Source organism: Plantactinospora sp. WMMB782, from assembly GCF_049179135.1.
Taxonomy (GTDB): Bacteria; Actinomycetota; Actinomycetes; order Mycobacteriales; family Micromonosporaceae; genus Plantactinospora.
The window spans coordinates 2,048,093-2,105,763 of sequence record NZ_JBMHMC010000007.1 but is presented as its reverse complement, the minus strand read 5'-3'; the positions used below and the strand labels follow the sequence as shown (position 1 = coordinate 2,105,763).

Here is a 57,671-nt window from a genome sequence, read left to right as displayed (position 1 = left end):
CCGCACGGCCTGCTGGAAGGCGTCGGCCGCTTCCGGGTACCTGCGCTGGGCGGCCAGCTCGACGCCGCGCCCGCGCAACACCTCGGCCCGTACCGCCACGTCGGCGCCGCCCCGGCGGGGTACCGCCGCCAGCAGCCCTCGGCGCAGCCGTGCCCAGTGCCGGCGCGGCCGTACCCAGCGGTTGTCCGTGCTCACATCCCCGATCGTGCGTGCGGCGCGCAAGCCGGGCGGGCGTACCCTCGGGGTTGTGACGGCGAGCCGGGAAATCGACAGCATCCTGCAGCGCGGCGCGGACGGCGGGCGGATCACGCCCGAGGAGGCGCTGCTGCTCTACACCGACGCGCCGCTGCACCCGCTGGGTGAGGCGGCCGACGCGGTGCGGCGGCGGCGCTATCCGGACAACGTCGTGACATACCTGATCGACCGCAACATCAACTACACGAACGTCTGCGTGACGGCGTGCAAGTTCTGCGCCTTCTACCGGGCGCCGAAGCACCGGGAGGGCTGGACGCACCCGACCGAGGAGATCCTGCGCCGCTGCGCCGAGGCGGTCGAGCTGGGCGCCACCCAGGTGATGCTGCAGGGCGGCCACCACCCCGACTACGGCGTGGAGTACTACGAGGAGCTCTTCTCCTCGGTCAAGCGGGCGTACCCGCAGCTCGCGATCCACTCGATCGGGCCGAGCGAGATCCTGCACATGGCGAAGGTCTCCGGGGTCAGCCTGGACGAGGCGATCAGCCGGATCAAGGCGGCCGGGCTGGACTCGATCGCCGGTGCCGGCGCCGAGATGCTGCCGGAACGGCCACGCCGGGCGATCGCCCCGCTGAAGGAGTCCGGCGCACGCTGGCTGGAGGTGATGGAACTCGCACACCGGCAGGGCGTGGAGTCCACCGCCACAATGATGATGGGCACCGGGGAGACGAACGCGGAACGGATCGAGCACATGCGGCTGATCCGCGACGTGCAGGACCGTACCGGCGGCTTCCGGTCCTTCATCCCGTGGACCTACCAGCCGGAGAACAACCACCTCAAGGGCCGCACCCAGGCGACCACCCTGGAATACCTGCGGCTGGTCGCGGTGGCCCGGCTCTTCTTCGATACCGTGCCGCACCTCCAGGCCTCCTGGCTGACCACCGGCAAGGAGGCCGGGCAGCTCGCCCTGCACATGGGGGTGGACGACCTCGGCTCGATCATGCTGGAGGAGAACGTCATCTCCTCGGCCGGCGCCCGGCACCGGTCGAACCTGCACGGGCTGATCTGGATGATCCGGTCCGCCGGCCGGATCCCCGCGCAGCGGGACACCCTCTACCGGCACCTGGCGGTGCACCGCACCCCGGCCGACGACCCGACCGACGACCGGGTGGTGTCGCACTTCTCCTCGATCGCCTTGCCGGGCGGCGGTGCGGGCCGGAGTCTTCCGCTCGTCGACGCCCGCTGACCACCCGCTGAACCACCCTCGTCCATTCGGTCAGCACCGGCTGGGCGAGGGGCCGGTCCTTGGCTCCGATCCGCCGGCAGAACGTCGAGCTTGCCGGATAAATGGCATCTGACCAGGACATTCTTGGAAGCCGACCGGATTCGGGCGGTCATAACGGTTGGATCAAGGGGAGCGCGACCGGGCCCGTCCGGACGATAACGTGCCGGCACAGGTAACCCGTTGGTCGTCGTGGACGGGCCGGCCCGCTGGGCCGGGACGCGGCGCAGCGGCGTCGTCCTCTATCGGTCCATGAGGGCCGTTCACATAACGCACGGCATCGCGGGCGAGGTGGTCGACCACCTCGCCCGCGGTGTGTCCCGGGTCGGCATACCGCAGCCCCCGCACCTGCCCCGGACCGCGCGGTCCGGCCGGTGGCTGGCAGACTACTGCGGCGTGACCCGTACCCCGTCCGGCCGCCGGGCCAGCCTGGACAAGCAGCCGCACGAGGTGGCGGCGATGTTCGACGAGGTGGCCTCCCGCTACGACCTGACCAACACCGTGATCTCGTTCGGCCAGGACCGGCGGTGGCGCCGGGCCACCCTGGCCGCGCTCGAACCGCACCCCGGTGACCGGGTACTCGACGTGGGTGCCGGCACCGGCGTCTCCACCGCCGCACTGGCCACCTCCGGGGCGTACGCGGTGGGGCTGGACCTCTCCGTCGGGATGCTCCGGGCCGGCCGGCGGAGCCGCCCCGAGGTGCCGCTGCTGGCCGGCGACGCGCTCCGGCTGCCGTTCCCGGACGAGACCTTCGACGCGGTCACCATCTCGCTGGCGCTGCGCAACGTGGTGGACTCCGAGGCGGCGCTCCGGGAGATGGCCCGGGTGACCCGGCCGGGCGGCCGGCTGGTGGTCTGCGAGTTCAGCACGCCGACCAACCCGGTCTTCCGGACCGTCTACCTCTCCTACCTGATGCGGTCGCTGCCGGCGGTGGCGAGGACGGTGGCGAGCAACCCGGACGCGTACGTCTATCTGGCCGAGTCGATCCGGGCCTGGCCGGACCAGGCCGGGCTGGCCGCCCGGATCGGTCGCTCGGGATGGCACGGGGTCGCCTGGCGGAACCTGACCGGCGGGGTCGTCGCGCTGCACCGCGCGGTACGTGACTGACACCCTGTTTCATGCGTGTTTAGTCGGGTTTGATGCTCGAAGGGGCTTTCCAGGCCGTAGGCTGCGCCCATGGCGGGGGCAGACCGGCAGGTCGACGGCGAGGAGCAGCCGGCCGAGAAGACACCGGGGGCCGGAGGCCCGCCGGCCGCGCGACGCCGGATCGGAGACGCTCGGAACGGAGACGCTCGGAACGGAGACGACCGGGGCGAGGGCGCTCGGAACGGCGACGATCCGGCGCGCGACGCCGTCGATCCGGAGGCCGAGGCGGCCGAGTTGATCGCCCAGCTCCGGGAACTCGCCGGTCCCGACCCGGCGGCGATCCGCACGGTGGTCGCCGACGTCCTGGCCGCGCTCGACCGGGTCAGCGGCGGCACGCTGCGCGAACAACTGCCGTACGAGCACGAGCGCGCCCCGGACAGCGTCCTGGCACCGCCGCCCGGAAACTATCGGCTGGATCGTCCGCCGGGTAACGGCGCCCGGCCGGAGAACGGCGGCCTGCCGACCTCGGGCGACGGGGAGCCGGTGGAACCGCATCCGGTCGACCCGAACCCGCCGGGGCCGCATCCGGCCCGGCCGGGACCGGGGGAGCCGCAGCCCGGCTGGCCCGGCCCGGCCGACCCCCAGCCAACCGCGCCCGACCCGGCGCAGCCACGGCCCGCCGACCCGCACCCGGTGCAGCCACGTCCGACCGATCCGCATCCGGCCGAACCCGGGCCGGTCACCCCGGGGCCGATCGAGCGCCGCCCGACCCAGCGCAGCGGCGAGGACCGGAGCTGATTTCCGGCCCCGGAATCGGGGCGGAACACGTAGCTGACACCCCTACCTCGGCAACTTAGGTTCACCTAACCGGTTGCCGGCCTCCTCGCGGTCTTAGACTCCTCCCCGGACGAGGCTTGTGAAGCATTTCACGAGCGACCGGGAGGGGAGGCGCGGATGAGCACGCTCGACAGCGACGCGGACGTCATCGTCGTCGGCGCCGGTCCGGGTGGATCGACAACCGCCTATCACCTGGCCCGACACGGCGTACGCGTGCTGCTGCTGGAGAAGACCGAGTTCCCCCGGGAGAAGGTCTGCGGCGACGGGCTGACCCCCCGGGCCGTGAAGCAACTCGTCAAGCTCGGCGTCGACACCTCACCCGAGGCGGGCTGGCTGCGCAACCGGGGCCTGCGGGTGATCGGCGGCGGCGTACGACTCGAACTCGACTGGCCCGACCTGGCCAGCTTCCCCAACTACGGACTGGTGCGCACCCGGCTCGACTTCGACGACCTGCTGGCGAAGCGGGCGGTCGAGGCCGGCGCCGAGCTGCGTACCGGGATGAACGTCACCGGCCCGGTGCTCGACGGCGACGGCCGGGTGGTCGGGGTGACCGCCGAGAGCGGCCCGGACAAGGCCCCGGCGACGTTCCGGGCCCCGCTGGTGGTGGCCGCCGACGGTGTCTCCGGACGGCTCCCGCTGGCGCTCGGGTTGAACAAGCGGGAGGACCGGCCGATCGGCGTCGCCGTCCGCCGCTACTACCGCTCGCCCGCCAAGCACGACGACGACTACCTGGAGTCGTGGCTGGAGCTGCGCAGCAAGGAGCACCCGGACAAGCTGCTGCCCGGGTACGGCTGGATCTTCGGGATGGGCGACGGCCGGGTCAACGTCGGGCTCGGCGCGCTGAACTCCTCGGCCGCGTTCGGCAAGACCAACTATCGCCGGCTGCTCGTCGACTGGCTCGCCAACACCCCGGAAGACTGGGGGATGACCGACGAGGCCAACGCGGACGGCCCGATCCTCGGCGCCGCCCTGCCGATGGGCTTCAACCGGGTACCGCACTACACCCGGGGCGTACTGCTGGTCGGCGACTCCGGCGGGATGGTCAACCCGTTCAACGGCGAGGGCATCGCGTACGCGATGGAGTCCGGCGAACTCGCCGCCGAGATCATGGTGCAGGCGCTGGCCCGCCCGGTGGGTGCCGAGCGGGAACGCGCGCTGGCCGGCTACCCCGCCGAACTGAAGGCCCGGTACGGCGGCTACTACCGGCTCGGCAACATCTTCGTGAAGATGATCGGCAACCCGCAGGTGATGCGGCTCGCCACCAAGCACGGCATGCCGCACCCGACCCTGATGCGGTTCGTGCTCAAGCTGCTGGCGAACCTCACCGACCCGCGCGGCGGGGACGCGATGGACCGGGTCATCAACGCGATGACGAAGGTGGCTCCGGCCGTGTGAGCCGGCGTCGGCCCCGCTGGAGGGCAGCAGCGGCACCCCGGGCGGCGTCGCCCGGAGGACTGTGAATAGTGTGAATTCGGAAATTGACCGAGGGCCGGGAAGGACGAGCAGGAGAAAACGATGTCGCTCTCGCCGTACGTACCCATCATCGGGCTGTTCGCCCTCGCCGCGGGGTTCGCGCTGTTCTCCGTCGCCGCGGCGCGCTTCGCCGGCCCCCGGCGCTACAACAAAGCCAAGCTCGAGGCGTACGAGTGTGGCATCGAGCCGAGCCCGCAGCCGGTCGGCGGCGGCCGGTTCCCGATCAAGTTCTACCTGACGGCGATGCTCTTCATCGTCTTCGACATCGAGATCATCTTCCTGTACCCCTGGGCGGTCAACTTCGACATGCTCGGGCTGTTCGGCTTCGTGGAGATGGTGCTGTTCATCGTCGCGGTCTTCGTCGCGTACGCCTACGTCTGGCGGCGCGGCGGCCTGGACTGGGACTGAGGGAGGTCGTTCGATGGGTATCGAGGAGAAGCTCCCGTCCGGGATCCTGCTCACCTCGGTCGAGAAGCTGGTCAACTGGTCCCGGAAGTCGTCGTTCTGGGGTGCCACCTTCGGCCTGGCCTGCTGCGCGATCGAGATGATGGCGGCCGGTGGCTCGCACTACGACCTCGGCCGCTGGGGCATGGAGGTGTTCCGCGCCTCGCCGCGGCAGGCCGACCTGATGATCGTGGCCGGCCGGGTCAGCCAGAAGATGGCCCCGGTGCTGCGCCAGATCTACGACCAGATGGCCGAGCCGCGCTGGGTGCTCTCGATGGGCGTCTGCGCCAGCAGCGGCGGCATGTTCAACAACTACGCGATCGTGCAGGGCGTCGACCACGTCGTACCGGTCGACATGTACCTGCCGGGCTGCCCGCCCCGGCCGGAGATGCTCATCGACGCGATCCTCAAGCTGCGCGAGAAGATCGGCCACGAGCCGCTCGGCCCGAACGGCCGCAAGATGCTGGAGGCCCGCCGGGCGCGCGGCGACATGCCGCTGGTGACGCCCGGCTCGATGCCCTCGTCGTACCACAACGACAAGGCGCGGCGGGCCGAGTGGACCCGGGCGGTCGCCGAGGGGCGCGAGGAGCAGCTCCGGATCGAGAACTGGATGAAGGCACAGAACCACCTGGTCGGGGGGTCTGGTCGATGAGCGAGTCAAACGGAAACCCGCCGAACAAGACCAGCGAGCAGCCGGGCGGCGGGGTGCCGGTGGCCCGGCCGCCGATCGGGGCGACCAGCGGTGCGCCGGCCGAGTTCCCGCCGGCCAGCGGGGCCGGACGCGGCATGTTCGGCATCCACGGCAGCGGCGACACCTCCGGTTTCGGCGGACTGGTCCGGCCACGGGTCGACGTGGTCAGCAGCCCCCGGCCGTACGGCGGCTACTTCGACGAGGTCGCCGACGCGCTGGAGGAGGCGTACCCGGGCTTCGCCGACGCGATCGAGAAGGTCGTGGTGGACCGGGGCGAGCTGACCCTGCACGTCCGGCCGGAGCGGATCGCCGAGGTCTGCCAGGTGCTCCGGGACGACCAGGCGCTCCGTTTCGAGCTCTGCTCGTCGGTCTCCGGGGTCGACTACCTCGGCTCCGACGTCCGCCGGCTGCACGTCGTCTACCAGCTCACCTCGATGACCTACCGCCGGCTGATCCGGCTGGAGGTCGCGGTGACCGCCGAGGAGCCCCGGGTGCCGAGCGTCACCTCGGTCTACCCCACGGCGGACTGGCAGGAGCGGGAGACGTACGACATGTTCGGCGTCGTCTTCGACGGCCACCCCGGGATGACCCGGATCCTGATGCCGGACGACTGGGAGGGCCACCCGCAGCGCAAGGACTACCCGCTCGGTGGCGTACCGGTCGAGTACAAGGGCGCCGAGATCCCACCGCCGGACCAGCGGAGGACGTACCAATGAGCACCTCGACGAATCCGAGCTACGCCGAGTCCCGGGAGACCACCGAGGGCCGGGTCTTCACCGTCACCGGTGGCGACTGGGACCAGGTGGTCAGCGGGCACGACCCGATCAACGACGAGCGGCTCATCGTCAACATGGGCCCGCAGCACCCGTCGACGCACGGCGTGCTCCGGCTGATCCTGGAGCTGGAGGGCGAGACCGTCCGGGAGGCCCGGGCGGTGGTCGGCTATCTGCACACCGGGATCGAGAAGAACCTCGAATACCGCAACTGGGTGCAGGGCAGCACGTTCGTGACCCGGATGGACTACCTGTCGCCGCTGTTCAACGAGACGGCGTACAGCCTGGCGGTGGAGAAGCTGCTCGGCATCACCGACGAGGTGACCGAGCGGGCCACCGTGATCCGGGTGCTGATGATGGAGCTGAACCGGATCTCCTCGCACCTGGTCTGGATCGCCACCACCGCGATGGAGTTGGGCGCGGTCAACGTGATGCTCTACGGCTTCCGCGAGCGGGAGTACGTGCTGGAGATCTTCGAGCTGATCACCGGCCTGCGGATGAACATGGCCTACGTCCGGCCGGGCGGGGTCGCCCAGGACGTCCCGGACGAGGCGATCGTCAAGATCCGCGAGTTCCTGAAGCTGCTGCCGAAGCGGCTCAAGGAATACGAGGACATGCTCTCCGGCCAGCCGATCTGGCTGGAGCGGACCAAGGACGTCGGCGTGCTGGACGTGACCGGCTGCGTGGCGCTCGGCGTCACCGGACCGGTGCTCCGCTCGGCGGGCCTGGCCTGGGACATCCGCAAGACCATGCCGTACTGCGGCTACGAGAACTACGAGTTCGACGTGCCGACCACGGAGAGCGCCGACGTCTGGGGCCGCTACCTGGTCCGGATGGCCGAGATGCGCGAGTCGATGAAGATCATCGAGCAGGCGCTCGACAAACTCCGCCCCGGCCCGATCATGGTCGCCGACAAGAAGATCGCCTGGCCGGCGCAGCTCGCCATCGGCGTCGACGGGATGGGCAACTCGCTGGAGCACGTCGCCAAGATCATGGGTCAGTCGATGGAGTCGCTGATCCACCACTTCAAGCTGGTCACCGAGGGCTTCCGGGTGCCTCCGGGCCAGGTCTACGTCGCGATCGAGTCGCCCCGGGGCGAGCTGGGCGTGCACGCGGTCTCCGACGGGGGCACCCGGCCGTACCGGGTGCACTACCGCGAGCCCAGCTTCGTCAACCTCCAGGCGCTGCCGGCGATGGCCGAGGGCGGCCTGATCGCGGACGTGATCGCGGGCGGCGCGTCGCTGGACCCGGTGATGGGTGGGTGTGATCGCTAATGACCGAGAGTTATGGCAGCTCGGCGTCCCGGCTCGACGACCTGGTCGTCGGCTCGGAGGTGCCGGCGCAGCGCAACGGCACCGGCGGCGGCCCGACCCGCAGCGCCGACCTGCACGCGAAGCTCGACGAGCGGGCGGCGGAGATCGTCGCCCGCTACCCGGCCGACCGGTCCCGCTCGGCGCTGCTGCCGCTGCTGCACCTGGTGCAGTCCGAGGAGGGGTACGTCTCCCCGGCCGGCGTGGAGTTCTGCGCCGACGTACTCGGGCTGAACAAGGCGCAGGTCGGCGCGGTGGCCACCTTCTACACCATGTACAAGCGCCGGCCGACCGGCGACTGGCTGGTCAGCGTCTGCACCAACACCATGTGCAACGTGCTCGGTGGGCAGCAGGTCTACGACGCGCTCACCGAGCAGCTCGGGGTCGGGCACGACGAGACCACCGCAGACGGCAGGATCACCCTGGAGCACGCCGAGTGCCTGGCGGCCTGCGACTACGGCCCGGTGATGACCGTCAACTACGACTTCTTCGACCAGGTCGACCCGGACACGGCGGTCGCGCTGGTCAACGAGCTGCGCGCGGGCGGCCGTCCGCAGCCCAGCCGGGGTGGCCGACTCTGCACCCTCAAGGAGATGTCGCTGCAACTCGCCGGCTTCGCCGACCCGCGCGAGGAGGCGGTGGCCGACGGACTGGCCGGCGACCCGACCCTGGCCGGGCTGAGGCTGGCCCAGCAGCACGGCATCTCGGTCGCCGGCTACGACCCGAACACCCCGATCAAGGGCAGCCAGACGGGTGACAAGCCGGCCCCGGCGACCACCCGGCCGGCCGCCGCCACCGGCAGCACCGCGCCGGACGTGAAGTCGCCGGACGACAAGTCGCCGCAGATCCGTACCGCCGAGACCCGGAACCCGGACGCGAAGACCGCCGTACCGGACGCGCCCGGTAGCACCCCGCCGGTCGACGGCGTACCGGCCGGGCCGTCCGACGCGAAGGCCGCCGAGGCGGCCGGCGCCGCCGCCAACGCGCCGGCCAGCGACGCCAAGCCGGCCGGTGACGACGGTACGCAGGCGCAGGAGCGCTCGCTGCGGTCGGCGGAGAGTGAGAAGGAGTCAGACAGGTGACCACGACGCCTCGGCGGGAGACGCTGGAGAAGCTGACCCCGGTGCTCACCAAGCGCTGGCTGTCGCCGGACGCCTGGCGGCTCGACGTCTACGAGCGGCTGGACGGCTACGCGGCGCTGCGCAAGGCGCTCGGCGCGCACCCGGACGACCTGATCCAGCTCGTCAAGGACTCCGGCCTGCGCGGCCGGGGCGGTGCCGGCTTCCCGACCGGACTCAAGTGGGGTTTCATCCCGCAGGGCGACGGCCAGCCGCACTACCTGGTGGTGAACGCCGACGAGGGCGAGCCGGGCACCTGCAAGGACCTGCCGCTGATGACCCACGACCCGCACTCGCTGGTCGAGGGCGTGATCATCGCCTCGTACGCGATCCGGGCCAACCGCGCCTACATCTACATCCGGGGCGAGGCGGTGCACGCGGCCCGCCGGCTGCGCAACGCCGTGCAGGAGGCGTACCGGGCCGGCTACCTCGGGGAGAACATCCTCGGCAGCGGCTTCGACCTGGAGCTGGTGGTGCACAGCGGGGCCGGGGCGTACATCTGCGGCGAGGAGACGGCGCTGCTGGACTCGCTGGAGGGGTTCCGGGGCCAGCCCCGGCTGCGCCCGCCGTTCCCGGCGACGCACGGCCTCTACGCCTGCCCGACCGTGGTCAACAACGTCGGCACCATCGCCAGCGTGCCGTACATCGTGCTGGGCGGGGCGGCCTGGTGGAAGAGCATGGGCACCGAGAAGTCGTCCGGCCCGATGATCTACTCCCTCTCCGGCCGGATCAACAACCCGGGGCAGTACGAGGCCGGCCTCGGCATCACGCTGCGCGAGCTGATTGAGCTGGCCGGCGGCATGCAGCCGGGCCACGAGCTGCGATTCTGGACCCCGGGCGGCTCGTCGACCCCGCTGCTCACCGCCGAGCACCTCGACGTGCCGCTGGACTTCGAGGGGGTGGCGGCGGCCGGCTCGATCCTCGGCACCACCGCGACCCAGATCTTCTCCGACCAGGACTGCCCGGTCTACGCCACCTACCGGTGGCTGGAGTTCTACCACCACGAGTCGTGCGGGAAGTGCACGCCGTGTCGGGAGGGCAACTACTGGATGGTCCGCACCTACCGGCGGATCCTCGCCGGGCAGGGCACCCACGAGGACCTGGACACCCTGCTGGACACCTGCGACAACATCCTCGGCCGCTCGTTCTGCGGCCTCGGTGACGGCGCGACCAGCCCGGTGACCTCCTCGCTGCAGTACTTCAAGCAGGACTACCTCGACTACATCGAGGGCCGGACGGCTCCCAAGCTGTCGGAGAAGACCCTGGTCGGGGCGCACTGATGAGCGCGAGGAGTGAGCTTGCGAGCCCCGTAGCGCGAATGGAAGGCGGCTCAGTATGACGGACGTTGCGAAGCAGGTCGAGACCGTCACGCTCACCATCGACGGCGTCGAGGTCACCGCGCCGAAGGGTGCGCTGCTGATCCGGGTCGCCGAGCAGCTCGGCATCGAGATCCCCCGGTTCTGCGACCACCCGCTGCTCGCCCCGGCCGGTGCCTGCCGGCAGTGCCTGGTCGACGTGGAGGGGCAGCGCAAGCCGGTCGCCTCCTGCACCCAGACCGTCGCCGACGGCATGGTGGTCCGCACCCAGCTCACCTCCCCGGTCGCCAAGAAGGCGCAGGAGGGGATCATGGAGCTGCTCCTGGTCAACCACCCGCTCGACTGCCCGATGTGCGACAAGGGCGGCGAGTGCCCGTTGCAGAACCAGGCGATGTCCACCGGCCGCACCGACACCCGCTTCCACGAGCCCAAGCGGGAGTACGAGAAGCCGGTCAACATCTCCAGCCAGGTCCTGCTGGACCGGGAGCGCTGCGTACTCTGCCAGCGCTGCACCCGGTTCTCCGAGGAGATCGCCGGGGACAAGTTCATCGACCTGATGGGCCGGTCCAGCGCCGAGGAGATCAACGTCTACCGGGACGAGGTCTACGGCGGCGAGGAGGGCGACGACGGGGACGTCCCGTTCAACTCGTACTTCTCCGGTAACACCGTGCAGATCTGCCCGGTCGGCGCGCTCACCGGTGCGCAGTACCGGTTCCGGGCCCGCCCGTTCGACCTGGTCTCCACCCCGAGCGTCTGCGAGCACTGCTCGGCCGGCTGCGCCCAGCGCACCGACCACCGGCGCGGCAAGGTGATGCGCCGGCTGGCCGGCGACGACCCGGCGGTGAACGAGGAGTGGAACTGCGACAAGGGCCGCTGGGGCTTCCGGTACGCCTTCGCGAACGAGCGGATCACCTCCCCGCTGGTCCGGGACGCCAGGACCGGTGAGCTGCGCGAGGCGTCCTGGAGCGAGGCGTTCGCCGTCGCCGCCGACGGGCTGCGCGCGGCCCGGGACGCCGGCTCCGGCGTCGGGGTACTGACCGGCGGCCGGCTCACCGTCGAGGACGCGTACGCGTACGCCAAGTTCGCCCGGGTGGCGCTGAACAGCAACGACATCGACTTCCGGGCCCGCCCGCTCTCCGCCGAGGAGGCCCAGTTCCTGGCCAGTACGGTGGCCGGGTCGACCGAGGTGACCTACGCCGACGTCGAACGGGCGCCGGCCGTGGTGATCGCCGGGCTGGAGCCGGAGGAGGAGTGCCCGATCCTCTTCCTGCGGCTGCGCAAGGCGTACAACAAGCGCGGGCTGAAGGTGCTGGCGCTGGCCCCGTTCGTGAGCCGGGGGCTCGCCAAGATCGGCGCGACGGTGCTCACCGCCGCCCCCGGTGACGAGGCGAAGCTGCTCGCCGGGCACGCCCCGGTCGCCGACGCGCTACGCCAGCCGGGCGCGGTGCTGCTGGTCGGCGAGCGGCTGGCCAGTGTGCCGGGCGGGTTCTCCGCCGCCGCCGAGCTGGCCGAGCGTACCGGCGCCAAGCTGGCCTGGGTGCCGCGCCGGGCGGGCGATCGCGGCGCGGTAGACGCCGGCTGCCTGCCCAACCTGCTGCCCGGCGGGCGCCCGGTCACCGATCCGGCCGCCCGGGCCGAGCTGGCCGGTGTCTGGGACGTGGCCGCCGGGGTCATCCCGAGCGGGCCCGGCCGGGACACCGACGGGATCCTCGCGGCGGCTGCCGCAGGCGCCCTCGGCGCGCTGGTGGTGGCCGGGGTCGACCCGGCCGACCTGGCCGACCCGAGGCTCGCCGACACGGCGCTGGAGAAGGTGCCGTTCCTGGTCAGTCTGGAGCTGCGGCACAGCGCGGTGACCCGCCGCGCCGACGTGGTCTTCCCGGTCGCCCCGGTGGTGGAGAAGGCCGGCAGCTTCCTCGACTGGGAGGGCCGGCTACGCACCTTCGACGCGGTGCTGAACACCCCGGCGATGACCGATGCCCGGGTGCTGGACGCGATCGCCGCCCAGCTCGACGTGCGGCTCGGCACCGGCGACGTGAACAGCGTCCGGCGCGAGCTGGGCTCGTTGCCGGCGACCGCGGCCAACCGGACCGCGGCCCCGGCCGTCGAGCCGGCCGCGCCGGTCCGGCCCGGCCCCGGCGAGGCGATCCTGGCCACCTGGCACCAGCTCGTCGACGCCGGCACCCTGACCGAGGGCGACCCGGCGCTCGGCGGCACCGCCCGGCCGCCGGTGGTCCGGCTCGGCAAGGCCGCCGCCGAGGCGCTCGGGGTGGCCGAGGGCGACCCGGTGACGGTCGGCACCGACCGGGGCGCGCTGACCCTGCCGGTGGAGATCACGGACCTGCCGGACGACGTGGTCTGGCTGCCCACCAACTCGCCCGGCGCGAGTGTGCGGCGCAGCCTCGGCGCGACGTCCGGCGCGGTCGTCCGGCTCACCGCCGGCCCGGCCGCACCGGTCGCCGCCGACGCGGCCGGCCAGCCCGGACCGCTGTTGAACAGCGCTGGAGGGGGAACCCGATGAACCTGGTCCACCTCGCCCAGGATCCGACGCTGCAGGACTTCGGCAAGGATCCGTGGTGGCTCGTCCTGATCAAGATCGTGGGGGCGTTCGTCTTCGCGGTCCTGGCGACGCTGCTCGGGGTCTGGTTCGAGCGCCGGGTGGTGGCCCGGATGGCGCAGCGCCCCGGCCTGAACCAGATCGGCCCGTTCGGGCTGCTGCAGACCCTCGCCGACGGCCTCAAGATGGCCTTCAAAGAGGACATCCTGCCGAAGTCGGCCGACAAGGTGGTCTACTTCTTCGCGCCCACCATCTCGGTGATCAGCGCCGTCACCGCGCTGTCGGTGGTGCCGTTCGGCCCGATGGTGAGCATCTTCGGCGAGCGGACCCCGCTACAGGTCACCGACGTCTCGGTGGCCGTACTCGTGCTGCTGGCCTGCTCCTCGATGGGCGTCTACGGCATCGTGCTCGGCGGCTGGGCCTCCGGCTCGACCTACCCGCTCCTCGGCGGGCTGCGGTCCAGCGCCCAGATGATCTCGTACGAGGTGGCGCTCGGCCTGAGCATCGTCGCGGTCTTCATGACCGCCGGCACGATGTCCACCAGCGGCATCGTCGCGCAGCAGGCCGACGGCACCCGGCTCAACCTCTTCGGCGCGGTCGACCTGCCCGCACCGGGCTGGTACGCCATCCTGCTGCTGCCGAGCTTCGTCATCTTCTTCATCTCCACCGTCGGTGAGACCAACCGGGCGCCGTTCGACCTGCCCGAGGCCGAGTCGGAGCTGGTCGCCGGCTTCATGACCGAGTACAGCTCGCTGAAGTTCGCGCTCTTCATGCTCAGCGAGTACGTCGCGATGGTGACGATGTCGGCGGTCACCACGACGCTCTTCCTCGGCGGCTGGCGGGCACCCTGGCCGATCACCCTCTGGGAGGGCGCGAACTCCGGCTGGTGGCCGCTGCTCTGGTTCATGGGCAAGGTCATCGGCCTGGTCTTCGTCTTCATCTGGCTGCGCGGCACGCTGCCCCGGCTCCGCTACGACCAGTTCATGCGGCTCGGCTGGAAGGTGCTGCTGCCGATCAACCTGGTCTGGATCCTGGTGCTGGCCGGCATCCGCACGCTGCAGAAGGAGGACGTGTCGGACTCGTACCGCTACACGTTCATCGCGGGTGCGGTGCTTGTCGTCCTGCTGGTGACACTGCTCTGGCCGAGCAAGAAGCAACCGCCGCAGCGGACCCTCCAGGAGAAGGTCAACCGGCGGCCGTCCGGCAGCTTCCCACTGCCGCCGATGGACCTGGCGGTGCCGCCGAGCCCCCGGATGCGGCGGACCGTCGCCGAACGGGAGCCGGCCAACGTGGGAGCCGGACAGCGCTCGGGCGGAGCGCAGCCGCCCGGCGCCGGGCAGCCGGCGGACGCCGGAAACGACGAGAAGGAGGTGTGACGTGGGCGCGATCACCGGGTCTTTCAAGGGTTTCGGGGTCACCTTCTCGCACATGTTCAAGAAGGTCGTCACCACCGACTACCCGTTCAAGCCGCCGGTCTCCGCCCCGCGCTACCACGGGCGGCACATCCTCAACCGGCACCCGGACGGGCTGGAGAAGTGCATCGGCTGCGAGCTGTGCGCCTGGGCCTGCCCGGCCGACGCGATCTACGTCGAGGGTGGCGACAACACCGAGGAACAGCGCTTCTCGCCGGGCGAGCGGTACGCCAGCACGTACCAGATCAACTATGCCCGGTGCATCTTCTGCGGGCTCTGCATCGAGGCCTGCCCGACCCGCTCGTTGACCATGAGCAACGAGTACGAGCTGGCCCGGGACAACCGCAAGGACCTGATCTTCACCAAGGAACAGCTGCTGGCGCCGCTGCTGCCGGGGATGGAGCAGCCGCCGCACCCGATGCGGCTCGGTGACACCGAGAAGGACTACTACGTCGGTGCACTGACCAACCCGGGCACCTCGGCCGGCGCCGAGCGGGCGCCCTGGTCCGAGACCGGCACGGTCGACGGTTCCGGCGCGACGGGAGAGACGGCGTCATGACCGGACAAGCGGTGCTCGCCGCCGCCGGTGGGGTGACCGGCGGGGAACAGGTGGTCTTCTGGATCCTGGCCCCGCTGGCCCTGATCGGCGCGATCGGCATGGTCTGGGCCCGCAACGCGGTGCACTCCGCGCTGTGGCTGGTGCTCACCATGCTCTGCCTGGGCGTCTTCTACGTGATCCAGTCCGGGCCGTTCATCGGCCTGGTGCAGATCATCGTCTACACCGGCGCGATCATGATGCTCTTCCTGTTCGTGCTGATGCTCGTCGGCCGGGACGCGTCGGACTCGCTGATCGAGACGCTGCGCGGGCAGCGGGTCGCGGCGATCCTGCTCGGCCTCGGCTTCGGCGCCCTGCTCGCCACCGGGATGTGGCGGGCGCTCGGCCAGGCCGACGCGGTCGGCCTGGAGCAGGCGAACGCGAACGGCAACGTGCAGGGCATCGCCGCGCTGCTCTTCACGAAGTACGTCTTCGCCTTCGAGATCACCTCGGCGCTGCTGATCACGGCGGCGGTCGGTGCGATGGTGCTGGCGCACGTCGAGCGGCGCCGGCAGGACCGGATGGACCAGATCGCCACCATGAAGGCCCGGTTCCGCCCCGGCAACTACCCGGGACCGAAGCCCGGCCCCGGGGTGTACGCCACCTCGTCCTCGGTCGCCACCCCGGCCCGGCTGCCCGACGGCGGCCTGACCGAGCGGAGCGTGCCGCGGATCCTGCCGCAGCGCGAACTCTCCGCCGAGGAGACGGCGCTGAAGGGGACGGAGAAATAAGATGTCGGACTTCCTGTCGGTATCGCCGAACCACTACCTGATCCTCGCCTGCCTGCTCTTCACCATCGGCGCGGTCGGGGTGCTGATCCGGCGCAACGCGATCGTCCTCTTCATGTGCATCGAGCTGATGCTCAACGCGGCAAACCTCGCGCTCGTCACGTTCAGCCGGATCAACGGTGACCTGAACGGTCAGATCATGGCGTTCTTCGTCATGGTGGTGGCCGCCGCCGAGGTCGTGGTCGGGCTGGCGATCATCATGACGATCTTCCGTACGCGGCGCTCGGCGAGCGTCGACGACGCCAACCTGTTGAAGTACTAAGAGGGGCCCACCAGTGGAACATTCTGTGGAGTACGCCCACGCCACGGGGTTGCTGGGCAGCGTGTGGCTGCTGGTGGCCATCCCGCTGGTCAGCGCGGCCATCCTGCTGCTGCTCGGCCGGCGTGCCGACCGGTGGGGGCACTGGCTCGGCGTGGCCAGCGTCGGCGCCATCTTCGTGCTCGGCCTGTCCTACTTCTTCGCGCTGCGGGGCCTGGCGAACCGCTCGGTCGAGCTGAGCCTCTGGGACTTCATCGCGGTCGGGGACCTGCGGGTCGACTTCGGACTGCTCTTCGACCCGCTGGCCGCGGTCTTCGTGATGCTGATCACCGGCGTGGGCTTCCTGATCCACGTCTACGCGGTCGGCTACATGTCGCACGACGCCGGCCGGCGGAAGTTCTTCGGGTTCTTCAACCTGTTCGTCGCGGCGATGCTGCTGCTGGTGCTCGGCAACAACTACGTGATGCTCTACGTCGGCTGGGAGGGCGTCGGCCTGGCGTCGTACCTGCTGATCTCGTTCTGGCAGGACCGGCCGAGCGCGGCCACCGCCGGCAAGAAGGCGTTCCTGATGAACCGGGTCGGTGACGCCGGCCTGGCGATCGCGATCTTCATCATGTTCGCCACCCTGGGCAGCACGCAGTACGCCGACGTCTTCAACGGCGCCGACGACCTGGCCGCCGGTACGGTGCTGGTGCTCGGCCTGCTGCTGCTGCTCGGCGCGACCGGCAAGTCCGGCCAGTTCCCGCTCCAGGCGTGGCTGCCGGACGCGATGGAGGGCCCGACCCCGGTCTCCGCGCTGATCCACGCCGCCACGATGGTGACCGCCGGCGTCTACCTGATCGCCCGGTCCAACCCGATCTTCTCGCTCGACCCGACGCTCCAGACGATCGTAGTCAGCGTCGGTGCGCTCACCCTGCTGATGGGCTGCGTCATCGGCGCCGCCAAGGACGACATCAAGCGGGTGCTCGCCTGGTCGACGGTGAGCCAGATCGGCTACATGTTCCTCGGCGTCGGCCTCGGCGGCGGGGCGTACGCGCTGGCCATCATCCACCTGCTGGCGCACGGCTTCTTCAAGGCCAACATGTTCCTCGGGGCCGGCTCGGTGATGCACGGGATGAAGGACCAGGTGGACATCCGCCGGTTCGGCGGGCTGGCGAGGTACATGCGGATCACCTGGATCACCTTCGGGCTCGGCTGGCTGGCGATCATCGGCATGTGGCCGTTCTCCGGCTTCTTCACGAAGGAGCCGATCATCGTCGAGGCGTTCGCCCGGGACGACTGGACCGCCTGGCTCTACGGCGGTGCGGCCCTGCTCGGCGCCGGGCTGACCGCCTTCTACATGACCCGGCTCTTCGTGCTCACCTTCCACGGGCCGAAGCGGTGGACCGAGGACATCGAGCACCCGCACGAGTCTCCGCTGGTCATGACCGTGCCGCTGATCCTGCTCGGCATCGGCTCGGTGGTCGCCGGTGGGCTGATGGCGACCCCGGTCGCCAGTTGGCTGACCCCGGTGCTCGGGCACGGCGAACACCACGAGCCGGTGCTCTCGCACACCGTGATCACAGTGCTCTCGCTGCTGCTCACCGTGCTCGGTGCCGGCCTGGCCTGGCTGCTGTTCCGCAACGGCACCGCGCTACAGGAGCAGCCGGCCGGGCCGGTGGTCCGGGCGGCCCGGCGCAACCTCTACACCGACGCGTTCAACGAGGCGGTCTTCGAGAAGCCGGGCATCTTCCTCACCCGGGCACTCGTCTTCCTGGACAACCGGGGCATCGACGGGCTGGTGAACGCGCTCGCCGCCGGGGTCGGCGGCGGCTCCGGCCGGCTGCGCCGGCTGCAGACCGGCTTCGTCCGGTCGTACGCGACGTCCATCCTCACCGGCGCCGTGCTGGTGGTGGCGGCATTCCTGGCGGTCCAACTGGGGTGGTTGGCGTGACCGACCGCAACCCACCGGCCGCCCTACCGCACCGGCCGGGCGACCTCGACCGATCGGGCACCCACGACGGAGGTAAGGCCGAATAATGTCCGACTTCCCCTTCCTCTCGGTGCTCACCGTCGCACCGCTGGTCGGTGCGCTGGTGGTGGTCTTCCTGCCGGCCAGCCGGGGCGAGCTGGCCAAGCGGATCGCGCTCGGCTGGTCGCTCGGCGTACTGGTGCTCAGCGTCTTCATGTGGATCGCCTTCGAGGCCGGCGGCGACCGGCTCCAGTTCCGCGAGTCGTACTCGTGGATCCCGCGCTGGGGGGTGAACTTCACCTTCGCCGCCGACGGCATCGCGCTTGTCATGCTGATGCTGATCGCCCTGCTCGTCCCGCTGGTGATCCTCGCCTCCTGGCACGACGCGGAGAAGTCCAAGCGGTCCGTGCCGGTCTACTTCGCGCTGCTGCTCTTCCTCGAGTGCACGATGATCGGCGTCTTCGCCGCCGCCGACGTCTTCCTCTTCTACGTGTTCTTCGAGATCATGCTCGTCCCGATGTACTTCCTGATCGGCAGCTACGGCGGCCACCAGCGGCAGTACGCGGCGGTGAAGTTCTTCCTCTACTCCCTGGTCGGTGGCCTCTTCATGCTGGCCGCCGTGATCGGCCTCTGGGTGGTCGGCGGCAAGACCTTCGACTGGCAGGCACTGACCCAGGTGGACATCTCCACCGGCACCGAGCGCTGGCTCTTCCTCGGCTTCTTCCTCGCCTTCGCGATCAAGGCGCCGTTCTTCCCGTTCCACACCTGGCTGCCGGACGCCGGTGGCGCCGCGCCGGCCGGTGCCGCCGCGCTGCTGGTCGGGGTACTCGACAAGGTCGGCACCTTCGGCATCCTGCGGTACTGCCTGCCGCTCTTCCCCGAGGCGTCGAAGTGGTTCGCCCCGTACGCCATCGCGCTGGCACTGATCGGGATCATCTACGCGGCCCTGCTGGCGGTCGGGCAGAACGACCTCAAGCGGCTGGTCTCGTACACCTCGATCGCGCACTTCGGTTTCATCGGGGTCGGGCTCTTCGCCTTCACCACCCAGGCCGGCACCGGCGCGGTGCTCTACATGGTCAACCACGGCCTCGCCACCGGCCTGCTCTTCCTGGTCGTCGGCATGTTCGTCGCCCGGCGCGGCTCCGCGCTGATCACCGACTTCGGCGGCGCCGGCAAGCTGGTACCGCTGCTCGCCGGGGTGTTCTTCTTCGCCGGTCTCGCCTCGCTGGCGCTGCCCGGCACGGCGCCGTTCATCTCCGAGTTCCTGGTGCTGATCGGCACCTACACGGTGAACAAGCCGGTCGCGATCATCGCCACCGTCGGGATCATCCTGGCTGCCGCGTACGTGCTCTGGATGATCCAGCGGACCACCCAGGGCACGCTCAACCCGGCGCTGTCCGGGGTCGAGGGAATGCGCCGGGACCTGTCGGTGCGGGAGAAGGTCGTGGTCGCCCCGCTGATCGCGCTGCTGCTGCTGCTCGGCTTCTATCCCAAGCCGGTCACCGACGTCATCAACCCCGCCGTCCAGGCCACCATGGAGCAGGACCTCGGCAAGCAGGACCCGGCGCCGACGGTGGGCACCGTCCAGGAGGCACACCGGTGAGCCGGCTGCCAGTCGCGTACGTAAGGAAGGTCCGCTGATGGATCTCAAGCTGCCGGACATCGACTACGCGGCTCTGGCACCGATCCTGGTGCTCTTCGGAGCCTCCGTGCTCGGCATCCTGGTCGAGGCGTTCGTCCCCCGGAAGAGCCGGCACTACACGCAGCTCGTGCTCGGCCTGCTGGCCGTGACCGGCGCACTCGTCGCGGTGGTGCTGAACGCGCGGGACCGGTTGGTCACCGCCGGCACGGCGGTCGCGGTCGACGGCCCGACGCTCTTCCTCCAGGGCTCGATCCTGGTGCTGGCCGCGATGGCGCTGATGCTGATCGGCGAGCGGTCGGTGCAGCGCGGCGGCGCGTTCGTCGCGCACGCCGCGGTCACCGTCGGCTCGCCGGAGGACCAGCGGCAGGCGGCCGACGAGGGCGGTGCGACCGAGGTCTACCCGCTGACCCTCTTCGCCGTCTCCGGCATGCTGCTCTTCGTCGCCGCGAACGACCTGCTGACGATGTTCATCGCGCTGGAGGCGTTCTCGCTGCCGCTCTACCTGCTCTGCGCGCTGGCCCGGCGCCGACGGCTGCTGAGCCAGGAGTCGGCGCTGAAGTACTTCCTGCTCGGCTCGTACGCCTCGGCGTTCTTCCTCTTCGGCATGGCGCTTGTCTACGGCTTCACCGTCGGTGCCGGTGGCAGCAACTCCGGTGGCGGGGTCGACTTCGCCACCATCCGGACCGCGGTCACCGACTCGGGTGCCAGCGAGGTGCTGCTCTTCGCCGGGCTGGCGCTGCTCTCCATCGGCCTGCTGTTCAAGATCGCGGCTGCGCCGTTCCACGTCTGGACCCCCGACGTCTACCAGGGCGCCCCGACGCCGATCACCGGCTTCATGGCCGCCTGCACCAAGGTCGCCGCGTTCGGCGGTCTGCTCCGGGTGCTGCACGTCGGGTTCTCCGGGGCGAGTTGGGACTTCACTCCGGTGCTCGGTGCCGTCGCGGTGCTGACCATGGTGGTCGGGGCGGTGCTGGCGGTCACCCAGACCGACATCAAGCGGCTGCTGGCGTACTCCTCGGTGGCGAACGCCGGCTACCTGCTGGTCGGCGCCCTGGTGCTCTCCAAGGACGGCCTCTCCGGCACGATGTTCTACCTCGTCGCGTACGGCTTCACCGTGCTCGCCGCGTTCGGCGTCGTGACCCTGGTCCGGGACGCCGACGGCGAGGCGACCCACCTGTCCCGGTGGGCCGGGCTGGGCCGGCGGTCCCCGCTCTACGCCGGGATCTTCACCTTCCTGCTGCTTGCCTTCGCCGGCATACCGGCCACGAGCGGTTTCACGGCCAAGTTCGCGGTCTTCGGGGCGGCCCTGGACGCCGGGCAGGCCTGGCTGGTGATCGCCGGCGTGCTGACCAGCATGATCCTCGCCTTCCCGTACCTGCGGGTCGTGGTGCTGATGTGGCTCTCGGAGCCCGGTGAGTCCACCCCGGCGGTGTCACTGCCGGGCGGGCTGACCGCGGCGGCGCTGATGATCGGCGTCGTCGCCACCCTCGTGCTCGGGGTCGCACCGGAACCGCTGCTGGATCTCGCCAACGGCGCCGCCGAATTCGTCCGATGACCGGTCACCCCCACGCCCGTACCGAGCGCAACCGCCCCAGACCGGGGGTCGGCCGGCGGGTGTGGCATGGTTGAAGGCGTGGGGGGAACGGCTGGTGGCATCGCGGGGTTGAGGCTCGACACGATCGGGCTCGAATTCGCCGATGCCCATCTCGAGGCATCGGTGGCCGCTGTGCTGGCCAGGGTCGAGGCTGAGCTGCGGGCCACCGTGTCCAGCGCCGACCCGATGGTGGACGAGGCTGCCCGGCACCTGGTGGACGCGGGCGGCAAGCGGTTCCGGCCGCTGCTGGTGGCGCTCGGCGCCCAGTTCGGTGATCCGACCGCCGCACACGTCGTACCGGCGGCGGTGGTGATGGAGCTCACCCATCTGGCAACGCTCTACCACGACGACGTGATGGACGAGGCGCCGGTGCGCCGGGGTGCGCAGAGCGCCAACTCCCGCTGGGGCAACTCGGTGGCGATCCTGGTCGGCGACTACCTCTTCGCCCGGGCCGCGGACATCGCCGCCGACCTCGGCACCGAGGCGGTCCGGTTGCAGGCCCGGACCTTCGCCCGGCTGGTGCACGGGCAGATCGCCGAGACGGTCGGCCCGCGCGACGCCGACCCGGTCGGGCACTACCTGAACGTGATCGCCGAGAAGACCGGTTCGCTGATCGCCACCTCGGCCCGGTTCGGCGGCATGTTCGGCGGCGCCCAGCCGGCCCAGATCGAGGCGCTGGCCGGGTACGGCGAGACGATCGGGGTCGCCTTCCAGCTCTCCGACGACCTGCTCGACATCGCCTCCGAGTCGGTGCAGTCCGGCAAGACCCCCGGGACCGATCTGCGGGAGGGCGTGCCGACCCTGCCGGTGCTGTACGCGCTCGCCGCCGACGACGGCGACGCCGCCTCGGTGCGGCTGCGCGAGATCCTCTCGCTGGGCCCGGTCACCGACGACGCCCTGCACACCGAGGCGCTCGGGCTGCTCCGCGAGTCTCCGGCGCTGAAGCGGGCCCGGGAGACGGTCCGCAGCTATGCCGAGGAGGCCCGCTCCCGGCTCGCCCCGCTGCCCGACACGGCCCCCCGGCAGGCCCTGGAATCGCTCTGCGACTTCATCGCCGACCGCACCGGCTGACCCGTACCGCGCCCTTCATCGCCCCACGCACCGGCTGACGGACATCCTGCGACTCACCGCTCACCGCCTCACCGCACCCGGCTGACGGACGTTCCGCGCCTTACCGCCCGCCGGGCCGGCTGACGGGCGTTCCGCGCCTTACCGCTCACCGCACCCGGCTGACGGGCGTCCTGCGCCTTACCGCCCGCCGGGCCGGTTGGCGGGCGTTCCGCGCCGTGCCGCCCAGCGCACCGGCCGACGAGGTGTCGGGACGGACGCCGGCCTGTCGTCTGCCGGGGTGGCCGGGTCTTCTCGGGCCGGCGGCGGGTCCTGCGCGGCCCGGCGGCGCAGCGCGCTGAGCAGCATCCGGCGGCCGGTCAACATCAGCCCGGCGGCGAGCAGCATCGCGGTCGCCGCGACCAGCCACATCGTCGGGTACCCGAGGTGGTCGGCGAGGGCGCCGAGGCCGAACGGGCCGAGGCAGCCGCCCGCGTACACCCCGGTCTGGGTGATCGAGGTGGCCGTGGTCGGCGCCTGCGGATGCAGCCGGACCACGGCGAAGTTGAGCAGCCCGGGCCAGGCCCAGCCCATGGCGAAGCCGAGTACCACGCCGGTCACCAGGGCCGGCGGGGCGGCCAGGTGCAGCAGGGCCAGCCCGACCGCCCCGCCCACGAGCAGCGCGGCGACGGTGTTCAGATGGCCGCCGGAGCGGCGGTCGGCGAGCCAGCCCATCAGCACCCGGGCGACCAGGCAGACGGCGCCGCCGAGGGTCAGCAGCAGCCCGGCGAGCCCCGGGGAGAGTCCTCGGACGGCCGCCGAGTCGACCAGGAAGGTGCCGAGCGCGTTCGCGGAGCCGGCCGCCAGGGTGCCGGCCACACCGAGCACGGCCAGCGCCCCGGCGGCCCGCTCGCCGCGCCGCCGCGCCGGGTCCACCTTCGGCGCCGGACCGTCGGGTACGACCGGCAGCACGGCCAGCGCGAGGACGGCGGCGGCGACGAACGCCCAGCGCCAGCCGACGGTGAGCGCCACGGCGGGTACGGCGGCACCGGCCAGCAGCGTTCCGGCCGGGATGGCGGCCTGCTTGATCCCGAACGACAGTCCCTGCCGGCCGGGCCGCACCCGGTGTGCCAGGGTGGCGTTGCTGGCCATCTGGCCCAGCGGGTTCGCCGGGGCGACCACGGCCAGCAGGACGAGCAGCACCGGGTAGGAGCGGGCCACGGCGGCCACCGCCAGCATGGTGGCGGCGACCAGCAGCAGGCTGGCCCGGGCCACGGTGGTCGGGCCGTACCGCTCGACGAGGGCGCCGGACGGGACGGAGGCGAGCGCGCTCACCCCGAAGTAGACGGCGACGGCCAGCCCCAGCCCGGCGGGGGAGAAGTCGAGTTCGGCACCGAGCTGCACCGCGAGTCCGCCGATCAGGAAGACCGGCAGTACCCCGGCCACCGTGACGGCGGTGGCGGCGAGGACGGTACGGGCGGGACGGCCGGAGGTTACCGCCGGCGGGGTGTTCTCTATTAGATCGGCCATTTGGGACGAGCCTACGCGAGCCGCCCGTATGAACCGTTCGTGTCCGTGGCTGCACGCACGGTCGCCGTAGATCTGGCATCCTCAATCCGATCGGGCATTTCGCAGGCGCCCGGTTTTTCATATTCTGTAAGTCCCCGGCGGCGGAGGTGGTTGTGCGCGACCCCTTGGCGGAACCTTCGGACCTGATCCGCAGCGTGTCGCGTGCCTTGCGCGTGCTCGAAGCTGTCGGACGGGCACCGAGGGGCCTGACCGTGAAACAGATTGCCCGGCGTTGCGAGTTGACTGTCGCCACCACCTACCACCTGGTGCGCACGCTCGCGTACGAGGGCTATGTGATCAGGCGCGAAGACGGCACGTACATCGTCGGTCTGGAGGTGGCGGACCGGTACCGCGAACTGGTCACCGCGTTCCGTGGACCACCGGCGGTCGGCGAGTCACTGCGCCGGGCCGCCTCGGACACCGGGTACAGCCACTACCTCGGCCGGTTCGTCGGCGGGCAGGTGGCGGTGACCGCCGTGGCCGAGGGGCCCCGGTCGCCGTACCTCGAAGACCTGGTGCCCGGCTTCGACGAGGGGGCGCACGCCACCGCGCTCGGCAAGGCGCTGCTGGCCACCCTCACCCCGGAGCAGCGGTTCCGCTACCTGCGCGAGTACGGCATGCGGCCGTTCACCTCGGCGACCCTGGTCGCCGCCGACGCGTTCGAGGCGGACCTGGCGGCCGGCGACCGGCGCGGGATGCACCTGGAACTTGGCCAGTTCCGGCACGGCGTGGCCTGCGCCGGGGTGCTCGTCACCCCGGACAAGGACATGGAACGCCGGGTGGTACTCGCCTGCGCGCTGCCGGCCGCCGAGATGATGACCTCGGCCCGGGTGGTCCGGGCAAAGCTGCTGGCGGTGGCCCGGACCGTCGCCGACGCCCTCGCCTCGGAAACCTGACCCGGCCCGGCCGACCCGCAAGCGGACGTGGTCTCCTGCTCCCCGAGACGGGGGAGCAGGAGACCACTGAGGAGGCGCTGCTCAGCTTCCGACGACGTCGCCGTCGAGCCGCCAGGTGACCACCACGCCCGGCTTGGCGAAGTCGCCGTCCGGCCAGTTCGACGCCGGGCTCTCCAGCGACGCCCCGCTGATCTCGCCCGGGTGCTGCACGGCGACGAAGACCGAGCGGTTGTCCGTGGTGATGAACGGCCCGCAGGTCTCCGCGCCGAGCGGCACGGTGAGGAACTGCTTCAGGTGCCCGCGTTCCGGCCCCTCGATCGCGGTGGCGAAGAGGCCGTCGTTGCCGCCCAGCGCGTTGCCGTCGGTCGAGATCCAGAGGTTGCCGGAGCCGTCGAACGCCACGTTGTCCGGGCAGGAGATCGGCGACACCTTCGTCTTGTCGTAGCCGGCGAAGTACGTCGACGCGTCGGCCGGGTCGCCGCAGACGATCGGTACCGACCAGGCGAAGCTCTCCGAGGTGTTGTCGTTGCGGTCCTCGACCAGCTCCAGCACGTGCCCGTGCTTGTTGTTGGCGCGCGGGTTCGCCTCGTCGGCGGCCGGGTTGGTCCCGACCCCCCGGTTGGTGTTGTTGGTGAGCGCCACGTACACCTTGCCGGTGAGCTGGCTCGGCTCGACGTCCTCCGGACGGTCCATCTTGGTCGCCCCGACCGCGTCACCGGCGAGCCGGGTGAAGGTGAGCACGTCGGCGGCGGTCATCCCGGGCACGTACGAGGTGTTGCCCCGGACCAGCCTGATCCACCTGCCCCGGCCGTTGAACGCGCCGTCGGCCGGCAGCTTGCCCGAGCCGTCGATCTCGCCCGCGCTCGTGTAGTCGAGCTTCGCCACGTAGAGGGTGCCGGACTCCAGCAGGGTGAGGTTGTGCTCCCGGGCGGTCCAGGAGTCGCCCTTCTTGAACTTCTTGTCCGAGACGAACTTGTAGAGGTAGTCGAACCGCTCGTCGTCGCCCATGTACGCCACCACCCGGCCGTCCCGGGCCACGATGACGTTCGCGCCCTCGTGCTTGAACCGGCCCAGCGCGGTGTGCTTGCGCGGCTTCGACTCCGGGTCGAACGGGTCCACCTCGACGACCCAGCCGAACCGGTGCGCCTCGTTCGGGTGCTTCGCCAGGTCGAACCGCTCGTCGGCCCGCTCCCACTTGCGGCTGTCCGAGGGGTAGCGGGCGGTGGTGCCGATGCCGTATCGGGCCAGCTTCGGCTTGAGCGCCTCCGGGGCGGCGTCGGCACCGACGAAGTACTGGTTGAAGTTCTCCTCGCCGGAGAGCACCGTGCCCCACGGGGTGACCCCGCCGGCGCAGTTGTTCAGGGTGCCGACCACGGTCCGGCCCTTCGGGTCGGCCGCCGTCCGCAGCCAGGCCGAGCCGGCCGCCGGGCCGGTGAACTCGAACCTCGTCGAGTGCGCGGTGATCCGCCGGTTGTACTTCAGCCCGCCCCTGCGGACCGGCTTCCACTCGCCGGTCCCGCCGACCCGCTCCAACTCCACCACCGAGAGCCCGTGCGCGGCCATCGCCGTCCGGATCTGCTCCACGCTCATCGCGTCGAAGGTGGTGAAGTTCGGGAACATCAGGTTCTCGTTGGTGTACTCGTGGTTCACCACCAGCAACGCCCGTTCGCCCTTACGGTCCAGCGGGAGTACCCCGACGAAGTCGTTGTTGTAGCCGAACTGCCGCGACTGCCGGGCGGCGGTCTGCCTGTGCACGTCCAGCTCGGGTGCGCCGGGGAGCACCGGGTCGCCCCAGCGGATCACCACCGAGTGGTCGTACCCGTTCGGCACCACAAGGGTGTCGAGCTTGTTCGGCGGGATCGGCTTGAAGGTCAGCGCCGCGTTGCCCGGCCGGCGGACCGGGGTGAAGCTGTCCACCTCGGGCAGCGTGCCGCCGGAGCCGTCCCGGGGCGCGGCCAGCGCCGGGGAGCCGGCGAGCGCGCCGGCCGCCGCACCACCGAAGCCGAGCACCAGGGCGCCGACCGCGCCGGCCCGGACGACACCGCGCCGGCTCACCTCGGCGGAGACGACGTCACCGAAGTACGGGTTGTCGGACTCGTTCGGCACCGGGTGCGCGCAGGCGTTTCCGCAACGGTATATGCAGGTCATGGCGTCACGCCCGCCGTGGCCCGTCGGGCCGAGCAGGGGGAGCAGCCGGGGTCGCTCGGTCATGGAGATGGTGCCTCCTCGCCAATGTCTTCGGATGCGCGCCCGTTACGCCTCGGGTAATGCGCAGAGGGCACGTGCCTGCCGGACGCTAGGAGTGCGCCGTGATCAGCGCCCGGCCCCCGGATGAACCACCGGTGAACAGCAGCGGGATGTGGCCCGGTTCCGGCCCGGCTGACCCGTCGGACCGACACCGGGCTGACCGGCAGGTCCACCTGCCCTGCCCGGTAGGCCGATGCCTGGCGGGGCCGAACCGTCCGCCCCTGCCCGGGCAGGCCGATGCCTGGCGGGGTCGAACCGTCAGCCCTGCCCGGTAGGCCGATGCCTGGCGGGGTTGAACCGTCCGCACCCGGCATGCGTGAATCCAGGACAGGCACGGGGCCGACGGGCGGGAGGCACCGGAGATCAGCGACCAGGACGACCAGGACGCCGAACTGCTGCGCGCCATGCACGACGAGCACGGTGACGCGCTGCTGGCACACGCCCTGCGGCTGGTCGGTGGTGACCGGCAGCGGGCCGAGGACCTGGTGCAGGAGACGCTGTTGCGGGCGTGGCGGCATCCGGCGGCACTCGACCCGAGCCTGGGGTCGGTACGCGGCTGGCTCTTCACCACCGCCCGCAACCTGGCCATCGACGCGTGGCGGCGGCGCAGCGCCCGGATCGGTGAGGTGGTCACCGACGAGCTGCCCGAGCCGCCGCAGGAGGTCGACGAGACGGACCGGGCGGTGGAGGCGTGGACGGTGGCGGAGGCGCTCAACCGGCTCTCCCCGCCGCACCGGGAGGTACTGGTGGAGTGTTTCTACCAGGGCCGGTCGGTGACCGAGGCGGCCGCCCGACTGGGCGTACCGCCGGGGACGGTGAAGTCGCGGACGCACTACGCCCTGCGGTCGCTGCGACTGGTGCTGGCGGAGATGGGGGTGACCGGGTGACGAACTGCGAATACGCCCACGACGACGGGGCGTACGTGCTCGGTGCCCTGTCGCCCGCCGAACGGGCCGGGTACGAGCGGCACCTGGCCGGCTGCCCGAGCTGCCGGGAGGCGGTCGCCGAGCTCGCCGTGCTGCCGGGACTGCTGGGCCGGCTGGACCCGGCCGGGTTGGAGCGGATCGCCGAGCCGTCGAGCCCGGGTGAACGGCTGCCGAAGCTGCTCGACGAGGCGCGGGCCCGCCAGCGGCGGGAGCGGCGGCGTGGCCGGCTCCGGACCGGCGTACTGGCCCTGGGTGCCGCCGCGCTCGCCGCCGTGCTCGGGTTCGGGGTCGCCGTGCCGGTGGTGGGTGGCGGGGACTCCGGCACCGGCGTCGAGGTGCGGATGGTCGCCATGCAGCCGGTACGCGGCAACGTGCCGGTGAGCGCCGAGATCGGCTTCGACGGTACGCGCTGGGGCACCCTGGTCACGATGCGCTGCCAGTACGCGAAGACCAGGGACTACACGAAGGCGTACACGTTCCGGCTGGTGGCGCACGGCCCGAACGGCGAGACGGAGCAGGTCGGCTCGTGGCTCGCCGCCCCCGGTGACGACGCGACCTTCACCGGAGTCACCCGGTTCACCCGCTCGGAGCTGATCCGGCTCGAACTCCTCCGTTACGACAACACCCCGCTGCTCGCCTACGACGTCCCGTAACCCCTGCGGGTTCGCCCGGAGCGGGCGCCGGGACCTTGGTCCCGAGAGCCGGGCGGGACCTTGGACCCGGCGGTTGAGGCGCTCGGACCCGGGTGCCCCGGCGCCCTGCGGAGCAGAGTCATGGGTGTCAGGACAAGGGACCGCACAAGGGTCGACCTCGGAGGCCACGATGACCACCCGCCACTCCACCCGCCCGATCTCGACGCTGGAGCGGGTCGACTCGCCCGGCGCGATGTTGAGCAAGACCGGCGCCAAGGCGCTCGCCGTACTGCGCATCTCGACCGGCTTCGTCTTCCTCTGGGCCTTCCTGGACAAGACGTTCGGCCTCGGCTACTCGACGCCCGGCGCCCGGGCCTGGATCAACGGCGGCTCGCCGACCGAGGGCTTCCTCTCGCACGTCTCGGTGGGACCGTTCGAGTCGGTGGCGCACACCATCGCCGGCACCTGGTGGGCGAACTGGCTGTTCATGCTCGGCCTGCTCGGGGTCGGCGTCGCACTGATCGCTGGCATCGGCCTGCGGATCGCCGCCGGGGCCGGCGCGCTGATGATGGTGCTGATGTGGTTCGCGGAGTTCCCGATCGCCCAGCACACCAGCACCGGTGAGCCGACCGGCTCCACCAACCCGTTCATGGACTACCACCTGATCTACGCGGCGGTGCTCGTGGTGCTCGCCGCGACGTACGCCGGGCACACCTGGGGGCTGGGGCGGGTCTGGGCGCGGCTGCCCTTGGTGCAGCGGCACCGGTGGACGATCTGACTGCTTCCTCACAGCGCCTCGCGGACCGTTTCCCCCCACGGTCCGCGAGGCCATTCGGTCCATGGTCGTCACGGCACCGCCAGCTCCGCGTCGCCTTGACAATCGAAAGTGATCGATTAGCGTTGGAGCTCGCGAGGCGAGCCGGAGACTCGGCGGCGACCGAACGCCTCCCGGTCCGCCGCGTTGCCGTGCGCCGATCCCCGGAGGAATCGCAGCCATCATGAGACTGACGAGCAGCGTTCTCGGTGTCACCGCGGCGGTAGCGACGCTGACCGCCGCCGCCCTGGGCGGCGTCGCCGTCACGGCCAGTTCGGCTGCACCGCCCGGCGGCGCCCTGCCGGCCGGCACCGCCGCGCCGACCGAGCCGCCGCCAACCGGGGGCGCTTGTGTCGTCCGCTACTCGGTCTACACCTGGGACACCGGTCTGACGAGCAGCATCACCATCACCAACACCGGCGCGACCGCGATCACCTCCTGGGTGCTGGAATTCCCGCTGCCCGCCGGACAGCACATCACCACCGGCTGGAACGCGGTGTATTCGCCGTCCAGCGGCAGGGTCACGGCCCGTGGCCTCGACGACCACGTCGTCATCGGGCCGGGCGCCGCGCTCGCCATCGGGTTCGTGGCGACCCACACCGGTGGCACCGACAGCCCGTCCTCGTTCACCCTCAACGGGACACCCTGCTCGCTCGGCTGACTCGCCGATCGCCTGGTCGATCTCCGTGCTCAGGTAGCGTCCGGCCGGCTCCAGCGAGCCGGACGCTACCGGATCACGGGTTGTCGGGGGCGGGGTTGGGGAGGTCGGTCAAGAAGGCGTGCCACGCGGTGGGGGTGCAGGTCAGGAGCGGGCCGGTCGGTGGGTGGCATGGCGGTCCTGCCGGGCGAGGCTGGTTGTCCAGACAGGACCCTTGTCGACACACGGAACGTGGTGTCACTCCCGGTCGAAGCTGCCGCCGGCAGAAACTCAGCGGTGACGCTCGACCCGTCCCTCGGTCCAGACCGGCTCGTCGGTCTCGACCACCCGGCCGTCGGCGCCGAAGAGCAGGTAGCGGTCGGTGTGTGCGGCGAACCAGCGGTCGTGGGTGACCGTCAGCACCGTACCCGCGAACCCCTCAAGGCCGCGTTGCAGCGCGTCGGCGCTGGCCAGGTCGAGGTTGTCCGTCGGCTCGTCCAGCAGCAGCAGGGTCGCCCCGGCCAGTTCGAGCAGCAGGATCTGCAACCGGGCCTGTTCGCCGCCGGAGAGGCTCTGGAACGGCTGGTCCCAGGCGGGCGCGATCTCGTAGCGGGCCAGCGCCGCCATCGCGTCGTTGCGGAGCAGGGCGTGGCCGGTCATCAGGATGTCGGCGGGGGTGCGGTCGTAGAGGTCGGGGCGGGTGTGGGTCTGGGCGAAGAGTCCGGGTACGACCCGGGCGCCGAGCCGCACCGAACCCCGGTGTGCCACCTGGTCGGTCCCGGCCAGCAGCCGGAGGAACTGCGACTTGCCGGAGCCGTTGGAGCCGAGCACGGCGACCCGTTCGCCGTACCAGACCTCCAGGTCGAAGGGGCGCATCAGACCTGACAGTTCGAGCTGCTGGCAGATCAGGGCCTGTTTGCCGGTACGACCTCCGCGCAGCCTGATCCGCACGTTCTGCTCCTTCGGCGGCCGGGTCGGCGGTCCGGCCGACTCGAACCGCTCCAGTCGGCTCCGCGCCGCCCGGTACGCCGAGGCGAGCGCGTCGTTGCGGGCGGCGCCCTGCCGCGCGGTGTGTACCAGGTGCCGGAGCCGGGCGTGCTCCTCCGCCCACCGTCGCCGCCGCTCGTCGAGCCGGTCGATCCGGTCCCGCCGGGCGGCCGGATAACTGGCGAAGCTGCCGCCGTGCACCCAGACCTGCCGGTCCTCGACGGTGACGATCCGGTCGGCCGCCTCGGCGAGCAGTTGCCGGTCGTGCGAGACCAGCAGCACGGTCTTGGTACTGGCCCGCAGTTGCCGCTCCAGCCACTGCTTGCCGGGTACGTCGAGGTAGTTGTCCGGCTCGTCGAGCAGCAGCAGCCGGTCGGGGCCACGGAGCAGGGCCTCCAGCACCAGCCGTTTCTGTTCCCCGCCGGAGAGCGTGTTGACGTCCCGCCCGGCGGCCCGCGCGTACGGCAGCCCCAGCGCCTCGGTCGTCACCGCGTCCCAGACCACTTCGAGGTCGTAGCCGCCGGCCTCGACGTACTCGGTGACGGCGTGCGCGTAGCGGAGCTGGGTCGGCTCGTCGTCGCGTTCCCGCAACGCGCGTTCGGCCGCCGTCAGCTCGGCGGCGGCGGCGCGGATCCGGTCGGGGGCGACCGATAGCAGCAGGTCGGCGACACTGCGGTGGTCGCGGATCGTGCCGATGAACTGGCGCATCACGCCGAGTCCGCCGGAGGTGGCGATCTCCCCGGCGGTCGGGGTGAGGTCTCCGGCGACCAGCCTGAGCAGCGTGGTCTTGCCGGCGCCGTTCGGGCCGACGAGGGCGGCGGTGACGGCGTCGGCGACCCGGAACGAGACGTCGTCGAGCAGCGGGCGCCCGTCCGGGAGTCGGTATCGCAGGTTCCTGACCTCGATGTGTGCCACGACTGCCTCCGATCGACGGGCCGACTAGACCGACGTTCTAGAGTCTAGAACAATGTTCTAGAGCTGGAACATCGGACTAGACTTGTCGGCATGACAGGTGTCTGGCTACGACCTCCGCGCTCACCGGGCCGCAGCGGCCCGCCGCTGCACCGGGACCGGATCGTCGCGGCAGCGGTCGAGCTGCTCGACCGCGACGGCGTCGCCGGGCTCACCATGCGCCGGCTGGCCGAGCGGCTGGGCGCCGGCTCGACCACGCTCTACTGGCACGTGACGAACAAGGACGACGTACTCGACCTGGCGCTGGACCAGATCTTCGGCGAGGTGGAGGTTCCGGAGCCGTCGACCACGGCCGGGGACTGGCGGGGGGACGTCGAGGCGCTGCTGTTCGGCTGGCGGGCGGCGATGCTCCGGCACCCGTGGTCGGCGGCGCTGATCGGCCGCCCGCTGCTCGGGCCGAACGTGCTGACCCGGACCGAGTTTCTCCAGTCCACACTGAGCCGGGCCGGGCTGGTCGAGCCGGACCTGAGCGCGGCGACGCACGCGCTGGCCAACTACGTCATCGGGGCCGCCGTCACGCTCTCGTCCTGGCAGCGGGTGGCCGATCCCGAGTCGCGGCAGGCCGCCCGGGAGCACCTCGCAACCCGACGGGACCGCTATCCGACCCTGGTCGAGACCGGGCACCTGGACGACCGGGACGAGGACCAGACCTTCCGGCGCGGGCTGACGTACCTGCTCGACGGCCTGCCCGCCGACTAGCCTGCCTGGCCCGACAGCCTGGCCGCGACCAAACCGCCGACCGGCCGGCCCGCCTGCCTGCCGGTCAGCGGCCGTGACAGGTCAGCGGCCGTGACGGGTCAGCGGCCGTGACGGGTCAGCTGCGGCGGAGCTTCTGGCGGAGCCGGGCGGTGACCCGGCCGGGGGTGACCGGCACGACGGAGATCATCAGTCGGCCGGACTCGTCCCGGGTCGGGGTGAGCAGATAGAGCCGGGCACCCCGGCGGCGCAGCAGCGGCACCGCCCGGTCCAGCCGTGGCGCCCGCAGCGCCGCCGCGCCACCGGCGCCGGCCGCGCTGTTCGCGCCGAGCGCCCGGTCGGGGTCGAAGGGCCCGATCTGGGCCGAGACGATCCGGCGCCGGCCGGTCGCGATGGCGGCGGCGAGCAGGTCGGCGGCGCGGAACCTGATCCGTACGCTGCTTCCGGCGTCGCCCCGGGCCAGCAGCACGGTCTCGGCCGGGACCTCCTCGGCGCTGACGGTCAGCGGGTCGGCACCGGCACCGGCCAGGTCCGGCAGCGGCGAGTACGCGGTGATCGTCAGTACCCGCTCGCCCCGCTCGTCGTCCTCCCAGCCGAACCCGGTGGCGTCGAGTTTGGCCGGCCACTCCGGCACCGCCGTCACCTCGAAACAGGAGTCCGGCAGCCCCCGCGCCGGGTCCCGGAACCCCGGGTACGCCGCATACCGCCGCCCACCCTCGACCACCGTCGCCGGCACGCCCACCTCGGCGTCCTGCCGGATCACCGCGAGCAGGTCGTCCAGGCTGCCGTCCCGGGTCAGCGCCAACCTGATCCGGGTCTCCGCGCCCAACTGGTCGGCGATCTCCTCGGTCAGGTATTCCGCCACCAGCCGCCCGATCCCGTCGTGCACCGCCTGCTGGCCGGCCCGGTCGAGCCGGAGCAGGTCGTCCTCGACGAGCTTGGCGACCTCGTGGTCGAACCGGCGCACCATGATCGCGTCCCGGCGCTTGCCCGGCTCGATCAGCTCGGCCACGTACGCCAGGTTCGCCTCGACGGTACGCAGCCGGTCCAGGTGCCGGCTCAGATAGGTGATGTTCGTGGCGCTGAACCGGCGTACGGCGTAGTAGAACTCGTAGTCGGCAAGCACCGAGATGCGCCGGGCCCGATAGCACGCCTCCAGGGTGAACGGCAGGTCGCTGGCGATCGGCATCTCCTCGCGGTACCGGATGCCGTGCCGGTCGAGCAACTCCCGGCGGAACAGCTTGGTGTTGGCCAGCGAGCGGGGCAGCGGCGAGTCGAAGAGGTCGACGTCGACCGCGTTGCGGGCGAAGATGTCCTGGTAGATGTGCCGGCTGTTCACCCCGACCACCTTGCCGAGCACCACGTCGGACTCCCAGGCGTCGGCGGCGGCGACCAGCCGCTCCAGCGCCTCCGGGCCGAGGTGGTCGTCGGCGCCGACGAAGAAGACGTACCGGCCGGTGGCGGCGTCCAGGCCCCGGTTGCACGGGCCGGCCGGGCCGCCCGAGTTCGGCTGGTGGAGCACGGTGAAGGTGCCGGGGTGCCGGGCGGCGTACCGGTCCAGCTCGGCACCGCTGCGGTCGGTCGAGCCGTCGTCCACCGCGACGACCTGCATCCGGGACAGTCCGATGGTCTGCCGGACCAGTGAGTCCAGGCACCGGGTCAGATAGGGCATGGTGTTGTAGACCGGCACCACCACGCTGACGTCCGGTGCGTTCATCGGGCGTCGCCCTCCATTTCCCGCCGGTTCACCGACCCGATTCCTCGAATTCACCTGTTCGACTCCCCGGGCCTTCTCCGAATCGCCGGAAGTGTACGTCAACAACCAGCCGAGCTTGCATGTCGTCGTCGTCCATTTCGTGTTCACCGGATTCGCCGACGCCCCGTCGAGCCGGCCGGGACATCCTGCGGTCGGCTGCCGACCGGCCAATGTACGCGCATTCTCCGCCTCGAATTAACCCGCGCATCCGCACCCGGCAAATAGTGTTCACGTCCGGTATCGCCCCGGCATTGGATCCCCCGACGAGTTAGCGGGTCAACATGTCATCCACCCCCCACGTCAGCGTCGTGATCCCCACCCGTGGCCGGCCGGACCTGGTTACCCGCGCGGTCCGCAGCGTACTGGCGCAGACCGTGACCGATCTCGAGGTCGTGGTGGTGGTCGACGGCCCGGACGGCGCCACCCGGGACGCGCTCGCCGCGATCGGTGACGACCGGCTCCGGGTGCTGGTGCTGCCCGAGTCGGGCGGGGCGCCGAACGCCCGCAACGCCGGAGTCGGCGTCGCCCGGGCCCGCTGGACCGCCCTGCTGGACGACGACGACGAGTGGCTGCCGACCAAGCTCGCCGTCCAGTTGGAGCTGGCCGGCAGCGCCCGGGTGGCGATGCCGATCGTGGCCTGCCGGCTGCACAACCGGACGCCCCGGGCCGAGTTCGTGATGCCGCGCCGGCTGCCGGCGCCCGGCGAGCCGCTGACCGAGTACCTCACCCTGCGGCGGGGGCTGTTCCACGGCGACGGGTTCATCCAGACCTCGACCATCCTGGCCCCGACCGAGCTGTTCCGCCGGGTGCCGTTCACCGTCGGCCTGCGTCGGCTCCAGGAACTCGACTGGACGTTCCGGGCGCTCGACCACGCCGACGTGGACCTGGTCTACGCCGCCGAGCCGCTGGTGATCTGGCACCAGGACGAGGACCGGCCCCGGATCACCTTCGACACGGTCTGGGAGGAGCAGCTCGACTGGCTCCGGCGGAGCCGGCCGCTGCTGACCCGCCGGGCGTACGCTGCGTTGACGATGAGCGTGATCAGCTCGATGGCGGCACCGACCCGGAGCGCGGCGGCGTTCGGCACCCTGCTGCGGGAGGCACGCCGGCACGGCCGGCCGGGCATCTTCGACTATCTGGCGTTCGCCCAGATCTGGCTGATCCCGCCGCAGCTGCGTCGTAGCCTCCGTGACCGGATCCTGCGCAAGCCCGGCCGTGCCGCCGCCCGGCCGACCGGCCGCGCGGGCCGGCGGCTTCCGGGTGACGCCGGGCGGCCCAGCGAGATCGGCGCGTGACCACCCCGATGCCGCCCGGTGGTGCCGACCCGGCGCCGACCGTGGTCATCTGGCGTAGCGGCCTGCTCGCCGGCTCCGAGACGTTCGTCCGCAACCAGGGTCTCGCACTGCCCCGCTGGCAGCCGAGGTTCCTCGGCGCCACCCGGGTCGACTCGCCGCTGGCCGCCGAGACCGACATGATCGCCTATCCGGACGGCGGGCGGGACCGGCAGGCGTTCCTGCGACTCCGGCTGACCGGCGAGTCGCCGAGGTTGCGGCGGCTGCTGGCCGGGCTGCGACCGTCGGTGGTGCACGCACACTTCGGCAACGACGGCTGGCTGATCAGCCGGACGGCCGAACAGCTCGGTGTGCCGCTGGTGGTGACCGTGCACGGCTACGACGTGACGCGGCAGCCGCACGCACCGGGGCTGCGCGGCGTCCGTTACCGGCGCAACCTGCGTCAGGTCTTCGACCGGGCCGCGCTGGTCCTGGCCGTCTCCGGCTTCATCCGGGACCGGGCGATCGCGGCCGGCGCGGACCCGGGCAGGGTGCGGGTGCACCACACCGGGGTACCCGTTCCGGCCGAGGTGCCGGACGTGCCGAAGCGCTGGGACGTGGCCTTCGTCGGCCGGTTCGTCGAGAAGAAGGGCGTCGACGACCTGGTCGAGGCGCTCGGCGCCCTGGCCGACCGGCGGCCGAGGGTACTGCTGATCGGCTCCGGGCCGCTGGAGTGGCCGATCCGGGAACGGGCCGCCGCCCTGGGACTGGATGCGACATTCCTGGGCGCGCAGGAGCCGTCGGCGGTCGCCCGCCACCTGGCCGAGTCGAGAATCTTCGTCTCGCCGTCGAAGACCGCCGCCGACGGTGACGCCGAGGGCCTGCCGACGACGATCCTGGAGGCGGCCAGCCTGGGCCTGCCGACGGTCTCGACCTACCACAGTGGAATTCCGGAGGCGGTGCTGCCCGGCCGGACCGGCCTGCTCGGCCCGGAGGGCGACCGGGCGGTCCTGGCCGGCAACATCCGGCAGCTCCTCGTCGACGACGGGCTGCGTACCCGGCTCGGCAGCGCGGCCCGCCGGCACGTCGCCGAACACTTCGACCTGCACCGGCAGACCCGGCTGCTCGAACAGCTCTACGAGTCGGTCGCCGCCGGCCGTCCCGTCCAGCCGCCGGACCGGACCCGTTTGCCGGCGTAACTCCCTGATCGGGCGGCGGGTCAGCGGGCGGCGGTGGCGGCGGCCGGCTCGGGGGTGGCGGAGAGCAGCGCGGCCCGGGACCGCCGGACGTTGCGGATCGCGTCCACCGTGAAGACCACCAGGGCCAGCCAGACCAGCCCGAAGCCGGCCAGCCGGGCCGGTGGCATCGGCTCGTGGAACAGGAGTACGCCGAAAGCCAGCTGGAGGATCGGCGCCAGGTACTGCAACATGCCGAGTGCGGTGAGCGGAAGCCGGTTCGCGGCCCCGGCGAACATCAGCAGCGGGATGGCGGTGGCGGCGCCGGCCAGCATCAGCAGGACGGTGTGCCCGGCCGAGACCTGCCCGAAGCTCGACTCGGCGCGCCAGCTGAGCCAGCCCAGGTAGCCGAGAGCCGGCAGGGTCAGTGCCGCCGACTCGATGAACATCCCCTCGGCGGCGGGCAACCCGAGCCGCTTCTTCACCAGGCTGTACCCGCCGAAGCTCGCCGCCAGGGTCAGCGCGATGTACGGCAGCCGCCCGTAGTCGACGGTGAGTACGCCGACGGCGACACCGCCGATGCCGAGCGCCGCCCACTGGGCCGTCCGCAGCCGTTCCCGCAGCACGGTGACCCCGAGCAGCACCACGACGAGCGGGTTGATGAAGTAGCCCAGCGCGGTCTCGACGACCCGTTCCGAGTTGACGCCGTAGATGTAGGCGCCCCAGTTGACCGCGATCAGCGTGGCGGCGAGCCCGATTCCGGCGAGCTTGCCCGGACGGTGCCGCAGTTCGCGGAGGAAGCCCCAGTTGCGCAGCACCGCGAGCAGGAGTGCGACGAAGACCACCGACCAGACCACCCGGTGGGCCAGGATCTCGATCGGCCCGGCCGGCTTGAGCAGCCGGATGTAGAGCGGAAAGAACCCCCACAGGGTGTACGCACCCAGCCCGTAGAGATATCCGCGCCGCACCTGGTTCATGAGCCCAGCGTAAGGGGCTTAACCGGCTCAGACTCCTTTCCGGTGAGCGGCGTCACCGGGCCGGGCGGCGTCACCGGGCCGGGCGGGGTCAGGGGATCGGGCTGCGGCGCCGGGGCGGCGGAAGCCTGGCGCAACCTGAGTTCCATCCACTGCGACGGGTCGGCCAGCGGAGTGAAGCCGACCTCGGCGTACACGCCGTGCGCGTCCCAGGTGGCGAGCAGGATCCGGCGTACGCCCAGGCGGTCGAGATCCTCCCGGACGGTACGCACGATCCAGCGGGCCAGCCCGATGCCCCGGGCGGCCGGGTCGACGTAGACGTCGCAGAGATAGCCGAAGGTCGCCCCGTCGGTCACCAGCCGGGCGAACGCCGCCTGCCGGCCGCTGTCCGGGGCGTACACGGCGTAGACGGTCGAGCCTTCGATGGCCCGGAGCAGTGTCTCCCGGGGCTGGCCGATTGCCCAGTAGGCGTCGGTGGAGAGCCAGTGGTGCACCCGGTCGACGTCCACCCGCCGGGGGTCGGTGCAGAGTTCGTACCCGTCGTCCCGTCTCAAGGTCAGCACGGCACGACGCTATCCCCGGCCGACCTTGCCGACCCGAGCCAATTCCCGACCAGTGGTCGGCCCCGACCGGACCACCCCGGCCGGGGCACTGGGGCACCAGCCGGGGCGCGGGCGGTCCAGCCGCGGTCGTGAGCAGGTCGGACAGTTCAGTCGCGGTCCATCACCAGGCCGAGCAGCCAGGTGACCAGGCTCACGAAGAGCGCGCCGAGCACCGCGGCCGGCCAGAAGCCGTCCACCTCGAAGGGCAGGCCGAGCCCACCGGCGATGGCACCGGTGAGCATGAAGAGCAGCGCGTTCACCACCAGCGCGATCAGGCCGAGGGTGAGCAGGTAGAGCCCGCAGCCGAGCGTCTTGATGATCGGTTGGAGCACGCCGTTGACCACCCCGAAGATGACCGCCACCAGGAGCAGCGTGCCCACCGCCCCGCCGACCGAGTCGGTGTCCAGGGAGATCCCCGGGATGATCAGCGTGGCGAGCCAGAAGGCCAGGGCGGTGCCGGCGAGCCGGACGAGAAGTCCCTTCAGAAAACCCATGCCCGCAGATGGTGCCAGGTGATCCCGCGTCAGCCCAGATCAAACGGCTACCGGATCCCGGCCGCGCCGGTCCGGCCCCACCCACCCGTCCGGCCTCCGCCGGTCAGCGGGCCGGTGGGCCGATCAGCTGGGCCTCGATCGGGGTGGCCGAGAGCAGCGCCCAGCGCAGCACCCGACGGTTGATCACCCCGACCATGTCGGCCCGGATCCGGGTCAGCCAGTCCGCCGAGTCGCCCAGCCCGAGCGCCAGCCCGGCCAGTTGCGCCTCGTGCGGCCGGAGCGGCTGCAACACCACCAGGTCGGCCCGGGAGACCGCGTCCACGTCGACCGGGGCCAGCTCGTCGCGTACGACCAGGCTGGTCTGCCAGCCCGGTCCGGGCTGGGAGTCGGCGGCCACCGGGCCGACGTCGACCACCACCAGCAGCGGGTGCAGCTGGGTGCCGGGCGGGCCGCCTACCGGCCGTCCCGGCGGGATCATCGCGATCGGCGAGCCGGGCCCGCTGGCGCCCCGGACGAACGGCTCCCAGGCGCGCGGTCGGGCGGTCTGCACCACGATCCGGGCGCCGAGCGCCATCGCCCGCAGCGCGACGAGTTGCGCGGCACGTACCCCGCCGATCAGCACCACCCGGGTGGTCTCGGCCCGGAACAGCCGGGCGACCACCGCCGCGCCGTGCCGGTTGGCGCCGAGCATCAGCCCGGCCAGGCCGATCGGCAGGTCGAGCGAGTCCACAGAGGAGGCCGGCAGTGTGGTGGCCGGCGCCGGGGCGGTCGGGCCGGCGCCCAGCACGCCGAGCGGCAGGGTGGCGGCCACCCCGTCGAGCTGCTCGCCGTCCAGCCGGCGGGCGACCGCGTGCTCGGCGGAGAGCAGCCGGCGCAGCGCCTGCACGGCGGTGCCGAGTGCCTGCGGGGTGGGCGCGGCCAGCCGTACCGTGACGTCCACCCGGATGTTGTCGGTGCCGCCGCCCGCCCACGGCCCGGCGCTCACCGAGACCGTGGTGGCGGTCGCCGGCAGCGCCAGCAGCCGGGGCACGAAGCGGCGCCCGGCCTCGGCGCGCAGGTCCGGCCAGCGACGCAGCCGGAAGGTGGTCTGCAGCAGCCCGCCGACGCTGACGCCCTGCCAGTTCTCCCGGGCCGGTTGCGCGCCGTCGTGGTGCACCGTCTCCGCGAGTACGCCGAGCGCGGCGCGTTCGCCGAGTACCCGGGTCGGCACCGGGGCGAGCCGGCGGCGGACCTTGCGTACCGCGCTGGATAGTGCCCGGCGCAGGTCCTCGTCGGACCAGCCGTCGGCGCGCAGCACCCGGACGGCGAGCAGGGCCCGCTCGTGCCCGAGCAGCCGCCCGTCGGTGAGCTGCCGGTACGACGTCGCCGGGGTGCCGCCGCCCGCGGCCAGTGTCGGTGCCGGGGCACCGGTGAGCACCAGTTGCACCCGCATCGGCGGGGTCTCGGCGCTGGCCGCCGGCAGCAGCCCGGCCGGGGAGAGCAGCGACTGCGGGGCGTCGGCGAGCATGCCGACCTGGTCGCCGAGCTCTAGAACGGCGGTCAGGCCGTAGGCGTCGCTGACCATGCAGGCGGCGTCACCGGCCAGGTCGACCGGCAGCACCACGGCACCGGGGTTGACCATGTCCAGCAGGGCCTCCGGCGGTGCGGCCTGCGGCAGGGTGCGCTGCCGGGACGAGTAGCGCATCCCGATGCTGATCCACTCGAACAGCCAGCGCCGACGCAGCCGGATCCAGGTCAGCAGCACCAGGGCGAGGGCGAGCAGCGCGGCCCCGACGAGCAGCAGTGGGCCCTGGCCGGCGGCGGCCAGCACCACTGCCAGCGCCACCTGCAACGCCACCACCTGCCCCGCCCGTACCCCGAACAGGCCGGACCGGGTCGGTGTGGAGGATGCCGGCAGTGGCGCCGGTGGCGACCGGTCGATCCGGCTGCCCGGGGTGCCGGTGGGCCGGGTCCGGTTGTCTGCCGCAGTTACCGTCACCGCGATAGCCTCCCCTGGATGGGCGTCGGCCGTGGGCCCGCCCCCCGCGATTCACTCAGGGGCCTATCGTATGGGCCGGACCAACCGGAGAGGGGGCCCGCATGCCGTCGCGGCAGGACCAGTTGCATTCCTACCAGTTCATGGTCCAGCGGGTGGTGGGCGCGCTGGTGATGCGGGAGACCGATCCCGCGCAGTCCCCGTTCCGCCGGGCGGCCGGCGCGACCCTGGCCAGTCTGCTGATCGCGCTGATCGGCATCGGCGGCTCGGTGGTCTACGGCGTCTTCGTCGGCGGCGGTGCGACGAAGTGGAAGGACTCCTCGGTCGTCATCGTCGAGAAGGAGTCCGGCGCCCAGTACGTCTACGTCGACAACACCCTGCACCCGGTGCTCAACTACACCTCCGCGCTGCTCATCGTCGGCCAGGTGCCGAAGACGGTGTCGGTGTCGCGCAAGTCGCTGGAGGGCCAGCCGCGCGGCGTGACGCTCGGCATCCGCGACCTGCCGGAGTCGCTCGCCCCACAAAACCGGCTGGTCACCGGTGACTGGACGATCTGCTCCCAGCCGCGCGCCGGTGGCGGCGGCGCACAGCCACAGTCGACACTGCTGATCGGCAGGACCGCGCCCGGTGGCCGGGAGCTGGGCGACGAGGGTCTGCTGGCCGAGCACCCCAACGGGGACCTCTACCTCATCTGGCACAACCGCCGGCACCTGATCGAAAATCCGGAACTGGTGATCAGCGCGCTCACCTGGGGCAGCCAGCGGCGGGTGCCGGTGGCTCCGGCCCTGCTCAACGCGCTGCCCGCCGGGACGAACCTGGGCGAGATCCGGATCCCGGACGCGGGCGAGCCGTCCGAGGCGGTGGAGGGTGCGAAGATCGGCGAGGTCTTCCTGGTCGAGCGGCAGGGCGGCGGCGGCCAGTACGCGGTCGCCAAGCGCGACGGCCTCTACAACATCACCGAGGTGCAGGCCAACATCCTGCTGACCAGGGACGTCGTGGAGCAGGGCGACGAGACCAAGCTCACCCAGGGCCAGTACGGCGCGATGCCGAAGAAGGGCGACCTGGTGCCCGGCAACGACGCGGCGGCACCGGCCGAGACCCCCGAGATGGCTTCCGCGGAGGGTGGCGTGGTCTGCGGCGACGTGCCGGACGACCGTGGGGTGCAGGACATCCGGGTCGGCGCCGACATGTCCGGGATCGCCGCCCCGCCGGCCACCTCCGCCCAGTCGCCCCGGGGCGGGACGCTCGCCGACCAGGTGGTGCTGGAACCCGGGCGCGGAGTGGTGGTCGAGGCCGCCGCCGCGCCGGGTGCGACCGGCGGTGCCATCTCGGTCGTCACCGACCAGGGACGGCGGCATCCGGTCACCAACGGCGAGGTGCTGAACAACCTCGGCTACGGCGCCGTCAAGCGGGTACGGATGCCGAGCATCCTGGTCACGTTGATCCCCGAGGGGCCGGCACTGGACCCGGAGAAGGCCCGTGACCGGGCCGGCGTGCAATAGGGCGAGCGGCGCGACGCCATGGTGCGTCACAATGTCGGTGACCGTCGGTAGCCGCAGGTCTGGTTCGTCGTGGTACGGGTCTGTCCACAGAGTGGCCGGCAGGGGTATCCAAGCCTTGCCTCGGCCCGCTACCGTCGGCTACGGAAGTAATTGCCGAACTGTGCCGTGGCCCGACCGGGACGCGGACAAGAGCCGGGGAGTCCACAGTGGGCCTCTCCGGTTGACGACGAGCTAAGGGAGCGGGGTGACTTCGGGGGTGTCCCAGACGCAGGCAGAAGCCGCGGTGATGGAACAGACCGCCACGAAGTTCGAGTCGGTCGACCAGTCGCTGCAGAGCATGCTGAGCGGCCTCATGGGCCAGCTCGAGGTGTTGCAGAGCGCGTGGCGCGGTGCTGGTGGCCGCTCCTTCGAGCAGGTCAAGCAGCAGTGGGCGCAGAACCAGGAGCAGATCCACCGTGCGCTGCGCGAGACCGCAACTGCGATCCGTACCTCCGGCCAGCAGTACGACGCCTCCGACACCGAGGCGTCGAGCCGGATGAACGCCACCAACGCCGGCGGCATGACGCTGCCGCTCTGATTCGACTGGGGAGGGAAGATCCGATGAGTGACGGCCTTCTTGTCGTCAATTTCGCCGCGTTGCAGCAGGCCAGCGCGGACATCCAGAAGGCGCTGAACACGCTCGACTCGCAGCTCGACCAGCTGGAGTCGGACGCGGCGCCGCTCGTCAACACCTGGGAGGGTGAGGCGCAGCAGGCGTACTACCAGCGCCAGACGAAGTGGCGCCAGGGTGCGCAGGACATGTCCAACATGCTGCGTGACATCAAGATGGCGCTGGACGAGTCCGCCTCGGACTACCTCAGCACCGAGAAGAAGAACACCGGGCTGTTCCAGTAAGCCCCGACGCACGACCCAGACTGCCCCGGGCTGCCGCGTGATCCGTACGCGCCACACCCGGGGCATCTGCTTGCCCGGCCTCGGCACCGGCGCGGTGCAGCTTCGCGGAGCCTCGGCGACGGTGGTAGGGGCGGGGATGCCCGCCGGGGAACCGTCGGCGGTGGTAGGGGCGGGGATGCCCCGCCGGGGAACCGTCGGCGGCGTGCCGAGGAAGCGCCGGCAGTGGGCCGAGGGAACCGCCGGCAGCGTGCCGGGGAGGTCGGTCAGGACTGTGACGTCGGACCGGCGGGACGCCAGCCGCGGCGCATGCCCCGGGGAAGCACCACGGCGAGCAGCAGGGCCACCAGCGCCACGGTGCCGGCGAGACCGGCCACCCAGAGCGCCCGCTCCTGGGCGACCGAACGCCGCTGCGCCTGTGCCACCTCCGCCGGGTCGACCTGGTGCGGCGGCAACCCGGCGGCCTCGGGGCGCCGGGCCGGCGCCGCCGTGTCGGTGACCGCCCGGTACGGGTTGAGCAGCCCGGCTCCGTACGCGTTCCGGTCCGAGCCGGGCACCGGGTCGGCGGCGGCGATCAGGCGCTGCGCCACCTGCCGCGCGTCCAGCTCGGGGTGGTACTGCCGGATCAGTGCCGCGGTGGCGGTCACGAACGGGGTCGCGTAACTGGTGCCGTTGTCCAGCACGTGTCCCCGCTCCGGCGCGGCGACCACCACACCGCCGCCCGGGGCGACCAGGTCGACGTAGTCGCCGCGCTGGGAGAACTGCGAGACGGCACCGTCCTCACCGACCGAGCCCACCCCGATCACCCCGTCGTACGAGGTCGGGTACGGCCGGGGGTTCTTGTCCTGGTTGAGGTTGCCGGCGGCGGCGACGATCACGACGTCCTTCCGCACGGCGTACTCGACCGCCGCCCTGAGTGCCGGGTTGTCGGAGTAGTACACGACGGAGAGGTTGATCACGTCCGCCCCGTTGTCGACCGCCCAGCGGATCGACTGGGCAAATGTCCCGACGGTGACGCTGTCGCCCGATTCCTGGCCCTCGATGACTTTTTGCTCGCTCACCCGGATCGGAAGGATCTTGACGTCGGGTGCGAGGCCCCGGAACGGGATCCCCTCCCGGGGGGCGGCCGCGATGATGCTGGCCACCCCGGTGCCGTGCCGGGCGCAGTCACGCTTGCCGTTCTTGTCCGAGCCGAGGAAGTCACGGCCGGACAGCACCCGTCCCCGCATCTGCGGGTGGGTGTCGTCGACACCCGAGTCGATCACCGCCACCGTCACGCCGGCTCCGGTGGCGAGCGGCGCCAGCCGCTCCGGGGCGTACCGCTGTTGCGCCCACGGCAGCGTGGTGATGGGCTGGGCGGGTGGGGTGTTGTCGTCGCAGCCGGGCAGCGCCTGCTGGGCGACCGGCGGGCCGAGTGGCGCCGCGACGGCCGGACCGGCGGCGGTCGGCGGGGCCATCAGCACCGTGACGGCGGCCGCCAACGTGAGTCGTATCCTCCGGCCAGGCATCGGTCGCCTCCGAAATCCGTTCGGTCCGCCATCGGGTGCGGATCGCCTCGGTTCGGACCCGCGCACCGGATGCTATCGGGGGATCGTCGTCGTCGGCATCCACCGCCAGCCAACCATTGTCATCCGGTTCCCACCTTGTAGGTTGTACGCGATGCTTGTGGCCTGTTCGGCGAGAGGGAGGTGGCCGTGACCGAATGGGAGCCGGCCACCGAGACCGAGGCCGCGATGCGGGACGCACTCCGCGCGGGCGACCAGGAACTCTATTTCCGCATTCTCGCCCGCACCGATCTGCTGCTGCCGGTCTCCGCGGAGGCGCTGGCCGGCCGCGCGCCGATGGGTTGGGGCACCTGGACCACCGGCGGACGCACTCACGTACTCGCATTCACGTCCACCGCCGCCCTGCGCGCGTGTCTCGCCGAGAACGCCGGATCGACCCGCCGGTCGGCCTATTCCGAACTGGCCACCGGCTGGCCGAACCCGGAGTGGTGGCTCGCGGTGAATCCGGGCCTGCCGATCGAGGGTTACCTGCCCGCCTGGTTCGTCTCCCAACTCTCCCGGGGCGACGTACGGCTACCCGGCCGCAGCATGGGCGCCCGCGCCCGGCTGGAGCAGGTCGAGCGGGCCGCCCGGGCCCGGGCGACGGCCGCCGTGCCGCGCCGCCCGCCCGACGGGCCACCGAGAGCGGAGCCGGAGGTGGCCGGCCCGTTCCGCGTGGTGGAGCCGGACGGGCCGCCGTTCCGACCGACCGACCCGGCACGGAATCCGGTCGAGGTGTTCCAGCCGGTGGATTCGGCGGCCGGATACCCTTCGCCGTTCTCCGAGCGGCCACGGGAGACCGTGGAGATGGCCCGGGGGATCATCGAACTGCCGGGGGAGACCGTCGACCTGTCGCGGGAGGCCGTACGGCTGTCCCAGCCGATCGAGGGCTCGGTCGGACCGGCTCCGGCGGCACCGCCGAGCAGTGATCCGGCACCGTTCCGGCCCTCCCCGGCACCGTCTCCGGTCCCGCCGTCCGGCACTCAGCCCACTCCCGCCACCGTGCCGGTGATCGCCCCGACGTCGGCCGGGAGCGGATCGGGCGGAGACTTCGGTAGTCAGATCTCGGCGGACACCTCGGCGGGCTGGATGACACCGGCGAGCGCGATCCGACCCACCTCGTCCGGCGCCGCGAACGGCAGCTCAGCCGGCTCGGATGCACCGGTCGGCTCGGGTGCACCGAGCGGTTCGGGGGCGCCGGTCGGCCCCGCGTCGCCGGTGTCCGGCTCGGCGGCCGGGGGCGCGCCGGGGACTGCACAGCCGGAAAGCGCGCCCGGAGCTGTGTCGCCGAGCGGTGTGCCGGTCGGGCAGTCACCCGGAAACGCGTCGGACGCCCCGTCGCCGGTCGCCCCGTCGTCGGTCGCCCCGTCGTCGGTCGCTGCGCCCGGAAACGGGTCGGTCGGGCCGTCGCCGCTCGTTGCGCCCGGGAACCGGTCGCCGGGAAGTACCTCGGTCGAGGCGCCGCCGGCCTGGAACCGGCCCACCGACCCGGAGGCCGACCGGGTCATCGGGCCGGTGCAGGGCCAGACGCTGGAGGAGCGGCCGGTCGTCGGCCAGGCGTCGCCGTCGGGGCTTCCGGCACCGGAAGCCTGGACGCCCCCGCCCCCGCCGGTCGAGCGGTCCGAGCCGTCGCTGTTCACCCCTACCGCCCGCCGCCCGGCCGACGAGCCAGGATCCGCCGACTTCGGGTCTGCCGCGGTCGAGTCCGCCGACTTCGGGTCTGCCCACTTCGAGTCCGCCGACTTCGGGTCTGCCCGCCTCGGACCGGTGGCGGCCGGACCCGCGGAGGCCGGTCCCACCGAGCCGATCCCCACCGAGCCGATCCCCGCCGGTCCGGATCTCGGCCACGCCGGTCCGGATCTCGGCCACGCCGGTCCGGATCTCGGTCGGTCGTTTCCCGGCGGGTCGGCCGGGCCGGAGTCCTCGGCGGCGGACTCGCCGCCCATCGAGAGGCTCGACGCCGCGCGGGCGGCTCCGAGCCGGCGGTTCGGCAGCGGCCCGTCCGTCAGCGAGCGATTCTCCGCCGGGCGGTCGGCGCGGGGGCAGGCCCCCACCGGTCCGTCCAGCGCTGCGGGTCCGTCCAGCAGCACCGGTCCGTCGCTGAGCGGGTCGTTCGCGGCCGATCCCGGGGCCACCCAGCGGTTCACCCTCGGCCCCGAGGTCACCGAGCGGTTCACCGCCGATCCGTCCAGCGGTGGAGAGTTCGCCGCCAGCCCTCAGGTGACCCAGCAGTTCGACAGCGGCGCCCGGTTCGCCGACCGGTTCGGCAGCGGCCCGTCGCTTGCCGGACAGGTCAGCCAGGCAGCGGGGCCCGCCGAAGTGGTTCCGGCCGGGCCGGCCGACAACCGGTCGCCCGACGCCGGCCGGGATACGGCACCGTCCGTCGGCACCGAGCCGCGGCATCCTGTCGGCGCCCAATCGCGGCACCCGCTCGGGACCGAATCGCCGCAGCCCGTTGGTACTGAGCCGCCGCAGCCCGTTGGTACTGAGCCGCCGCAGCCCGTTGGTACTGAGCCGCCGCAGCCCGTTGGTACTGAGCCGCCGCAGCCCGTTGGTACTGAGCCGCCGCAGCCCGTTGGTACTGAATCGCCGCGGCCCGTTGGTACTGAGCCGCCATCCACCGGGGCCGAGTCACCGCTCGCTGTCGGCACCGAGTCGGCGCGGCTCGGCAGCGCCGGCCCCGGCGCGGCCGAGAGTGTCCAGCGGCAGGCCGGCACCGACCCGTTTCCCGCCCGACGGCTTCCGTCGGATTTCACACCCGCCAACGAGGTCGAGCGGAGCCTGCTCGACGCGGCCGGTGACGGCAGTACCGACACGTTCCTCTCCACCCTGCTGCTCGCCCGGGTGCTGCTGCCGGTGGCGTACAACTCGGCGTCGGGGAGCCGGCCCGGCGAGGAGGGCTTCGAGTGGCGTACCGAGTTGCTGGACGGCGAGCGCTACGTCGTGGTGTTCACCTCGCCGGAGCGACTCGGTGACCACCTGCCCGAGACCATCGACACGATCGAGGTCAAGTTCGCCCAGCTGATCCGGCGGTGGCCGGACGAGAACTACTCGTTCGCGGTCAACCCGGGCACGCCGGTCGGGGCGAAACTGCCGGGTGGGCAGATCGTCGCGCTGGCGAACTGGGCCGCCGAGGTGGGTCTCGGAGACGACACCGGCGAGCCGGCGGCACAGGACCAGGCCGAGGAGGAGGCGCCCCGGTCGACGTACGCGCCGGATCGGGAGGACCCGGGTCGGCCGACGATGATGCAGAAGACCATCGCGCCGAGCCAGCTCTCCTACTATCTCGACCGTGGCTACGACCGGGTCTCCGGATTCGTGCACCGGGCCTCCGAGGTCGCGCACCTGCGTACCCCGGCGAAGCTCTACGCCGCGCTCGGCCTCAACCACCCCGGTTCGCCCTTCGAGCGGGACGCCGGAGAAATCTACGTGCTCCGCTGGCCGGCGTACCGGCCCAGCCTCTACCGGATCCCCTACGGCGGGCAGAACGAGGCTGCCATGCGGGCGATGGAGGGCTGGGTGATCGAGCGCCCCCCGTTCCGGGGCAACGGGTTCGCACCGGGTGAGAGCAGCGACGTGGTGGCCGAGTTCAAAGTGGACAGTGTGCGACTGCCGCACGGCGCGCAGTTGCACCGGATCGGGGCCGACGGCAGCGAGCGGCTGATGGCGACGCTGGACTGTGACGTACCCGTCTGGCGCCGGGCCGAGGAGGACTGATGCGCGACGGTTACGTCGCCCAGTGGCGCGGCCGGGAATACGATGCCAGCCCGGCCGGCGACGAGGTACGGCTCTACCAGGCCGAACCGGGCGAGGGCTTCGAGGAGGTCCGTCCCGGGCGGTACGTCCGGGTGGTGGCCGCGGCCGAGGTCGGCGAACTGGTCTACGTCCGGACCAGGTGCTCCTGGCAGGGCCAGCCGTTCATCGTGCTCGCCCAGCACGACAACTGGCTGCGGGTGGAGTACACCGGCGGGCGTTGGCCGGTCGCCGAGGCGATGGGGCTGGAGGCGTTCGACTTCGGGGTCTACCAGGGCTGGGCGCCGGCCGCCGAGGTCACCGACCTGCGCGAGAACCGCGCCTGAGCCCGATCCACCCGGCACACACCGCCCCAGGAGAGCCCGCCCCGCACACCGGCCGGGGAGACTGCGCCGCGCACACCCGCCCGGGCCGGACCCGGGTATGAGTCACGACTTGGCCCAGCGCAGCACCTCGCCCAGCACCAGGTCGGTCGCCTCGACGTGCGGGAAGTGGCCGACGCCGTCGAGCAGCCGCCACTCGTACGGAGCCACCACATATCGGCTGGAGCCCTGGGCGGTACGCGGCAGCGATGCCTCGTCCAGCGCGCCGTGCAGTTGCAGGGTCGGGGTGACCAGCGGCTTCTGCATCAGCTTGACGAACCGGTAGCCGTGCAGCCGCAGTACCGACCGGAACGCCCAGCGGTAGCCCTCCATCGCGCAGAAGGCCGCCTGTGGGATGCGCATCGCCTCCCGGCAACGCGCCGCGTAGTCGGCGAAGCCGGGACTGTCGACCCAGCGCGGCCCACCCCAGCGTTGCAGGAAGAAGCCGACCAGCGCCGCGTCGTCCCGGGTCAGCACGTGCTCGTACCGGGGGATCTGGAACTTGAGCGTCGGGGTGGCCGCCGCGAACTGGCCGCGCGGGTCGGCGAAGATCCCGGCGCGCAGCCGGAGCGGGTGCGGTGCGGCGAGCACCACCAGCCGGCGTACCAGGCTCGGGTGGAAGGAGGCGGCGGTCCAGCCGATCATGCCGCCGGCTCCCGAGCCGACAAGTACGGCCGAACGTTCGCCGAGAGCCCGGATCAGTCCGGCGACGTCGGCGGCGAGGGTGTAGCCGTCGTACCCCCGGGGCGGCTTGTCGCTCGCGCCGTAACCGCGCAGGTCGACCGCGACCGCCCGGTAGCCGGCGTCGGCGACCGCCGGCAGCATCTCGTGCCAGGCCCACCAGAACTCCGGGAAGCCGTGCAGGAACAGCACCAGCGGCCCGCTGCCGGCCTCGACGACGTGGAACCGGCTGCCGTTGGCGCCGACGAAGCGGTGCGTCCACGGCCCGTCCACTAGTACGCAGGACTCGTCGACCACCGAGTCGCGGCCGGCACCGCGCTCGCTCATTCCGGCCCACCCGTGGCGGGACCGGCGGCGTTCGTCCGCGCTTTCCGCCCGGCGGCGTACCGGATGTCGGGCCGGTGCCGGCGGCGCCCGCCGGGCCGCTCCTGGCCGGTCCGCTCCTCGCCGCGCCGTTCCTCGCTGACCTGGCCGGTTCGCTGCGTCATCCCCACAGCCTAGGGCCAGCCGTCCCGGACGGACCCGGCGCGATCCGAGGATCAGGGGATCGTCCGGGAGATCCCGGGCAGCCTCGGGAGTTCCGGACAGGGCTCCTCGGCATCCCGGACAGGGCCTCGGCAATCCCGGACAGGGCTGAAGAACACCGGTGACGCCGATCCGGTGCCCGGTTAACGTGCTGGGATGACCTCCGACCATCGGCCCCACCACGCCGACGACGACCTGCCGGTGCCGCTGATCCGGGTGCAGGGCACCCCGACCGAGTGCGGCCTCGGGTACGGTGCGGCGGCCCGTGACCTGATCGTCGCCAATCTGGACTTCTACCTGCGCCGGTTCCGCGAGGAGGGCGGGCTGGACGAGGTGGCGGTCGCCGTCGCCGGGCGGGCCTTCCGGGAGGCGACCCGGCGGCACCATCCCCGGGTCGCCGAACTGCTGGACGGGGTCGCCGAGGGCGCCGGGGCCCGGGTCGAGCAGATCTACGCGCTGAACGCCCGTACCGAGCTGATCTACGGCCGGCACCGGGAGGGCGGTACGGAGGCGCCGCCGGACGCCGCAGCCGGATCGCCGCCGGACGCCGGTGCGGGCGGGTGTACGACGGTAGGGGTGCTCGGTACGCACACCGGCAACGGTCACCTGCTGCTCGGGCAGAACTGGGACTGGCACCCCGACCAGCGTGACGTGATGCTGCTGCTCTGCACCCGGGACGAGCAGGGGCTGACGGTGCTGACCCTGACCGAGGCGGGGATGGTGGCCAAGACCGGGCTGAACTCGGCCGGGGTCGGCGTCTGTGTGAACATGCTCGGCTGTGACCGGGACGGACTGCCGGGTCCCGGTGTCGAGCCGGGTGTGCCGTACCACGTTTTGCTGCGGGCGGCGCTGGAGGCGGACAGCCTCTCCGAGGCGCTGAAGGCCGCCTTCCGGGGCACCCGGAACAGCTCGATCAACCTGTTGCTCGGCCAGGCGGCGGAGGCCGGCGGCGAGCTGATCGACCTGGAACTGGTGCCCGGGGACGCCGGCTGGCTGCATCCGGTCGACGGCTACCTCACGCACGCCAACCACCTGGAGACGGCGCTGCCGGTCTACGACACGATCAAGGACTGGGGCGGCTCGTCGCTGTTCCGGTCGGCCCGGGCCAGGCGGTTGCTGGCGCCGAGAGCGGCCGAGGGCAAGGTCGGCGAGGCCGACCTCGAAGCGCTCTTCCGGGACCACGCCAGTGCACCGCAGAGCATCTGCCGGCACGTCGACGAGCGGATGCCGCGGGCCGAGCGCTCCGAGACGGTCTACTCGGTGCTGCTGGACCTGGACGACCGCCGGTTCGGCATCGCGGCCGGTCCGCCCTGCGGCCACCGGTACGGCTGGCGCGACCTGGCCGCCCTCTGACGGCAGCGCGCCGCCGGGCTGGCCTGGACGGGCACGCCGCCGATCGCCCTGCTGCCGATGTTCGCCGGGAACGCGAGCGGGGCCGGAGGCGCGCTGTGCGCCTCCGGCCCCGACGGTACGTCGGATCAGCGGATCAGGTGCTCAGTTGCTGACCTTGATGATCGCCAGGTCACTGATCAGGCGGTTCTCCAGCAGAAGCTCGATCTTGGTGCCGGTGCCGGCAACCTTCACCGAGTTCATCGGGTTCTGCGCCGACCAGTAGCGGTTCGGGTCCGAGTCGTTGAAGACCGTCACCGGGTTGAGCTTCGGCACCGTGGTCGCCACCCCGTTGAGGTGGAACGTCTGAGCCGGCTTGGCGAACCGGCTGAACGTGGCGTCGAAACTGCTGCGCCGGTTGGTGATGTTGCCGACGCCGGGCACCGTGATCGGGCCGGGTCGGACGTCGACCGGCAGGTTCAGGCCGAAGCCCGGGTGGTCGATCGTGTCGTTGTCGCCGTACGCGTAGTTCACGTACCAGACCAGCAGGCCCTGGTGGTTGGAGAACCGCTCCACGAAGTCCGGCTTGGTGTTCTGCCAGCCGAAGTTGTAGGGACCGGTCTTCAGGGTCTTGTCGTAGCCGTAGTAGGTCCGGTATTCCGCGATGTAGAAGTGCGGAACCGTCTCCGTGACGCTACCGGTGAACCGGCTGAAACCGCGGACGGTCCACGCCGGGTCGGTCGTCTCGGCGCCGTCGGTCCAGACCGCCGCACCGTTGACGACGAGCGAGATGTTGTCCAGGAACGGACCCGCGAAGTGCACACCGCCGTCGGTCTGGTAGCGGTAGCGGAACTGCACGGTCTGCCCCGCGTACGCCGACAGGTCGTACGTCAGGTCGATCCACTCGCCGTCGGTCGAACCGTCGACGCCGGTCTCGCCTTCCTCGATCAGGTCGTTGGCCAGCGGCGTCCAGGTCGAACCGTTGTTCGTCGACACCTCCGCGTAGAGGTAGTCGTAGTCCTCCTCGATCTCGTACTGGGCCTTCGCCGTGATGGCGGCGGTGGTGGCCCCGGTGAGGTCGAGGGTCCGGGCCATGGTGTTGTTCAGGTCGTCGGCGCTGCCGCCCCACCACTCGTACTCACCCGCGAACGGGGTGTTGTAGTCGGTGCTGACCTCCTGGTCGGGCAGGTTCACCACGACCGCCTGGGCCAGGCCGTCGGTCTTGCCGGCCGCACCGAGGGTGGCGAACGTGGTCCCGCTGTCCCACTCGACGGTGGAGTGGTTCAGCCAACCCATGAAGAGCTTCGACCACGGGTCGAAGTAGCCCGGCGTGGAGCCGATGTCCTGCTTGCCGTGGTTGAGCCAGGACCCGGAGGCCATGGCGCTCCAGAACCCGACGCCGTTGTCGCCGCCCTGGGTGTCGTAGAGGTCGGGCAGGCCGAGGTCGTGGCCGTACTCGTGGGCGAAGACGCCCAGACCGCCGTTCTCCGGCTCCGTGGTGTAGTCGCGGATCCAGAGGCCGGTGTTCCCGATCTGCACACCGCCGGCCTTGTTGTTCTCCGGTCCCGCGCTGCCCTGAAGGTTCGGGAAGGCGGCCCAGCGGTGCGACCAGATGGCGTCCGCGCCCTGGGCGCCGCCGCCGGCCTCTTCGCCCTCACCGGCGTGCACCGCCTGGAAGTGGTCGACGTAGCCGTCGGGCTCGTTGAAGTCGCCGTCACCGTCGTAGTCGTACCGGTCCCAGATGTCGAACTGGGCGAGGTAGGACTTGATCTGCTCGGGGGTCTTGCCGGCAGCGACCTGCGACTCGTACCACGAGGTGGCGGTGTCCTTGACGAAGTTCCAGTAGCCGTCGGACTCCGGGATCTCGTTGCTGCCGTACCGGGCCTCGTTGAACGGGACCTTCACCCAGTCGCTGACGTCGCCGCCGACCGTGTAGCGGCCACCCGACTGCTTCAGGTAGAAGTCGGCCATCGACTCCTTGCCCTTGGCGTACATCAGGTCGAGGTACGACTGCCGGTTGAAGTCCGGCTTCCAGATGGTGCTGTTGTCGTCCGTCGCCCCGCCGTCGTAGACCCGGTCCGGTTCCTTGATCTGGTTGTGCAACGGGCCGTCGGTGCCGCCGGTGCGCGAGTCCTTCTGGTTCCCGAACTCCACCAGGATGGTGAAGATCGGGTCGGACTTCGGGGGTTGCTGGTACTCGACGAACCGGTCGGCCTTGATCTGGATGACCTTCGACCCGTTGCGGGTCTGCAGCTTGGCCTTGCCGGACAGCAGTGCGGCGATCGCCTCCTGGCGAACCTGCTGGTGCTGCTCGGCTAGCGGGTCGGGCAGGTTGTCGGCCCGGTGGGCCGCACCCTGGGGCTCCCGATCCACGGGGGCTGGCGCCGACGGAGCGGCGTACGCCGGCGCGGAGAGCGCGCTGGCGGCCAACAGCGTGGCCGTGGCACCCGCCAGGCCCGCCGTGACTCGTCTCCTCAAAGGTCCTCCTCCTTTGTGGAAGTGTTACAGGACAGGCCGGCTCTTGGCGGGCACTGTCATCAGTACGCGACCATCACCATTGCAGATCGGTCGGACCCTGTCACGGGTCGGAGACGCCTCGTTCGGGTGGTCGGATCTACGTCTAATCAGGGCGAAAGCATTCTAACGGTTACCTATTTTCGGACATTGGAATGTCACGATTCGGCTACGGGAGGAACCCCGATCTTCGGTGCCACGTCCGCCCGCCGCACCGCCGGCCGACAACCGGGTGCGCGGGGCGGCGGCCGGTGCCGTGCGAGGTTGCGGCCGGGGCCGACGCGTACCGCCTGACCAGCCCTTCCGCCGGCGGCCCGGACGGCGATGGGCGGACCCGCAGCGGGTCCGCCCATCGATCGTGGTGTGCCAGGTGCGGTCCGCGACCGCTCGCCTCTCAGTCCTCGTCGGACTTGCCGGAACGCATCCCGGACGAGATCAGGTCCATCACCGAGGAGTCCTGCAACGTGGTGACGTCACCCAGCGAGCGGTTCTCCGCCACGTCGCGCAACAACCGGCGCATGATCTTCCCGGAGCGGGTCTTCGGCAGCTCCGGCACCAGCATGATCTGCCGGGGCTTGGCGATCGGGCCGAGGGTCTTCGAGACGTGCTCGCGCAGTTCGGCGATGAGTGCCTCGCCCGCGTCGCCCTCGGTGTCGACCGAGCCGCGCGGAATGGTGAAGGCGACGATCGCCTGCCCGGTGGTCGGGTCGGTCGCGCCGACCACCGCCGCCTCGGCGACCGACGGGTGCGAGACCAGCGCGGACTCCACCTCGGTGGTGGAGATGTTGTGGCCCGACACCAGCATCACGTCGTCGACCCGGCCGAGCAGCCACAGGTCGCCGTCGTCGTCCTTCTTCGCGCCGTCACCGGCGAAGTAGAGCCCGTCGAAGCGGGACCAGTAGGTGTCGATAAACCGCTCGTCGTCGCCCCAGATGGTGCGCAGCATCGACGGCCACGGCTCGCTGAGCACCAGGAAGCCGCCGCCGCCGTCCGGCACCGGGTTGGCCTGGTCGTCCACCACGTCGGCGCTGATCCCCGGCAGCGGGCGCATCGCGCTGCCCGGCTTGGTCGAGGTCACCCCCGGCAGCGGCGAGATCATGATCGCCCCGGTCTCGGTCTGCCACCAGGTGTCGACCACCGGGCACTCGCCCCGACCGATGTTCTGCCGGTACCAGATCCACGCCTCGGGGTTGATCGGCTCGCCGACGCTGCCGAGCAGCCGCAGCGAGGAGAGGTCGTACTGCTTCGGGAACTCGTCGCCCCACTTCATCATGGTGCGGATCAGGGTCGGGGCGGTGTAGAGGATGGTCACCTTGTGCTTCTGCACCAGCTCCCAGAAGCGGCCCTTGTGCGGGGTGTCCGGAGTCCCCTCGTACATCAGCTGGGTGGCGCCGTTGGCAAGCGGGCCGTACACGATGTAGGAGTGCCCGGTCACCCAGCCGATGTCGGCGGTGCACCAGTAGACGTCGGTATCCGGCTTCAGGTCGAAGACCGCGTGGTGGGTGTAGGCGACCTGGGTCAGGTAGCCGCCGGAGGTGTGCAGGATGCCCTTCGGCTTCGCCGTCGTGCCGCTGGTGTAGAGAATGAAGAGTGGGTGCTCGGCGTCGAACGCCTCGGCGGTGTGCTCGGTCGAGGCGGTCTCGACCGACTCGTGCCACCACACGTCCTTGTCGCCGTTCCAGGCCACCTCCTGCCCGGTACGCCGGACCACCAGCACCCGCTCGATCGTCGGGCACTTGGCGACCGCCTCGTCGACGGTCGGCTTCAGCGCCGACGGCTTGCCCCGGCGGAACCCACCGTCGGCGGTGATCACCACCTTGGCGCTGGCATCCTGGATCCGGTTGGTCAGCGCGTCGGCGGAGAAACCGCCGAAGACCACGCTGTGGGTGGCGCCGATCCGGGCGCAGGCGAGCATCGCGACCGCCGCCTCCGGGACCATCGGCAGGTAGATCGCCACCCGGTCGCCGGCGGTGACGCCGAGGTCGGTGAGCGCGTTCGCCGCCTGGCTGGTCATGGCCAGCAGGTCGGCGTAGGTGATGGTGCGGGTGTCGCCGGGCTCGCCCTCCCAGTGGATCGCCACCCGGTCGCCGTGCCCGGCGGCGACGTGCCGGTCCAGGCAGTTGTAGGCGACGTTCAGCTTCCCGCCGACGAACCACTTGGCGAACGGCGGGTTGGACCAGTCGAGGATCTGGTCCCACTCCTGTGCCCAGTCCAGCCGGCCCGCCTGGCGTGCCCAGAACGCCAACCGGTCCCCGGCCGCCTCGTCGTAGGCGTCCGCGGTCACGTTGGCGGCGGCGGCAAGCTCGGCCGGCGGCGGGAACTGCCGGGTCTCCTGCAACAGGTTTGCCAGAGTCTCGCTCATGTGGGTGGCTCCTCAGGCGTCGCGTCAGGGTCGTTCGCTAGGAGGTTAATCGGGCCTGGTAGCCGGGGCGAGGGGTCCGCCCGACTCGCGCCGGTCAACGCGCCGAATGGCCGCGTTCCGGCGCTCGCCGGTCAACCGCGCGGCGGCCGGCTGCCTGGTGGGCGTGCTTCCCGGTGCTCGCCTGGCTGGGCTGTCCGGTGCTTGCCTGGCCGTGCTTTCCGGTGCTCGGCCGGCCATGCTGTCCGGTGCTCGCCCGGCCGTGGTTTCCGGTGCTCGGCGCGGGGACGAACCGGGCGGCAACTACGGTTGACGGCATGGCCGCCGACCCGCTCGCCCCGCTGCTGGACCTCGCCGACGTCGCGCCGGCCGTCGACCGGGCGCGCGAGCGGGTCGACCAGGCGCTGCGACACCGCGCACTGCGCCGGCAGGGCGGCCAGGTCGCGGCCGAGGTCAGCCTGCGGTCCGCGGTGGCCAGTGCCGCTCTGGAGGGGTACGCCCACGAGCGCGAGGCGGTCCGCGCCGGCACCGTCACCGATCCGGTACTCCAGGGTGCCCTCCGGGTCGCCGGGGCACTGCCCGGACTGGCCGACCTGTGGCCGAAGGCGCCCAGACAGGTTCTCGCCCGGCTGCACACCCTGGCCGCCAGGGGAGTCGTGCCGGAGGATGCGCTCGGCCGGCCCGCCCCGGAGCACGGTCCCGGCTCCGGCTCCGGCGCTGGCTCCGGTCCCGGCGGCGAGGCGTCCGGGGTGCCGGTCGCGCTCGGCGCCCGGCTGGACGGGCTGGCCGGACTGGTCGCCGGGGGGACGTCGGTGTCGCCGGTGGTGCTGGCTGCCGTCGTACACGGGGAACTGCTGGCGCTGCGGCCCTTCGCCGGGCCGTCCGGGGTGGTGGCCCGGGCCGCCGCCCGGTTGACCCTGATCTCGACCGGGTTCGACCCGCGTGGCCTGATTGCGGTGGAGTTGGGGCACCTGGAACGCGAGCCGGAGTACGTAGGTGCGGCGGGTGCCTTCGCCACCGGTACGCCGGACGGGCTTCGCTCCTGGCTGCGGCACTACGCCACGGCGGTGGAGATCGGCGCGGACCAGCTGACCGGAATCGGCGACGAGATCGGCTGAACGGCGCTCGCCTCGGCGGTGCCGGCCGGGCCTGTCCCAGGCGGTGCCGTTGCCCCGGGCATGTCCCACGCGGTGCTGCCGTGGGTTGTCAGGCGCGGCTGGCGTG

General features: G+C 71.8%; 48 protein-coding genes (1 of these 48 cut by a window edge). 34 read left to right on the top strand and 14 right to left on the bottom strand.

Annotation, left to right across the window (positions count from 1 at the left end; all coding sequences use genetic code 11):
* Positions 1-195, bottom strand: the 5' portion of a protein-coding gene (locus tag ACN28A_RS11660) for a tetratricopeptide repeat protein (RefSeq protein WP_421394920.1). Its footprint begins 762 nt before the window's first position; the window shows 195 of its 957 coding nt (coding positions 1-195); it begins with the start codon at positions 193-195; its stop codon lies beyond the left edge, outside the window.
* Between the two features lie 52 nt (positions 196-247).
* Here ACN28A_RS11660 and mqnC point away from each other — a divergent pair, with 52 nt between their 5' ends.
* From mqnC to ACN28A_RS11565, 19 genes are all read left to right on the top strand, one after another.
* Entirely contained in the window at positions 248-1,438 is a 1,191-nt protein-coding gene (mqnC, locus tag ACN28A_RS11655) for a cyclic dehypoxanthinyl futalosine synthase (protein WP_421394918.1), read from the top strand.
* A gap of 432 nt (positions 1,439-1,870) precedes the next feature.
* Positions 1,871-2,581 (top strand): demethylmenaquinone methyltransferase, encoded by a 711-nt coding sequence (locus ACN28A_RS11650; RefSeq protein ID WP_421404311.1) that lies wholly within the window; start codon positions 1,871-1,873, stop codon positions 2,579-2,581.
* A 69-nt stretch (positions 2,582-2,650) separates the two neighbouring features.
* Positions 2,651-3,358, top strand: coding sequence for a hypothetical protein (locus tag ACN28A_RS11645; RefSeq protein WP_421394917.1), 708 nt, complete (start codon positions 2,651-2,653; stop codon positions 3,356-3,358).
* A 156-nt stretch (positions 3,359-3,514) separates the two neighbouring features.
* On the top strand, positions 3,515-4,792 hold the full coding sequence (locus tag ACN28A_RS11640) for a geranylgeranyl reductase family protein (protein WP_421394915.1): 1,278 nt from the start codon (positions 3,515-3,517) through the stop codon (positions 4,790-4,792).
* A gap of 120 nt (positions 4,793-4,912) precedes the next feature.
* On the top strand, positions 4,913-5,278 hold the full coding sequence (locus ACN28A_RS11635; protein WP_421394913.1) for an NADH-quinone oxidoreductase subunit A: 366 nt from the start codon (positions 4,913-4,915) through the stop codon (positions 5,276-5,278).
* 13 nt (positions 5,279-5,291) lie between these two features.
* Positions 5,292-5,966, top strand: a complete 675-nt coding sequence (locus tag ACN28A_RS11630) for a NuoB/complex I 20 kDa subunit family protein (protein ID WP_421394910.1) — start codon at positions 5,292-5,294, stop codon at positions 5,964-5,966.
* Positions 5,963-6,721 carry an NADH-quinone oxidoreductase subunit C gene (locus ACN28A_RS11625; RefSeq protein ID WP_421394908.1) on the top strand — a complete coding sequence of 253 codons (759 nt, stop codon included), beginning with the start codon at positions 5,963-5,965 and terminating at the stop codon, positions 6,719-6,721. The genes ACN28A_RS11630 and ACN28A_RS11625 overlap by 4 nt, the downstream gene beginning before the upstream one ends.
* Positions 6,718-8,052: an NADH-quinone oxidoreductase subunit D gene (locus ACN28A_RS11620; protein WP_421394907.1), complete on the top strand. Its 1,335-nt coding sequence runs from the start codon at positions 6,718-6,720 to the stop codon at positions 8,050-8,052. Before ACN28A_RS11625 ends, ACN28A_RS11620 begins: the two co-directional genes overlap by 4 nt.
* The gene (gene nuoE / locus ACN28A_RS11615; RefSeq protein ID WP_421394905.1) at positions 8,052-9,170 is read left to right on the top strand and encodes an NADH-quinone oxidoreductase subunit NuoE; all 1,119 of its coding nucleotides are present in this window, start codon (positions 8,052-8,054) and stop codon (positions 9,168-9,170) included. Before ACN28A_RS11620 ends, nuoE begins: the two co-directional genes overlap by 1 nt.
* Positions 9,167-10,486, top strand: a complete 1,320-nt coding sequence (gene nuoF / locus ACN28A_RS11610) for an NADH-quinone oxidoreductase subunit NuoF (RefSeq protein ID WP_421394903.1) — start codon at positions 9,167-9,169, stop codon at positions 10,484-10,486. Before nuoE ends, nuoF begins: the two co-directional genes overlap by 4 nt.
* Positions 10,487-10,541: 55 nt before the next feature.
* Entirely contained in the window at positions 10,542-13,040 is a 2,499-nt protein-coding gene (locus tag ACN28A_RS11605; RefSeq protein WP_421394901.1) for an NADH-quinone oxidoreductase subunit G, read from the top strand.
* Positions 13,041-13,042: 2 nt separating this feature from the next.
* Positions 13,043-14,452 carry an NADH-quinone oxidoreductase subunit NuoH gene (nuoH, locus tag ACN28A_RS11600; protein WP_421404310.1) on the top strand — a complete coding sequence of 470 codons (1,410 nt, stop codon included), beginning with the start codon at positions 13,043-13,045 and terminating at the stop codon, positions 14,450-14,452.
* Position 14,453: 1 nt separating this feature from the next.
* Complete coding sequence (gene nuoI, locus ACN28A_RS11595; protein ID WP_421394899.1) at positions 14,454-15,047, top strand: NADH-quinone oxidoreductase subunit NuoI; 594 nt, start codon at positions 14,454-14,456, stop codon at positions 15,045-15,047.
* The gene (locus tag ACN28A_RS11590; RefSeq protein WP_278064775.1) at positions 15,044-15,814 is read left to right on the top strand and encodes an NADH-quinone oxidoreductase subunit J; all 771 of its coding nucleotides are present in this window, start codon (positions 15,044-15,046) and stop codon (positions 15,812-15,814) included. The genes nuoI and ACN28A_RS11590 overlap by 4 nt, the downstream gene beginning before the upstream one ends.
* Before the next feature lies 1 nt (position 15,815).
* Positions 15,816-16,133: an NADH-quinone oxidoreductase subunit NuoK gene (gene nuoK / locus ACN28A_RS11585; RefSeq protein WP_278064774.1), complete on the top strand. Its 318-nt coding sequence runs from the start codon at positions 15,816-15,818 to the stop codon at positions 16,131-16,133.
* Between the two features lie 13 nt (positions 16,134-16,146).
* Positions 16,147-18,063 (top strand): NADH-quinone oxidoreductase subunit L, encoded by a 1,917-nt coding sequence (gene nuoL, locus ACN28A_RS11580; protein ID WP_421394898.1) that lies wholly within the window; start codon positions 16,147-16,149, stop codon positions 18,061-18,063.
* 85 nt (positions 18,064-18,148) lie between these two features.
* Positions 18,149-19,684 carry an NADH-quinone oxidoreductase subunit M gene (locus ACN28A_RS11575; protein WP_421394896.1) on the top strand — a complete coding sequence of 512 codons (1,536 nt, stop codon included), beginning with the start codon at positions 18,149-18,151 and terminating at the stop codon, positions 19,682-19,684.
* 34 nt (positions 19,685-19,718) lie between these two features.
* Positions 19,719-21,278 carry an NADH-quinone oxidoreductase subunit NuoN gene (nuoN, locus tag ACN28A_RS11570; protein WP_421404308.1) on the top strand — a complete coding sequence of 520 codons (1,560 nt, stop codon included), beginning with the start codon at positions 19,719-19,721 and terminating at the stop codon, positions 21,276-21,278.
* Positions 21,279-21,344: 66 nt separating this feature from the next.
* Positions 21,345-22,388 carry a polyprenyl synthetase family protein gene (locus ACN28A_RS11565; protein WP_421394894.1) on the top strand — a complete coding sequence of 348 codons (1,044 nt, stop codon included), beginning with the start codon at positions 21,345-21,347 and terminating at the stop codon, positions 22,386-22,388.
* Positions 22,389-22,565: 177 nt separating this feature from the next.
* On the opposite strand, the gene ACN28A_RS11560 is transcribed toward ACN28A_RS11565, so the two are convergent.
* Positions 22,566-23,894 (bottom strand): MFS transporter, encoded by a 1,329-nt coding sequence (locus ACN28A_RS11560; protein WP_421394892.1) that lies wholly within the window; start codon positions 23,892-23,894, stop codon positions 22,566-22,568.
* A 152-nt stretch (positions 23,895-24,046) separates the two neighbouring features.
* Between ACN28A_RS11560 and ACN28A_RS11555 the strand changes: the two genes are divergently transcribed.
* Positions 24,047-24,829 (top strand): IclR family transcriptional regulator, encoded by a 783-nt coding sequence (locus ACN28A_RS11555; RefSeq protein WP_421394889.1) that lies wholly within the window; start codon positions 24,047-24,049, stop codon positions 24,827-24,829.
* A gap of 81 nt (positions 24,830-24,910) precedes the next feature.
* On the opposite strand, the gene ACN28A_RS11550 is transcribed toward ACN28A_RS11555, so the two are convergent.
* Positions 24,911-27,040: a PhoX family protein gene (locus ACN28A_RS11550; RefSeq protein ID WP_421394887.1), complete on the bottom strand. Its 2,130-nt coding sequence runs from the start codon at positions 27,038-27,040 to the stop codon at positions 24,911-24,913.
* A gap of 428 nt (positions 27,041-27,468) precedes the next feature.
* Here ACN28A_RS11550 and ACN28A_RS11545 point away from each other — a divergent pair, with 428 nt between their 5' ends.
* The 4 genes from ACN28A_RS11545 to ACN28A_RS11530 all read left to right on the top strand — a co-directional run bounded on the left by ACN28A_RS11545 (position 27,469) and on the right by ACN28A_RS11530 (position 30,109).
* Positions 27,469-27,963: a sigma-70 family RNA polymerase sigma factor gene (locus ACN28A_RS11545; protein WP_421404306.1), complete on the top strand. Its 495-nt coding sequence runs from the start codon at positions 27,469-27,471 to the stop codon at positions 27,961-27,963.
* Complete coding sequence (locus tag ACN28A_RS11540; protein ID WP_421394885.1) at positions 27,960-28,655, top strand: anti-sigma factor family protein; 696 nt, start codon at positions 27,960-27,962, stop codon at positions 28,653-28,655. Before ACN28A_RS11545 ends, ACN28A_RS11540 begins: the two co-directional genes overlap by 4 nt.
* 169 nt (positions 28,656-28,824) lie before the next feature.
* Positions 28,825-29,412: a DoxX family protein gene (locus ACN28A_RS11535; protein WP_421394884.1), complete on the top strand. Its 588-nt coding sequence runs from the start codon at positions 28,825-28,827 to the stop codon at positions 29,410-29,412.
* 220 nt (positions 29,413-29,632) lie between these two features.
* Positions 29,633-30,109: a cellulose binding domain-containing protein gene (locus tag ACN28A_RS11530; protein ID WP_421394883.1), complete on the top strand. Its 477-nt coding sequence runs from the start codon at positions 29,633-29,635 to the stop codon at positions 30,107-30,109.
* Between the two features lie 267 nt (positions 30,110-30,376).
* Here the strand turns inward: ACN28A_RS11530 and ACN28A_RS11525 are convergent, their stop codons facing one another.
* Positions 30,377-31,987, bottom strand: coding sequence for an ABC-F family ATP-binding cassette domain-containing protein (locus tag ACN28A_RS11525; RefSeq protein WP_421394881.1), 1,611 nt, complete (start codon positions 31,985-31,987; stop codon positions 30,377-30,379).
* 90 nt (positions 31,988-32,077) lie between these two features.
* Here ACN28A_RS11525 and ACN28A_RS11520 point away from each other — a divergent pair, with 90 nt between their 5' ends.
* A complete protein-coding gene (locus tag ACN28A_RS11520; RefSeq protein ID WP_421394879.1) occupies positions 32,078-32,743 on the top strand; it encodes a TetR/AcrR family transcriptional regulator in 666 nt (221 codons plus the stop codon).
* Between the two features lie 115 nt (positions 32,744-32,858).
* Here ACN28A_RS11520 and ACN28A_RS11515 read toward each other — a convergent pair whose 3' ends face one another.
* Entirely contained in the window at positions 32,859-34,457 is a 1,599-nt protein-coding gene (locus ACN28A_RS11515) for a glycosyltransferase family 2 protein (protein WP_421394876.1), read from the bottom strand.
* A 320-nt stretch (positions 34,458-34,777) separates the two neighbouring features.
* Between ACN28A_RS11515 and ACN28A_RS11510 the strand changes: the two genes are divergently transcribed.
* Positions 34,778-35,791, top strand: a complete 1,014-nt coding sequence (locus ACN28A_RS11510) for a glycosyltransferase family 2 protein (RefSeq protein WP_421394873.1) — start codon at positions 34,778-34,780, stop codon at positions 35,789-35,791.
* Positions 35,788-36,966 (top strand): glycosyltransferase, encoded by a 1,179-nt coding sequence (locus ACN28A_RS11505; RefSeq protein WP_421394871.1) that lies wholly within the window; start codon positions 35,788-35,790, stop codon positions 36,964-36,966. Before ACN28A_RS11510 ends, ACN28A_RS11505 begins: the two co-directional genes overlap by 4 nt.
* Before the next feature lie 20 nt (positions 36,967-36,986).
* Here the strand turns inward: ACN28A_RS11505 and rarD are convergent, their stop codons facing one another.
* From rarD to eccE, 4 genes are all read right to left on the bottom strand, one after another.
* Positions 36,987-37,919, bottom strand: a complete 933-nt coding sequence (rarD, locus tag ACN28A_RS11500; RefSeq protein ID WP_421394869.1) for an EamA family transporter RarD — start codon at positions 37,917-37,919, stop codon at positions 36,987-36,989.
* Entirely contained in the window at positions 37,916-38,479 is a 564-nt protein-coding gene (locus ACN28A_RS11495) for a GNAT family N-acetyltransferase (protein WP_421394866.1), read from the bottom strand. The genes rarD and ACN28A_RS11495 overlap by 4 nt, the downstream gene beginning before the upstream one ends.
* 146 nt (positions 38,480-38,625) lie before the next feature.
* Complete coding sequence (locus ACN28A_RS11490) at positions 38,626-39,012, bottom strand: phage holin family protein (RefSeq protein WP_421394865.1); 387 nt, start codon at positions 39,010-39,012, stop codon at positions 38,626-38,628.
* 103 nt (positions 39,013-39,115) lie between these two features.
* On the bottom strand, positions 39,116-40,990 hold the full coding sequence (eccE, locus tag ACN28A_RS11485; RefSeq protein WP_421394863.1) for a type VII secretion protein EccE: 1,875 nt from the start codon (positions 40,988-40,990) through the stop codon (positions 39,116-39,118).
* A gap of 101 nt (positions 40,991-41,091) precedes the next feature.
* On the opposite strand from eccE, the gene eccB reads away from it, so the two are divergent.
* The 3 genes from eccB to ACN28A_RS11470 all read left to right on the top strand — a co-directional run bounded on the left by eccB (position 41,092) and on the right by ACN28A_RS11470 (position 43,383).
* A complete protein-coding gene (eccB, locus tag ACN28A_RS11480; RefSeq protein WP_421394862.1) occupies positions 41,092-42,489 on the top strand; it encodes a type VII secretion protein EccB in 1,398 nt (465 codons plus the stop codon).
* A 256-nt stretch (positions 42,490-42,745) separates the two neighbouring features.
* Positions 42,746-43,066 carry a WXG100 family type VII secretion target gene (locus ACN28A_RS11475; RefSeq protein ID WP_278064755.1) on the top strand — a complete coding sequence of 107 codons (321 nt, stop codon included), beginning with the start codon at positions 42,746-42,748 and terminating at the stop codon, positions 43,064-43,066.
* A 23-nt stretch (positions 43,067-43,089) separates the two neighbouring features.
* Positions 43,090-43,383, top strand: a complete 294-nt coding sequence (locus tag ACN28A_RS11470; RefSeq protein WP_421394859.1) for a WXG100 family type VII secretion target — start codon at positions 43,090-43,092, stop codon at positions 43,381-43,383.
* A 263-nt stretch (positions 43,384-43,646) separates the two neighbouring features.
* Here the strand turns inward: ACN28A_RS11470 and mycP are convergent, their stop codons facing one another.
* The gene (gene mycP / locus ACN28A_RS11465) at positions 43,647-44,888 is read right to left on the bottom strand and encodes a type VII secretion-associated serine protease mycosin (protein ID WP_421394858.1); all 1,242 of its coding nucleotides are present in this window, start codon (positions 44,886-44,888) and stop codon (positions 43,647-43,649) included.
* Positions 44,889-45,074: 186 nt separating this feature from the next.
* Here mycP and ACN28A_RS11460 point away from each other — a divergent pair, with 186 nt between their 5' ends.
* Positions 45,075-48,641, top strand: a complete 3,567-nt coding sequence (locus tag ACN28A_RS11460) for an SseB family protein (RefSeq protein ID WP_421394857.1) — start codon at positions 45,075-45,077, stop codon at positions 48,639-48,641.
* Positions 48,638-49,003 carry a hypothetical protein gene (locus ACN28A_RS11455; protein WP_278066414.1) on the top strand — a complete coding sequence of 122 codons (366 nt, stop codon included), beginning with the start codon at positions 48,638-48,640 and terminating at the stop codon, positions 49,001-49,003. Before ACN28A_RS11460 ends, ACN28A_RS11455 begins: the two co-directional genes overlap by 4 nt.
* 102 nt (positions 49,004-49,105) lie before the next feature.
* Here ACN28A_RS11455 and ACN28A_RS11450 read toward each other — a convergent pair whose 3' ends face one another.
* Positions 49,106-50,047: an alpha/beta fold hydrolase gene (locus ACN28A_RS11450; RefSeq protein ID WP_421394856.1), complete on the bottom strand. Its 942-nt coding sequence runs from the start codon at positions 50,045-50,047 to the stop codon at positions 49,106-49,108.
* Entirely contained in the window at positions 50,044-50,208 is a 165-nt protein-coding gene (locus ACN28A_RS11445) for a hypothetical protein (protein WP_421394854.1), read from the bottom strand. The genes ACN28A_RS11450 and ACN28A_RS11445 overlap by 4 nt, the downstream gene beginning before the upstream one ends.
* Positions 50,209-50,401: 193 nt before the next feature.
* On the opposite strand from ACN28A_RS11445, the gene ACN28A_RS11440 reads away from it, so the two are divergent.
* Positions 50,402-51,598: a C45 family autoproteolytic acyltransferase/hydolase gene (locus tag ACN28A_RS11440; RefSeq protein WP_421394853.1), complete on the top strand. Its 1,197-nt coding sequence runs from the start codon at positions 50,402-50,404 to the stop codon at positions 51,596-51,598.
* A gap of 141 nt (positions 51,599-51,739) precedes the next feature.
* Here the strand turns inward: ACN28A_RS11440 and ACN28A_RS11435 are convergent, their stop codons facing one another.
* Complete coding sequence (locus tag ACN28A_RS11435) at positions 51,740-54,052, bottom strand: immune inhibitor A domain-containing protein (RefSeq protein ID WP_421394850.1); 2,313 nt, start codon at positions 54,050-54,052, stop codon at positions 51,740-51,742.
* A 430-nt stretch (positions 54,053-54,482) separates the two neighbouring features.
* On the bottom strand, positions 54,483-56,450 hold the full coding sequence (acs, locus tag ACN28A_RS11430) for an acetate--CoA ligase (protein WP_421394849.1): 1,968 nt from the start codon (positions 56,448-56,450) through the stop codon (positions 54,483-54,485).
* A gap of 314 nt (positions 56,451-56,764) precedes the next feature.
* Here acs and ACN28A_RS11425 point away from each other — a divergent pair, with 314 nt between their 5' ends.
* Positions 56,765-57,565: an oxidoreductase gene (locus ACN28A_RS11425; RefSeq protein ID WP_421394848.1), complete on the top strand. Its 801-nt coding sequence runs from the start codon at positions 56,765-56,767 to the stop codon at positions 57,563-57,565.
* The last annotated feature ends 106 nt before the right edge of the window (positions 57,566-57,671 follow it).

Bases quoted from the DNA above. Each gene is read 5' to 3' on its own strand.
- ACN28A_RS11510 (WP_421394873.1), top strand. From the start codon at position 34,778: ATGTCATCCACCCCCCACGTCAGCGTCGTGATCCCCACCCGTGGCCGG.
- ACN28A_RS11445 (WP_421394854.1), bottom strand. From the start codon at position 50,208: ATGACGCAGCGAACCGGCCAGGTCAGCGAGGAACGGCGCGGCGAGGAG.
- ACN28A_RS11530 (WP_421394883.1), top strand. From the start codon at position 29,633: ATGAGACTGACGAGCAGCGTTCTCGGTGTCACCGCGGCGGTAGCGACG.
- nuoE (WP_421394905.1), top strand. From the start codon at position 8,052: ATGACCGAGAGTTATGGCAGCTCGGCGTCCCGGCTCGACGACCTGGTC.
- eccB (WP_421394862.1), top strand. From the start codon at position 41,092: ATGCCGTCGCGGCAGGACCAGTTGCATTCCTACCAGTTCATGGTCCAG.
- nuoK (WP_278064774.1), top strand. From the start codon at position 15,816: ATGTCGGACTTCCTGTCGGTATCGCCGAACCACTACCTGATCCTCGCC.
- ACN28A_RS11630 (WP_421394910.1), top strand. From the start codon at position 5,292: ATGGGTATCGAGGAGAAGCTCCCGTCCGGGATCCTGCTCACCTCGGTC.
- ACN28A_RS11635 (WP_421394913.1), top strand. From the start codon at position 4,913: ATGTCGCTCTCGCCGTACGTACCCATCATCGGGCTGTTCGCCCTCGCC.
- ACN28A_RS11440 (WP_421394853.1), top strand. From the start codon at position 50,402: ATGACCTCCGACCATCGGCCCCACCACGCCGACGACGACCTGCCGGTG.
- ACN28A_RS11560 (WP_421394892.1), bottom strand. From the start codon at position 23,894: ATGGCCGATCTAATAGAGAACACCCCGCCGGCGGTAACCTCCGGCCGT.
- ACN28A_RS11450 (WP_421394856.1), bottom strand. From the start codon at position 50,047: ATGAGCGAGCGCGGTGCCGGCCGCGACTCGGTGGTCGACGAGTCCTGC.
- rarD (WP_421394869.1), bottom strand. From the start codon at position 37,919: ATGAACCAGGTGCGGCGCGGATATCTCTACGGGCTGGGTGCGTACACC.
- ACN28A_RS11575 (WP_421394896.1), top strand. From the start codon at position 18,149: ATGTCCGACTTCCCCTTCCTCTCGGTGCTCACCGTCGCACCGCTGGTC.
- ACN28A_RS11605 (WP_421394901.1), top strand. From the start codon at position 10,542: ATGACGGACGTTGCGAAGCAGGTCGAGACCGTCACGCTCACCATCGAC.
- ACN28A_RS11645 (WP_421394917.1), top strand. From the start codon at position 2,651: ATGGCGGGGGCAGACCGGCAGGTCGACGGCGAGGAGCAGCCGGCCGAG.
- mycP (WP_421394858.1), bottom strand. From the start codon at position 44,888: ATGCCTGGCCGGAGGATACGACTCACGTTGGCGGCCGCCGTCACGGTG.
- ACN28A_RS11470 (WP_421394859.1), top strand. From the start codon at position 43,090: ATGAGTGACGGCCTTCTTGTCGTCAATTTCGCCGCGTTGCAGCAGGCC.
- ACN28A_RS11490 (WP_421394865.1), bottom strand. From the start codon at position 39,012: ATGGGTTTTCTGAAGGGACTTCTCGTCCGGCTCGCCGGCACCGCCCTG.
- ACN28A_RS11550 (WP_421394887.1), bottom strand. From the start codon at position 27,040: ATGACCGAGCGACCCCGGCTGCTCCCCCTGCTCGGCCCGACGGGCCAC.
- ACN28A_RS11640 (WP_421394915.1), top strand. From the start codon at position 3,515: ATGAGCACGCTCGACAGCGACGCGGACGTCATCGTCGTCGGCGCCGGT.
- ACN28A_RS11520 (WP_421394879.1), top strand. From the start codon at position 32,078: ATGACAGGTGTCTGGCTACGACCTCCGCGCTCACCGGGCCGCAGCGGC.
- ACN28A_RS11565 (WP_421394894.1), top strand. From the start codon at position 21,345: ATGGTTGAAGGCGTGGGGGGAACGGCTGGTGGCATCGCGGGGTTGAGG.
- ACN28A_RS11590 (WP_278064775.1), top strand. From the start codon at position 15,044: ATGACCGGACAAGCGGTGCTCGCCGCCGCCGGTGGGGTGACCGGCGGG.
- ACN28A_RS11620 (WP_421394907.1), top strand. From the start codon at position 6,718: ATGAGCACCTCGACGAATCCGAGCTACGCCGAGTCCCGGGAGACCACC.
- ACN28A_RS11425 (WP_421394848.1), top strand. From the start codon at position 56,765: ATGGCCGCCGACCCGCTCGCCCCGCTGCTGGACCTCGCCGACGTCGCG.
- ACN28A_RS11515 (WP_421394876.1), bottom strand. From the start codon at position 34,457: ATGAACGCACCGGACGTCAGCGTGGTGGTGCCGGTCTACAACACCATG.
- ACN28A_RS11535 (WP_421394884.1), top strand. From the start codon at position 28,825: ATGACCACCCGCCACTCCACCCGCCCGATCTCGACGCTGGAGCGGGTC.
- ACN28A_RS11625 (WP_421394908.1), top strand. From the start codon at position 5,963: ATGAGCGAGTCAAACGGAAACCCGCCGAACAAGACCAGCGAGCAGCCG.
- acs (WP_421394849.1), bottom strand. From the start codon at position 56,450: ATGAGCGAGACTCTGGCAAACCTGTTGCAGGAGACCCGGCAGTTCCCG.